Origin of the sequence: Yersinia enterocolitica, assembly GCA_002082245.2 — a bacterium.
Taxonomy (GTDB): domain Bacteria; phylum Pseudomonadota; class Gammaproteobacteria; order Enterobacterales; family Enterobacteriaceae; genus Yersinia; species Yersinia enterocolitica_E.
This window is the reverse complement of sequence record NBTC02000002.1, coordinates 1,153,429-1,211,099: the sequence shown is the minus strand read 5'-3', so window position 1 is coordinate 1,211,099 and position 57,671 is coordinate 1,153,429. Positions and strand designations below refer to the sequence as shown.

The window sequence follows — 57,671 nt, the reverse complement described above, 5'->3', positions numbered from 1 at the left end:
TGGATTGAATATCACTTTCAACCAATCGACAGGCACCACTTGCCCATTAATAACTTCAAAGCCTTGGGGGGTTTGCATCCAGCTATTGGAGGCGAGTATCCAGAAGGTAGACATCAACGTGCCTAATGCCACCATGCAGGTTGCAAAGAAATGCAAACCCGGCCCAACGCGGTTCCAACCAAAAAGCATCACCCCGAGGAAACCGGCTTCAAGGAAGAACGCGGTCAGTACTTCATATGTCAGCAACGGGCCGGTGATACTGCCGGCAAATTCTGAAAAAAAGCTCCAGTTAGTGCCGAATTGATAGGCCATGACCAAACCAGATACCACACCCATACCAAAGTTAACGGCAAATATTTTTGACCAGAAATGATAGAGGTCGCGGTAATCCTCATTTTTGGTTTTTAACCATAAACCTTCTAACACCGCAAGAAAACTGGCCAACCCAATAGTGATGGCTGGAAAGATGATATGGAATGAGATGGTAAAAGCGAATTGGATTCTGGCCAACTCTAGAGCGGTTAAGCCAAACATAGTGACCTCGCTGCAAACATGGTGCTGCCTCATTAATCTATAAAATGAATCACGCCGGTATTAGTTATCCCGATAACAGGTAGTGACAACAGGCGATTATTTGGCGGAGTAAACTTGGCAGTTAGTTAACCATAAGTTAAAGTGGCTATAATAGTGACAATTAATTCAATCTTACCTATAACAGTTGGCTTATGACTCGATATGAACAGTTAGCTCAGCAAATCCGGGCACAAATACAATCCAAGGTCTGGCAGGCGGGTGACAAGCTGCCTTCGTTGCGGGAAAGTTGTAAACAATCAGGATTAAGTCTGATGACCGTAGTGCAGTCCTATCAGCTATTAGAAAGCCAAGGTTGGATCGTGGCCCGGCCGCAGTCGGGATATTATGTTGCTTCACGGCCGACACAATTACCCCAGCCACAGCGAGGGAAAAAACTGCATCTGGATGAACAGGTAGACATTAATGCCTTTATTTTTGATGTACTACAGGCAGGGAAAGACCCAGCAATAATGCCATTTGGCTCGGCATTTCCCGATCCGAGTTTATTGTTACAACCCCGATTATCACGGGCGCTGGCCAGCGTCGCACGTAAGATATCACCACAAAGCTCTGTGACTAACTTACCACCGGGTAACGAAAGTTTGCGGCGCAATATAGCTCAGCGTTATGCCGCCAGTGGAATGAATGTCTCCCCTGAAGAAATTGTTATCACTGCGGGTGCGATGGAATCACTAAGTCTGAGCTTGCAAGCGGTTACGCAGCCCGGAGATTGGGTAGTGATTGAGTCACCCGCATTTTATGGTGCATTACAGGCGATCGAGCGTTTGCGGCTAAAAGCGATTGCCATTACAACCCACCCACAACAGGGTATGGACCTCGATGCGCTCGAACAGGTGATTAACCAATACCCGATCAAAGCTTGTTGGCTGATGACACATTTTCAAAATCCATTGGGTTGCACGATGTCCTGGCCGCAGAAAGAACGGCTCGTAGCCCTGCTACAGCAGAATAATATCTCGTTGATTGAAGATGATGTTTATGGTGAGTTGTACTTTGGTGCGGAGCGGCCGTTGCCAGCCAAAGCACTCGATCAGCATCGGCAAATTCTGCATTGCTCATCGTTTTCTAAATGCCTGGCGCCGGGATTCCGTGTCGGTTGGGTCGCAGCAGGGGAACATGCGCAGCGAATTCAGCACTTACAACTGATGAGTACGGTTTCGGCCAGTGTGCCGACTCAGTTAGCGATTGCAGATTATCTCAGTCAGGGGGGATATGACATTCATCTGCGCCGCCTGCGCCGCTTAATGGAACAGCGGCTCAATACGCTGCATCAGGCGGTTATTGAGCATTTTCCTAAAAATGTCAAAATCAGCCATCCTGCGGGGGGATATTTCCTTTGGCTGGAGTTGGAACCGCCGTTTAATGCCAGTGAGTTATATCGGCGGGCGTTGGCGCAGGGGGTTAGCATCGCGCCGGGGAGAATGTTTACCACGGGCAGTCAGTTTGATCACTGTTTTCGCCTGAATGCTTCGTTTGCCTGGTCGGAACAGAGCGAACAAGCCATCCGCATACTGGCGCAACTGATTAATCAACTCACCAGCGTCATAGATAATAGCCGCTCGCGTCGATAACCATCTAATTTCCGCTATGAGTATATTTACCTGGCTCCAGAAAATGGAGCTATAACAGCATTATCTTCTGCCGCTATTTCTGCAATATCCCTCATTCCATTATGCATAAACGGAGTAAATCCTTTCGTATCACCGGCCTTGTTAGCAGGAGAAATGCACTTAATTGATGCATTCACTGCCCATTTATAGGGCGTTGGAAAGCTTAATTGTTATTTTTGTGTTGCTGTAATGTGATCTGACAGAGCAAAAATCAAAATTGATGTCAAATGCATATAATTTCTACTCAAACCCACGAAAATGGCTTTTCTCTTCGCTAAAGTTCAGTATGAATGCGAGTGTTTTGCATAACTATGCAATTTAAATTATTGTTTTAATGGAATTTGTACATTTTATTCACATTGTGACTGGTGTGGCATGAAAGCTGCTGTACACTTTATATCAGGTGAATATATTTCATTCTTTATTGTTAACAGAATAAGAGATTTTTGTTGGGGTATGGTGACCTCAAACGATGACTCTCTCAACCCCATATTTACGCTGATCAAAGAGGCCACTATGGAACACCCAATCCCCGTTACCCGACAGTCTTTTGATGAATGGATCGTGCCAACCTATGCACCAGCAGATTTTATTATCGTGCGAGGGGAAGGCGCGACACTGTGGGATCAGCAGGGCAAATCTTATATCGATTTTGCTGGTGGTATCGCCGTAAATGCCTTGGGACATGGGCATCCGGCAGTAAAAGCAGCACTGATTGAGCAGGCAGAAAAAGTATGGCACTTGGGTAACGGCTATACCAATGAACCGGTACTGCGCCTGGCAAAACAATTGATTGATGCCACTTTCGCCGAGAAAGTTTTCTTTTGTAACTCTGGGGCTGAAGCCAATGAAGCGGCACTGAAACTGGCCCGTAAATATGCGTTGAATAATTTCGGTAATAAGCCAGGGCTTGCCGGCGAAAAGAACCAGATTGTGGCATTCAGGAATGCATTTCATGGCCGGACGCTGTTTACCGTTTCTGCGGGCGGGCAGCCGAAATATTCGCAAGACTTTGCTCCGCTACCGGGGGGGATCAGCCACGGTATTTTCAATGATATCGCCTCAGCGGAGGAACTGATTAATGACCGAACCTGTGCTGTCATTGTGGAACCGATTCAGGGGGAAGGTGGTGTGCTACCCGCTGATAGCGAGTTCTTACATGGCTTGCGAGCTTTGTGTGATCGTCATAACGCATTACTTATTTTTGATGAAGTACAAACCGGGGTTGGCCGTACCGGAGAACTTTATGCCTACATGCATTACGGTGTAACGCCTGATGTGCTGACCAGTGCCAAAGCACTTGGGGGCGGCTTCCCGATTGCGGCAATGTTAACGACGACCAAATATGCCAGCGCACTTAATGTCGGCAGTCATGGTACTACCTACGGCGGTAATCCACTGGCTTGTGCCGTGGCGGGTACTGTTTTGTCTCTTATCAACACACCAGAACTCCTCGCAGGCGTAAAAGAGAGGCATCAGTGGTTCTTGGCTGGATTGGCTGAAATAAACGCCCGCCACAAAGTCTTTTCTGAAATCCGTGGGCGCGGGTTGCTGATTGGCTGTGTGCTTCACAAGGATTATGACGAGAAGGCCAAAGAGATTGTTCAGGCTGCCGCACAGTACGGGCTTATTGCTTTGATTGCGGGTCCGAATGTGGTGCGTTTTGCTCCGTCCCTGATTATTTCTCAACAGGATATTAAAGAGGGCTTAGCCCGGCTTGCCATGGGTATTGAACAGGTTTGTCGACAGGTTAAGTCATAACATTGATGCAGTAAGCAAGGGACCTTGACTATGATGATAGTTCGCCCGGTAGAACGCCGTGATCTGGCCGATATCCTTGAATTGGCAGGTAAAACTGGCGTTGGCATGACTTCACTGCCACAAAATGAAGAACACCTCGCCGCTCGAATTGAGCGCGCGTTAAATACCTGGCAAGGTTCTTTGGCTGCGGGTGAACAGGGCTATTTGTTTGTTCTGGAAGACAGTGAGCGAGAAAAAGTGGTGGGCGTTAGTGCTATTGAGGTGGCTGTTGGTTTGCATGACCCTTGGTATAACTTCCGTGTCGGCACGTTGGTTCATGCATCCAAAACACTCAATGTGTACAAATCGGTACCGACCCTGTTTTTAAGCAATGATCACACTGGGTATAGCGAACTCTGTACCTTGTTTCTCGATCCTGAATACCGTAAAGATAAAAATGGCCCCTTCTTATCAAAAGTACGTTTTCTCTTCATTGCCGCATTCCGCCAGTATTTCTCCCGCAAAGTGATTGCGGAAATGCGTGGCTATACCGATGAACAGGGGCGTTCGCCATTTTGGGAAAATGTGGGGCGGCACTTCTTTGCCATTGAATTTGCTAAAGCTGATTATCTCAGTGGTACTGGGCAGAAAGCGTTTATTGCTGAATTAATGCCAAAACACCCGTTATATGTGGATTTTCTGGCAGAAGAGGCGCGGGCCGTCATCGGGCAGGTCCATCCACATACGGCTCCCGCACGTGCAGTGCTGGAAACCGAAGGCCTGCAATATCAGGGATATGTGGATATCTTTGATGGCGGTCCAACACTGGAGGCCAACACAGATGAAGTGCGGGCGGTGCGCGACAGCAGTAAGCGAATCGTGGTTATTGATGACATCGATATTGACCCGAGTGGCACTGCCTATTTAGTGGCTAATGACAGCTATCAATATTTTCGCTCAATATTGATTACTACTCATCTTTCAGACGAGCTACTGCATTTAACGACTAAAAATGCGGCAGCGCTGGGTGTCGTAGCCGGTGATACGGTTCGGATAGTCAGCCTTTTTGCCCCGGAGATTAAAAAATGACTCACCCAGCACTGTTTATTCAAGGGGAATGGCGCACCGGTAACGGCGCGCATTTCGACAAACTTGACCCCATAGATAGGCAATTATTGTGGCAGGCGCGCGCCGCAGACAGCCATGATGTCGCAATGGCTTGTCGTGCGGCACGGCAGGCTTTCCCTGCTTGGACGCGTACATCGCTGGAACAGCGGGTCGTGGTGATACAGCGTTTTGCTGCATTACTTGAGCAGTATAAACAGCAACTGGCCTGCACTATCAGTTTGGAAACCAGTAAGCCACTCTGGGAAACACTGACAGAGGTGCAAGCAATGATTGGCAAAGTGGCTATCTCGTTGCAAGCCTATCAAAGCCGAACCGGGAGTAGCCAAACACCGATGGCTGATGGTATGTCCGTGTTACGACACCGTCCCCATGGTGTATTAGCAGTATTTGGCCCTTACAACTTCCCAGGGCATCTCCCTAATGGGCATATCGTTCCTGCATTGCTGGCCGGTAACACGGTGGTATTTAAACCCAGTGAGCTAACACCAAAGACGGCAGAAGAAACCGTCAAATTGTGGCAGCAGGCAGGTATGCCTGACGGGGTATTAAACTTAGTACAAGGTGGGCGTGAAACAGGCGAAGCCCTTGCTGCGCAACATGATATTGATGGTTTGTTGTTTACCGGTAGCGCCCATACCGGTTATCACTTGCATCGCCAACTGGCCGGCCAACCGGAAAAAATCCTGGCACTGGAAATGGGTGGCAATAATGCATTGATTGTTGAGCAGATAGCAGACTGTGATGCGGCAGTAAATCTTGCTATTCAGTCGGCTTTTATCTCAGCCGGTCAACGCTGCACTTGTTCGCGCCGTCTACTGGTTAAATCTGGCGCTGAAGGCGATGCATTTTTACAGCGTTTTGTCGCTATTGCCAAAGCCCTGCGTATCGGGCGCTGGGATATGCAGCCAGCACCCTTTATGGGAGCGGTGATTTCATCACAAGCAGCAGAAAAAATGCTGGCAGCGCAACAACATTTGCTGGATTTAGGTGGCAAGCCATTATTAGCCATGACCCGCCCAGATAGCCAAAGTGCAGTGCTGACGCCGGGGATCATTGATATTACTGGTATCAATGTCCCTGACGAAGAGTATTTCGGCCCACTGGTCAGCGTTATTCGCTATGGCGATTTTACGCAAGCATTACACATTGCTAATCAAACCAGGTTCGGTTTGGCGATAGGTCTGGTTTCTGAGGACCGGCAACAATTTGAACAACTGTTATTGGAAGCCCGAGCCGGTATTGTTAACTGGAACAAACCGTTGACCGGCGCATCAAGTGCTGCACCCTTTGGCGGGGTTGGGGCATCAGGTAATCATCGACCAAGTGCCTTCTATGCTGCCGACTATTGTGCCTGGCCAATGGCATCACTCGAAAGCGAAAGTTTGACGCTACCAGCAACATTGTCGCCGGGTATCTCTTTCGATTTGCCCGATAGCCATTGAGCCATGAATGGAGAATACGATGGCAGGATATGAGGTTAATTTTGATGGATTGGTTGGGCTGACACATCACTATGCTGGATTGTCATTTGGTAATGAAGCCTCTACTGCGCATCAAAACAGTATTTCCAACCCTCGCCTGGCTGCGCGGCAGGGGTTGCTGAAAATGAAAGCATTAGCCGATTTAGGTTATAAACAAGGTATTTTGCCACCACAGGAGCGACCAGCCATAGGCGTTTTGCGTCAGTTGGGCTTTAGTGGTTCAGATGAACAAGTATTGAGTGAAGTGGCACGTAAATCTCCACGTCTATTATCTGCGGTAAGTTCCGCATCATCAATGTGGACGGCGAATGCGGCGACGGTCTCACCTTCTGCGGATAGCGCGGATGGGCGAGTGCATTTTACTGTGGCCAATTTAAATAACAAATTTCACCGTGCAATTGAGGCCGAAACCACGTCGGCTTTACTCAAAGGCGTTTTTAATAACCATCGTCACTTTGTTCATCACGATGCACTACCTGCTGTGGAATTGTTTGGTGATGAAGGTGCGGCTAATCATAATCGTCTGGGGGGAGAATATGGCTTGCCAGCGGTTCAGGTCTTTGTTTATGGCCGCAACGCACTGGAAAACGGAGTAAATCCTAGCCGATACCCTGCTCGCCAAACGCGAGAGGCCAGCGAAGCAGTGGCTCGACTGCATCAACTGGCACCAGACCGAACTGTTTTTGTGCAACAGAACCCCGCAGTGATCGACCAAGGGGTTTTTCACAATGATGTCATCGCTGTCAGCAATCAGAATGTGTTATTCTATCATCAGCATGCATTCATTCCTGGCATTCAAGCTATGGATGAGATTCGCCGTAAAATGGGTAGCATTGAACAACAGTTGATCAGTATAGAGGTCCCTGACGCGCAGGTGTCGGTTGCTGATGCAGTATCAAGCTATCTGTTTAACAGCCAGTTATTGAGTAAACCGGATGGTAAAATGTTGTTGGTTATTCCGCAGGAGGCACAAGAAAACCCGTTCGTGTGGCGATATCTGTCGGAATTAATCAATAGCGGTGGTCCGATTGACAGTGTCAAAGTATTCGATTTACGCGAGAGCATGCGTAATGGGGGGGGGCCTGCTTGCTTACGCTTGCGTGTTGGCTTGACCGATACAGAGTTACAAGCTGTTAATAGTCGAGTAATGATGACACCGGCGCTGTTTGTGACGCTGAATAATTGGGTCGACCAACATTATCGTGATCATTTGCAATTTAAAGACTTGGCTGATCCGCAGTTATTACAAGAAGGGCGGCAGGCATTGGATGAATTGACACGGATACTTAATATTGGCTCGGTATATCCGTTCCAGCAGAATTAGAAGGAACGATGATGCTAGATTTCCTGGCGATAACACTCTCGGGCCATCCGCCAGAACAGACCCGTGGCGCGACGCTGAGTATCGAGTGGCAATGGCTCGATGACGGGATACTGATGTTGACACCTTCTGGCAATTACACCCAGTCAGTGGTGTTATCTGCCGGTATCCACGGAAATGAAACGGCCCCGATTGAGATTTTGAATCAATTGGTGTCAGATTTGTTAGCAGGTGAATTAACGCTGGCCGTCCGTTTGTTAGTCATATTTGGCAATCCAGCGGCGATAAGCGCCGGCAAACGTTTCCTCTCAGCAGATATCAACCGTATGTTTGGCGGGCGGCACCGGCGTTATCCTTCCAGTAATGAAACCCGACGGGTTGAAATTATTGAGCAAGCTGTGTCGGCGTTTTTCCGAGCAGAGAGTCAACTGACGCGCCAGCATTACGATTTACACACGGCAATTCGTGAATCTCATCATACTCGATTTGGATTGTTGCCTTATCAAACAACACCCTATAGCGCAGTAATGCTACGGTGGTTACAAGATATTCAACTGGATGCATTAGTGATGCATACCTCGGCAGGGGGGACCTTTGCTCATTTTAGTAGTGAGCACTGCCAGGCCGCAAGTTGTACGCTTGAGTTGGGAAAAGCGCTACCATTTGGCGAAAATCAGTTGGCTGAATTTACGCATATAGTCGGGGGATTACGTTCATTAGTTAGTGGGGAACCATTGCCTGTACAACCCTCAGGAGGAATGGTGTTTTATCGCGTGGTGAAATCACTGCTAAAACAACATCCTGATTTTAAACTGTGGGTTGACAATGATACGGTTAATTTTACTCGTTTTAAGCAAGGTACACTGCTGGCGGAGCAATCCGGTGAGTATTACCGTGTTAAACATGAAGATGAGTGGATCTTGTTTCCAAACCCTCAGGTAGCCCTTGGATTACGTGCAGGGATTATGTTGGTACGAATGGATAAGAGTGAGGTACCAACGGTATAAATAAGGCCGTGTTACCAATACCGCCATAGATAGTTACTTGAGGTAATATCACCACCAGAACTACAACTTAAGCCAAATTTTAAGTGGTATATTGTTTCTAACCTATAGGAAATGAGCTTTTAGCTATGGAAGTTCATTTTTTATGCATTAAATTAAAGTTTTTCTTATTGCGATTTTTATAAAAAATACACTTCCAATGAAAATACCGATAATTAATAACCAAACAAAGTCATACTTTCTATAACCCTATTAACGTCCCTAATGTTTAATTTTTATGTTATTGCACCAAAGGTGACATGACATTACTCTCTATTTGTACTTTAAATAGTCATCTAATTACTTTAGATATATAAAAAATCGCATTGGAACTGTGATATTCGATCCATTTCACAAATATGATATCCGAATAGAACAAAAAAGAAACAAACTGAAATTTTTTCGCACCATTTTGGTGCTTATGCACTATTTTGGTTATATATAATCACCTAAAAATAAATATAATCAATCAGTTACGGAAAGTTCCATTAAACACATTTTGTTACAATTGATTACCTGTTTATACCTATGTTTCTACAAGTTTACCGTTTTAACTTTTTGTGCTTAATGCTAATGTCTCTTCGCTTTACAAGACAGGTAACTATAAAAAATTAAAAACTAACTTTTATGAGGCTGAAAATTTAATTCAGCCCGATGGGTTTGTTTTATTAAAATTTAAAGGAAAATTAATGATGAAGCGCAGTTTACTGGCCTTGGCGGTCACCTTGAGTATCGTTCCTACTCTTTCAAATGCAGCAGAGATTTATAATAAAGACGGCAATAAGCTGGATCTTTATGGCCGCGTAGCCGCTAAATATCTTTTCTCAAACCATAATAACGCTGACGATACCTATGTGCGTTTCGGTTTTAAGGGTGAGACACAGATTAATAGCCAATTGACCGGTTTCGGCCAGTGGGAATATAACGTAGCCGCTAAAAATGCAGAATCACAGGGCGACAAAGGCAATAAAACCCGCTTGGGTTTTGCTGGTCTAAAATTTGCTGAGTTTGGCTCTTTCGATTACGGCCGTAACTATGGTGTAGTTTATGATGCGCTGGCCTATACCGATATGCTGCCAGAGTTCGGTGGCGACTCAATCGCTTATACCGACAACTACATGACAGGTCGTTCTACTGGTTTGGCAACTTACCGTAACTCTGACTTCTTCGGCCTGGTTAAAGGTTTGAATGTTGCAGCTCAGTATCAAGGTCGTAATGACGATGGAGATACCACTAAGAATGAGCGCGCAATCCAGAAGGCTAATGGCGACGGTTTTGGTTTGTCTGTTGATTACCAAGACATCGAAGGCAGCGGTATCGGCTTTGCGGGTGCATACTCTTCTTCCAATCGGACCTTAGGCCAAAAAACATTGGCTGACAGTGCGACAGGGGATAAAGCTCAGGCTTGGGCTACTGCACTGAAATATGATGCAAACCAAGTTTACATCGCAGCAATGTACGGCGAAACGCTGAACATGACGCCATATAAAGCACTGATTGCGAATAAAACCCAGAACGTTGAATTGGTCGCTCAATACCAGTTCGAAAATGGCATTCGCCCGTCCATCGCTTATGTCCAGTCTAAAGGTAAAGAACTGGCAGTTGTTGGCGATGCAGATTTGCTGAAATATGCTGAAATCGGTGTGACTTACTATATTAACAAAAACATGTTTGCCTATGTTGACTACCAGATTAACTTACTGGATGAAGACAACAATCCACTGGGCCTGGGCACTGATGATACTGTTGCAGTTAACTTGACTTACCGTTTCTAAGTTAACTTAGCAGTAATTATTACCCTTTTCTGTGTCGGAAATAGGTGAATTAAAAAGGCGGGATTAACCCCGCCTTTTTTGCATTTATTACCGACTGAAAACTCAGTGAGTGGAATGTTACGTTTCAGCGTTGATAGTGCTGTTCACCCCATGACAACATGATATGAATTAACTGTTCGAGTAACTGCTGCAAATGCGTGGCTCGCTCAGGTCGGTAGTGATAAGGCTCAGTTTCAGACATATAGTTTAACTGGGATAATTCCAGTTGCACGGCGTGTTGCTGATTCTGGGGCAGACCATATGCCCGAGTTATATGACCACCTTTAAAGCGCCCATTCAATATATGGCTGAAGGTGGATTGATGTTGACAACATTCAATTAATTGCTTGCTTAATGATGGGTCACAACTGACACCACTATTGGTACCAAAATTCAAATCGGGTAATTGTCCTTCAAATAATCTCGGAATAACTGATGCAATTGAATGTGCATCTAACAGCAATGCATAGCCAAACTGTGCTTTAAGCCGGTCCAATTCGGATTGAAGTTGCTGATGATAAGGACGCCAGATATGTAACAGGTAAGATTGACGCTCCTGCGGCGACGGTGTTTTGTCTGAGATAAAACAAGGTCGCCCATCGAACAACGTTTCGGGGAATAAGCCAGTTGTTGCTGTGGTATACAGTGGTTGATCGTCCTCTGGGCGATTAAGGTCAACGACTAAGCGAGAGTAATTACCTATTAGTAAGCTGGCCCCCATATTTCGGGCAAAATCATAGAGACGAGGAATATGCCAATCAGTATCTGATAAAGGGCGTGCGGCAGCTGTTAGGCCAGCCTCCACCACGGGGGTTAGTCGGGTGCCGGCATGAGGAATGCTGATTAATAAAGGCAGTTTACCGGAGTGAAAACTTAACGGGTCAGTTAGATTCATGGGCGAACCTCTCCTTGGAAAACGACAGTTGCAGATAATTGGCCACCTAGCCAGTAAGCTAATTCGGCCGGGCGGGATAGTGGCCAATGGACCCAATTTGCCAGTTTGCCAATTTCCAATGTGCCTTGAGTCTCTTGCAGACCAAGTGCCTGAGCGGCATAGCATGTGACACCCGCCAACGCTTCTTCCGGTGTCATACGGAATAAGGTGCAAGCCATATTGAGCATCAAACGCAAAGAGAGTGCAGGGGAGGTTCCTGGGTTGGCATCGCTGGCCAAGGCCATTGGCACACCATACTGGCGAAACAGTTCAATGGGGGGGCATTGTGTTTCACGTAGCAAGTAATAAGCACCTGGTAGCAATACCGCCACAGTACCCGCATGGCACATGGCTTGAACATCTGACTTCGTGGCATATTCAAGATGATCGGCCGACAATGCATTAAATTTTGCTGCAAGAGTACTGCCACCAAGTGCCGACAGTTGCTCGGCATGCAGTTTGACCGGCAAACCGACTTTCTGGGCGGCCAAGAATATGCGCTCGACCTGTGCCGGTGAAAATGCCAGGTGTTCACAAAATGCGTCAACGGCATCGGCCAACCCCTCTTCAGCTACCCGAGGAATGACGGTATTACAAACGAAATCAATGTAGTCGTCTGCTCTGCCGGCAAACTCAGGTGGTAAAGCATGTGCTGCCAAACAGGTTGTTTTAACTGTAATGGGGAGTAATTCACCCAAACGGCGGGCAACCCGCAGCATTTTTATTTCACTTTCAAGACTAAGGCCATAACCGGATTTTATCTCTATGCAAGTCACGCCCTCGGCAAGAAGAGGTTTCAGCCGAAATAAAGCTTGTTCGAGCAATTGTTCTTCACTGGTATTCCGTGTTGCCCTAACCGTCGAGATAATCCCACCACCATTAGCGGCAATCTCTGCATAGCTGACCCCATTAAGGCGTTGCTCAAATTCAGCACTGCGATCACCGCCAAAGACGAGATGTGTATGGCAATCAATTAAACCAGGGGTAATCAGGCCACCTTGAAAGACGATCTCACGTGAGGCATGGAGTGCTGGTAACTCTTTATGTGGCCCAATCCAGACTATTTTACCGCCTGTGACCGCTATTGCTCCTTGCGATATCAGATGATATTCCCCTCCACACATGGTCACGATATCGGCACCGTACCACAAACTGTCACAGTGAATTACTGACACCATCTCACTCCTTCAAGCTATACCCTTTATACCCGACGCCACAGCGCTATTCACTGATTGAATCACTGGCGTAAGTCAGTGCTCCGAAATTGATTTGTTGCTATAGCGTTAATGATGGCGAGTACACAGCGAAATTAAGTTGTATATACAATCATGGACAACCTAGCGCATAAAGTCACTATCAGCAAGATAGAGATTTAAACAATTGCGTAACACTTCGCAGTTCTCACAGAGAAATAAAATTGATCAGGACGTCACGGTGCCTTGTGGGGTAAAACGACCATAGAGTTGATAGCGTGAGCCTGGATACAGTAATTGCGCCGCAGTGACGACGACTTTTCCATACCAGGTTCTTCGGCGAATCAACAGACAAGGCTCATGCTCATCCAATTGCAGCAGTTGTCGCTCAGTCTGGCTCGGGATCACGGCTTCAACAATATGTTCACCTTCAGTCAGAGGCGCGGCTTGTGTGAGATAGCTGTAAGGAGTTATGTGATTGAAATCCTGCTTCATATAGTCGGGGGCCGTGCTTGGGTTAACACAGCGATTTTCGACTTGAACAGGGAAGTCATTCTCATAATGCACAATTTGCGAGTAGAACAACTGTTGACCGGGCAGGATCCCCAACGCTACCGCTTCTTCAGGGGTTGCCGGGCGAGCTTCTAGTTGCAGAATTTTACTGCTGTGGCGATGACCTCGAGCGGTTATCTCGTCAGCAATGTTATGAACTTCAAGTAAGGCACTGTGCGCTTTTGCTTCAGCAACAAAAGTTCCCACGCCTTGCATACGAATAAGGAAACCTTCATTGGTTAATTCACGTAACGCGCGATTGATGGTCATACGGCTGACCCCCAGCTCAGCAACGAGCTCGCTTTCTGAGGGAACGCGTTGATGGGGCTGCCAGACCTCGCTTCTGATCTGGTGGATAATGGCCAACTTAACCCGTTGATAAATTGGCGCAGGAGTATCGTCCATTGCGGCACTTAATTGTAAGACTTTTTGTTGTTCCGCCACGGCGTTAACCTCGTCAAATAAAAAGTTTATATGCTAAGTCTACGGTTGAATTTAGCGTATGTATATGTATATACAAGTGAGTGGTTTAATTAATTGACGCCGCTGCTGCTTAGCGCGTTTGACTCTGAACAAAATATTGGGATATCGCTATGCCAGTTTATTTTACCGAGCGTGCTTTCTTACCGAGTGGATGGGCAGATAACGTACAAATTACTGTTGACGAACAGGGGTATATTCAGCGCATTGTGACCGGCAGCAGTGGTACTGGTTGTCAGGTTTTATCCGGCCCAATAGTACCAGGCATGCCGAATCTTCACTCCCATGCCTTTCAGCGCATGATGTCTGGATTAGCCGAAATCGCCGGTAACCCACAGGATAGCTTCTGGACTTGGCGAGATCTGATGTATCGACTGGTACAGCAATTAACACCGGAAGATGTTGGTGTGATTGCCCGTCAACTGTATATCGAGATGCTGAAAGGTGGCTATACGCAAGTCGCAGAGTTTCATTATTTACACCACGATCCCGACGGTAATCCATACAATTGCCCAGGTGAAATGACCGCTCAACTGAGTCAGGCCGCGCAAGAGGCGGGTATCGGGATGACATTGTTACCCGTATTGTACAGCTACGCGGGGTTTGGTGCTCAGCCTGCTCAGCAGGGGCAGCGCCGTTTTATTCAGAGCACCGATAGCTATCTCAAACAGCAGCAGGTTATTAGTAAACAATTGGTTAATCAGCCATTACAAAACCAAGGTTTATGTTTTCATTCTTTGCGCGCCGTAGAACTCAGCCAAATGCAGGAGATCCTACAAGCTTCGGATAATCAATTACCGGTACATATTCATATTGCTGAGCAGCAAAAGGAGGTCAACGACTGTCTGGATTGGAGTGGGCAGCGCCCCGTTGCATGGTTGTATAACCATTTGTCAGTCGACAGCCGCTGGTGTCTGATTCATGCGACACATCTTGATAAATCCGAGCTTGTTCGTTTGGCAGAAAGTCAGGCTGTGGCAGGATTATGCCCGACTACCGAGGCTAACCTTGGTGATGGTATTTTCCCTGGGGTCGATTATCTGCATTATCAGGGGCGGTGGGGTATCGGCTCAGATAGCCATGTTTCATTGGATGTGGTGGAAGAATTACGTTGGTTAGAATATGGTCAGCGCCTGCGTGATCAACGCCGCAATCGTCTGACGAGTGAGCAATATCCTGCCGTGGCTGATTTGCTTTATAGCCAAGCTTTAGCGGGAGGACGACAGGCTTGTGCCAGCAAAATTAGTCAGTTAACCGAAGGCTACCGCGCTGACTGGTTAGTATTGGATGGCGATGATCCTTATATTGCTGGTACAAAATCGGCATCTTTGTTGAATCGGTGGTTATTTGCGGGGGGCAAATCGCAAATTCGCGATGTTTATGTGGCAGGCAAAGCGGTAATAGTGGATAGATATCATCCAATGCAACAGCAATCTGCACAGGATTTTCTGACGGTATTGAAAGCCTGTCAACAGGAGGTCTGATGAGCTTTACCCTTTTTGATTTTGCCAGCTTACCCGTTAGCCGTTGGCGAAATGGCGGCGGCGAAACCCGTGAAATAGCATGTTGGCCCGTTGGTGGAGATGATTTTGCCTGGCGTGCCAGCATTGCTACAATCGAACAGGATGGCCCGTTTTCAATGTTTTCGGATATCGATCGGTCAATTACGCTGCTATCAGGTGAAGGGGTTGAACTATCCAGCCCAGGCTGGGAGGCACATACTCTTTCCAAGCCGTTGCAGCCGTTTGCTTTCCCCGGTGATATCCCTATTCATGCGCGTTTATTAGGGGGGAGTAGTCAAGACTTTAATATTATGACGCGGCGCGGTTGCTGGCAGGCATCGGTATCGTCGGTGAGTTCGGCACAAAAACTCCCTGTTTCCCATAGTGGATTGATCTACGTTGTGAAGGGAAACTGGCTTGTTTGCCATACCGAAACACACCAACTTACTGCTTCGCAAGGCTGTTGGTGGTTGCCTGCAATTAAGGGAGGGCAATTACAGCCTCTTACTGCGGATAGCCATTTGCTATGGGTTGATTTATTTCCTTGGCGGTAAAAGGGAATGTTTTTTGTAATTTTCATTACAAACCAAAGTGATGCAATTCTTTGGGGTTACTTTTTCACATGCAAGACTGCTATAACTGATGCTCACATAGATACTGTGGGCATCACCGCTATACCTGTTACAATTTCCCTCTGCCACACAAACTGCAACTAAGAAGATTTCCTCATTGCCAAGGCATGTGCTTGGTTACTCGATAGTGTTCAAATTACCAGCATTTGTTAGATCCATGTCATAGTTTTGTTATTTGCTCTGCGCAAAACACACATTTCGGTTGTTTGGTGTTAAAAATTTCAATAATCTTAATTATGAAATAAATATTTAAAAAAGAGGTGATAGATGGAAGAATAGATAATAAAAAACTAACCAATTGTTTTATATTGATTATTTGTGAATTTCAAGCCGGGAATGGGGCGTTTGCATTCACGGAAGTGCATTGAAGTGCCTAAAATAACTATTTTTATCTTCTGCGAGTCATGCAGTTATAAAAAAATATTTTCAATAAGCAGGCGCTGAGATGTTAATGCATTCCACTTTTGAAGGGTATAGTTCATGAAGCTGAAAAAAATCATTATCGCCTCACTCGCTATTTGTCTGTTGCCATTGGGTGCTTATGCTAAAGATCTTAAAATTGGCGTTTCCATGGCTTACTTCGATGATAACTTCCTGACAATATTACGTCAGGCTATGCAAAACAAAATGAAAGAAGAAGGGAATGTCACTGGGCAATTCGAGGATGCAAAAGGGGATATTGCCCAACAAATTCAGCAGGTAGAGAATTTTGTCAGTCAAGGGGTCGATGCCATTATTCTGAATCCGGTAGATACTCAAGGTGTAAAGCCAATGATCAAATTAGCTGAACAGGCGAAGATACCATTGGTTTTTGTGAATCGCCGTCCTGAAATAACGTTACCAGCTGGTATGGCCTATGTGGGATCAGATTCTGAGCTTGCAGGTCGTCTACAGATGGAGGAATTAGCGAAGCTGATGGGGGGGAAAGGTAACGTAATGATCCTGATGGGGGAACTCTCGAGTGAGGCTACTCGTGATAGAACTCGGGGAGTAGAGAAAGTTGCAGCTCAGTATCCAGATATTCATATCATTGATAAGCAAACTGCAAAATTTTTCCGCAAAGAAGCGGTAGACGTTACCACTGATTGGGTTTTGTCTGGGCAACAAATAGATGCCATTGCATCAAATAATGATGAAATGGCCATTGGGGCTATTTTAGCCTTAAAACAAGCGAAGAAAAATGGCGTAGTAATTGGTGGCATTGATGGCACACCCGATGCGCTTGAGTTTATTAAGAAAGGCGATTTGAATGTCAGTATTTTCCAAGATGCTAAAGGTCAAGGAGAAGGCGCTGTAGAAACTGCGATTAAATTAGCCTCCGGCCAGAAAGTTGAAAGCAGTGTTATGATTCCTTATCAACTCATCACTAAAGATAATTACCAAGACTTTGCTAATAAAAATAAAAAGTGAAAACAACCTTTTCCCCTGGCTAATAGTTAATTATAAAAACACAGAAATAAGTTAACTTTTCAAGTCAAATTTTTATACATGAAAAATCAAATATTCATTAAATATATTTTAATGGATAGGTGGTGCCGTATTTATTGTTATCACTTTTTTGATAAGTACGGCGCTTACCCACTGAGCGTATTATGATGACCAAGGAGATGATGATATGTATCCTTACATTCTCGAGGCTGAAGGCATCAGTAAGCAATTCCCTGGTGTCAAGGCATTGAATAAAGTGGGCATTAAAATAAAAGCAGGAAGTGTCCATGCATTAATGGGAGAGAATGGCGCAGGAAAATCGACCCTGATGAAATGTTTGATAGGAATATATCATCCTGATGAAGGCTCAATAAAAGTAAAGGGCGAAACGGTTAGCTTCAGTGATACATTAGATGCACTCCATGCTGGTATTGCAATGATTCATCAAGAGCTAAATTTAGTCCCGCATATGACGGTGGCAGAAAATATTTGGTTGGGGCGAGAGCCCGTTCATTATGGTTTTGTTAACCACGATTTGCTCAACAGCAAAACCAAGGATTTATTAAAGCATTTAAATATAAAATTGAAACCAGATATGCTGGTTGGTGAATTGAATATTGCTAGCCAACAAATGGTAGAGATTGCTAAGGCTGTTTCTTATGATGCAGATGTTTTAATAATGGATGAACCGACATCAGCGCTGACCGAAGGTGAGGTTTTTCATCTGTTTGCGATTATTACTGAGTTAAAAGAGCAAGGGAAAGGCATTATCTATATCAGCCATAAAATGGATGAAATATTCGAAATTACTGATGAGGTAAGTGTTTTCCGCGATGGCATGTTTGTTGCCACAGATAAAACGGAAAACCTGACAAAACAATCATTAATCACCATGATGGTCGGTCGTGAACTTACTCATATGTTCCCAAAATTTAATAATAATATTGGTGAAGAAGTTTTGCGAGTTAATGAGTTACGGCGAGATGGGTTATTTCGCAATATCTCATTTTCCGTAAAACGAGGCGAGATATTGGGTGTTGCTGGTTTGGTTGGCGCAGGTCGTAGTGAGGTTATGGAAAGCTTATTTGGTATGCATCCTGCGGACAGTGGTGAAATTTTTATCGATGGTCTGCCAGTCAATATCGACTCCCCATCAAAGGCTATTGAACAAGGATTGGCTTTTCTTACCGAAGACCGAAAGAAGTCAGGGTTATTCTTAGTCTTGTCTGTGGTTGAGAATATGAGCATCGTAAATCTTTCTGAGTACATTAATACAAAAGGTTTTGTCAGTCATGGACAAATGGCTCAAGACTGCATGGAGCAGATTAAAAAATTAAACATCAAAACACCTACGATGGATCAAATAATTAATAATTTAAGTGGCGGTAATCAACAAAAGGTGCTCATAGCACGCTGGTTATTAGCTCAACCCAAAATACTTATTCTGGATGAACCCACTCGAGGTATTGATGTTGGGGCAAAATCAGAAATTTATCGTTTAATTAGTGAACTGGCGAACCGTGGTGTAGCCATTATTTTAGTTTCCTCTGAGCTACCTGAAATTCTTGGTATGAGTGATAGAGTTATGGTCATGCACAGCGGACACATCACTGGAATATTAGACAAACAAGATGCTAGTCAAGAAAAGATAATGGCCCTGGCCTCAGAATAATTACTGGAAGGTAACGATAATGAGTAATGTTAAATTTGCTAAATCATTAACGGTTGAGTCAACAAAAACACATTCATTCATGTCTGGATTTAAAGGGAAATTACCTAAAGATACCGGTATTTTTATTGTCATGATCGGTATTGCATTGATTTTTGAGTTCCTTGGCTGGTTTATTCGCGATCAATCATTTTTATTGAATCCTAATCGGCTATTATTGATCGTTCTGCAAGTGGCTATTATAGGTATCATTGCCGTCGGAGTGACACAAGTTATTATCACTACCGGCATTGATCTCTCATCCGGCTCTTTAATTGCATTAACGGCTGTTGTCGCGGCGAGTCTGGCACAGACATCAGAAAGTATTTCACCTATGTATCCGCACTTATTGGATTTACCCGCGGCTATCCCTATTATTGCAGGCATAGGGGTCGGGATACTGTGTGGATTTATTAATGGTTTCTTGATAACCCGTACAGGTATTCCTCCCTTTATCGCTACATTAGGAATGATGGTTTCTGCCAGAGGACTTGCCCAATATTACACTAAAGGCAATCCGGTAAGTTTTCTCTCCGATGATTTTACCGCGGTTGGGCAAGGTGCTATGCCCGTTATCATTTTTTTGGTTATTGCGGTGATATTCCATATTGCACTGAAACACACCCGTTATGGTAAATACGTCTATGCCATCGGCGGGAATATGATTTCAGCAAAAGTATCAGGCATTAACGTTAATAAATATCTGGTAACGGTTTATACCATTGCCGGGGGATTAGCTGGCTTGGCGGGCGTGGTTTTGGCCGCCCGGGTGAGTAGCGGGCAATCAAGCATGGGCCAATCTTATGAATTGGATGCGATTGCGGCTGCCGTTATTGGTGGTAGCAGCTTGATGGGTGGGGTCGGTCGTATCACCGGTACAGTAATTGGCGCCGTAATCTTAGGACTGATTAAGAGTGGTTTTACTTTTATTGGTGTGGACTCCTACATTCAGGACATTATCAAAGGCATCATTATTGTCAGTGCCGTCGCCATAGATATGCATCGTAACCGCAAGAAGCGCTAACCGCAGTCGGCGCGATTAAACCAGTAGCACTAACAGCCTATCATTCTGCTGTTGAGTGCTACTGGGGTTTGAGGCCAAATCACGCAGAAAACATACTAACATCGGAGCTAGTTTTTATTTCAGATAATTTTTTATAGGATGATGTATCAGTTTTTACTAATGCATTGGCTTACAGATAGTCACCGTTTAGCGAAAATAATCCAATAAATCAATTAACTCTGTTCTAGAGTATTACAATTCCATTTGTCACTCACGGCGTTGCTTTACTGTCATAAATACGCCTCCACACCCAGCTTAGCATCTTGGCGGTATCACCCGACTCAGGCAATTGGGTAATTTCTGGTGCTGCTGCCCAGTGGCCACTTTCATCTATGCCAGCAATGTCATAGCGGAAAAAATAATCGGGCTCTAACCCCATTCGCAGATCTGCAAGGGTCAGCCGAAGCTCGCCATCCTCACGTCGCTGAGCGTGAGCGGCGATAAACCCATGTGTGAACCACAATAGACGTTTCAACTGCGGTACGGATGTCAACTGCGCCAACGCCTGGTTGTCGCTTTCGTGAAAAGTAAATTGCATCGCTCCCCGATCCGCGACAAGGGATCGGTCACCGAGCCAGTAGCCATCCGGTACCATCACAATCACCCGCCAAGCCAGCGTGTTGAACGGAAGCGGTGTAGAAAAACGCGGGGCATTCTGCAAGTTCAGAACAGCCAGGCTTTGCGAGGCTACCCGGTCAACCAGAGATTTGGCGGCAACACTCCAAGCCAGGTAGGCCGAGCTCACGAGCAAGCCTGCTACCAACCAATTGTGTGCCGCCCTGTCTCGGCCTGAGCCACTCGTTTGCTGCGCAGTTTTATGTGGTGAAAGCTGCCAGGCAGCCATAACCCCTATCAACAACGGCACTGTATACAACGGATCAATGACGAAGATTGTCGCCCACATGACGGGTGGGGTCTTCATGGGCCATAGCACCTGCGTACCGTAGACGGTAAAGGCATCCAGCAACGGATGTGTTATCAGGGCCAGCCAGATCGCCAACAGCCACCGCAATGGGGCACCTCGAACCAGCGAACTGCGAGACTTGAGCAAGAGCCAAAGCAGCAATCCCAACAACGTTAGCATCAAGAGTGAATGCGATGGACCACGGTGCCAGGTCACTTCTGTAACCACATCACTGCTGAATACTTTGAACCAGAGCACGTCCAGATCGGGCAAAGTACCGAGAACTCCACCCGCCAGTATTGCCTGGCGTCGATGATGTGGGGGGACAACAAGTGCGGCGACACTGCTGCCAAGAACAATCTGAGTTAATGAGTCCATGGCAGATTCCAACGGCTTGGTTTACTGATCTGTTGGGCATCTTGTGCTTTTATCCATCGGTCATGCAGCCATTGTTCCGTTTTGCGGCGAGCGAGCAGGGTTGCCCATTCCAGATCGCGCTCGAACAGCATCGGTTTCTCATCGCTACCGATGATGACCCAGAACCAACGCCCATCAGCCAGATTGCGTGCCTTGAATTTTAAACCGGTGAGTTGGACGGTCTCGTTACGGCCTGGGTGTGATAAGCGAATAGGTTCATCATGGAGAGTAACAGACGCTCTCCCTAGGCTGGTCAGCAAGTCGGGCGCAGCCTTACGCAAGAACTCTGCCGCAATCTGCTCAGCGCGCTCACGAGACGGTAACGGTTTCCCCACTAGGTCGAGCGAGATGTTGGCAAAACCCTTGAGTGTGCCATCGGCGGCGATCACCGTACTAAAGTGTTCTCCCTCCAGGAAGGCATTGCGCTCATCGCGCCTCTCGTAACGGCTGAGTGCGGCGGGTTGACCATCCAGAGTGACCGAACGCTGACTGGTTTGATGATGAGTATCTGGGATGCTGATCGGGTTATCTCCAACCGCACCGGAGGCTGTTTGCAACGCGAAAGCAGACAGAGCAGCGGTAAGCCCTAGACTGATGCGGAACACCAGGATCCAACGGCAGGAAGTCAGAACTGAAGAGAGCGAAGAACGGATAGAATTCATGATTTCCTCGTGGATGAAGCAAGCGATGCACTGCCCGCAACGCAGACAGTGGCCAGTAAAAGTGCCACCGCAAGCCCCACCAATAGCGGGACGAAACCGGGCACCCAGGACACGATAAATGGACCGATGCTGGCACCGATAAACAGGACAAAACCATTGAGGGCCATGCCCGCTGCGCGGTTAGGTACCGCCAGATCACCAAACTGGGTGATCATTGCCGGAATAGCGAGAGCGACGCCGACCACGAAGACCAGACTCCCAATGGCAATACCGGTCAGCGATTGCGCTAACACAGCCTCTAGGGCCAAGCCCACGGCCGCAACCAGATAACCTGCACCCGCAACGCCCGGCATCCCGATCCGAGCAGCAAGCGGCCCGACCAGCAAGGCGATGAACATCCCTGGCAATCCAACCAAGCGCAGTGCAATGACTGTGGCAGGAGAAAGGTTCAAGCCCGCCAGATGCGGCCCCAACGCCGTATACATCGCAACGAAAGACAGGAGAAGTGTGATGTGTGCAAATGACAGCAGCAGAATGGCAGGCCGCACGGCAATTTTGCCCAATGCTACGAAACGATGGCCCAGATGACCCTCAACGATAGTGCGTGTCGGTTCCTTTATCATCAACGCAATTAATGGAAGCATGACCACAAGACCGCCTCCCGTGGTCAGAAATACCCAGAACCAATCCCATCGTAACGCCACCCAGGCCGCGAATACTTGCCCAAGGATGCCGGCCACGAGGAAAGACGTAGACATGGCCCCGATGGCGGTTGCTCGGTGACGTATCCGCACCGCTTCAGCAAGATAGGCCAGTGCTACCGGGGCAAAACTGGACGCTGCCAGCCCCTGTAACATCCGAAGTCCCGCCAACCATGGCAACGAAGGCACGAAGGCGCAGGCAAGTGTGGCAATCGACAGGGCGCTCAGCCCCATCAGCATCACTGGCCGACGACCATACTGATCCGATAACGGCCCCCAGAGCAGGAACCCGCCAGCATAGGCCAGGCTGAAACAAGTGGCCAGCGCGAACGAGACAGCCCCCGGTGTTGCCGGGCTGAAAGAGTGACCGACGTACGTCAGCAAAGGGATTGCCAGGTAAAGCTGGGTCAGCACCAACAGGGCGACCGAGACCAGTAGCGTGACACCTGGCCCACTCGCGTAATGAGCTGGTCTGAGGTGAGGGGGCTTGCTGAAGGTCTCATCAGCCAAGCCTGAGAATTGCGTATTTTCAGCCATGGAACTCTGCTTCCGATATCGGTACAGCACCCCCAACGATGACGGAATGTACCTGACGTGCAGTATGCAGTTCCCAGAATTGGTCAGCGATGTCCATTGGTGCGACGGTATCACTTTTACCCACACCGCCCGGTGTTCCCTCAACGAAGCCGTTGACGATCACCTCACCGACATGAATGTCATGTGACGCGAGGGTATGCGCCAGAATATGGGTAGTTTTACGTTGAGCTGCAACGCTGATGGCAATCGCAGCATAATCGATGGCGAACGCATTGATTTGTGGGTCATCGAGCGCCATGACGCCGCTGGTAACCAATACGGTACCTTTTGATGCCGCAAGGTCGTTCCTGCTCTCTTGTACGGCGGTGATGTAGCCAACAACGCGAAGATCGAAACTCTTGCTCAGATCTGCGGGCTGAGTGGACAGCAGGTCACCTTCGATATCGAGAAAAACGTTCCAGTGCAGGATACCTATAGGCCCCATTATCTCATGTACGTCCGTGACGGCATGTCGAATCGCTTTAACATCGCTAAGATCGGCTGGGAAAGCGCGAGCCTGGATGCCTTCGGCGGTCAATTCCGTTACCGCATCAGCGAGACGCTGAGCATTGCGCGCAATCAAGGCTACGGGATGACCCGCCTTACCAAAACGGCGAGCGACTGCATGGGAAATACCCGGGCCATATCCACAGATGAGGATGGTGTTTTTCATAGTTCAGACTCCGATTATAAAGTAAAATTACAACTCCAACGTTTTAGTTGGAAATAACTATAGTATGATTACGTGACAGCAACAACCTATAAATGAGAGAGAAGAAAAATGGCTTGGGATACTGAAGGGACGAAACGCAAAATTCTGGATGCGGCGATGACCGAATTCGCCCGACTCGGACCCGATGGCACTACCCTTGAGCGGGTTGCCAAGTTGGCCGGGGTAAACAAGGAGCGTGTTTATAATTACTTTGGCGATAAGCGAGCGCTGTTCTCAGCCGTATTACGTAGTGAGTTGGCCAAGGTGGCATCGGCGTTGCCCATTACATCCTTTGCGGTTGAAGATATTGGCGATTACGCTGGCCGTGCCTACGATTATCACCTCGACAATCCTGAACTGAGTCGGCTCATGCGCTGGGAAGGGTTGATATTCAGTGATGAGGTGCCGGACGAAGAACAGCGACGCGAATACTATGGATACAAGATTCAGGCCGTGAGCGATGGGCAGCGCGAGGGAATTGTTACCCAAGCCATTGGAGCAGATCATCTGGCTTTTTTGGTGTTAGCTTTGGCCGGATGGTGGTCTGCCGTTCCACAGGTCGCGCGCATGTTAACGGGACCAGATAGCGCAGAAGAACATGCCAGACGGAGATCCTCTGTCATAGAAGCTGCCCGACGTCTGGCGTCTGCCCCATAAAGTTATTCGAACGCTAGCTTTTGCGTACTGTGGACGAACTCAGAAAGAACTAGAGGCAATGTAAGCCTAAATAGCGGCCTTAACTTTCCTCTCTAAACGGAAATCAGGGGTTCTCGACATCCCGGTTTTGCCATAACCCGCTTTTTTGTTAATAAGAATACTAGCCATGTCTGATTTCATTCGTGGTTTTCGCCCTGACTTAATTTTGGTAGCCATTGCGGCGGCACAACGGCCATTTTCCCTCTCCAGGATACGTCGATGCTCGGCCTCAGCGACGGCAGCTAATATCTGGTGGCCTACTGTACAAGCGCCTATTGATTAGCGTATGTGTAATAGTATAACATTACATTCGTGCTATCCAATAAGGAGCTATAGATGTCTAAAAAATATAACTGCCTATCCATAATTGCATTGAGTGTTTGTGTTTCATTGATCAGTTTTAAATCATTTGCGCATGGTAAACATAGCCACTCACATGAGCACCATCAATCGGATGCTGCACGCACAGCAAGTGAAGGCATCTTTGTAGACAAAGATGTTAAGGATAGGGGGCTGAGTGATTGGGATGGGGTCTGGCAATCGGTTAATCCCTATCTGTTAAAAGGGGATCTGGATTCGGTACTCGTTAATAAAGCGAAAAAAAATAAAGATAAAACGGTTACAGAATACCGAGAGTATTACCGCCGGGGCTATCATACTGATATCATTATGATTGGCATAGAGAATAACACTATTGATTTTCACACCTCAGATGCCGTTAATTCATGTAAGTATAGCTACTCTGGCTTTAAAATAATGCACTATGACTCAGGGAAGAAGGGAGTACGCTATTTATTCGAATGTAAAGATGCTAACTCAAAAGCACCAAAATTTGTCCAATTCAGTGACCATATAATAGAACCACAAAAATCCCATCATTTTCATATTTACACGAGCAATGAGTCGCATGAAGCATTGTTTAAAGAAATGGATAACTGGCCAACGTTTTATCCAATCACATTAGGCAAAGATGAAATAGTTCACGAGATGTTGCATCACTAAAGTTAGTGTTGTCGATTATTTCCAGTAAGAGAAGACCATGCATCCGCATGGTCTTTTTGTATGTTATTCAAGCGAGCATTTGGGTCGATAGGCCAAACATTGACCGATTTGATTTTGTATTCGTCGCAGATGAGTGACGCACACAGCTACATACACCCGCTATTCTCATGGTTATCCGGTAGGATGCATGGCGACTAAATCTCAAAATGTGATATTTATAAAACATCTTTTCATTAAAATTGAAATTTTGTTTTTAGAGTGCTATGTTCTGCACAGTCAAGTCTAACTATCACACCCAATGGGCCACAGCTCATTGGCGCAAAGGAGAGAACATAATGAAAATTGCACTGATGATGGAAAACAGTCAGGCAACTAAAAACGCCATCATTCTGAAAGAGCTGAATGCTGTAGCCTCGGAAAAAGCGTACCCGGTATACAACGTGGGCATGAGTGATGAAAACGACCATCACCTGACTTATATTCATCTGGGGATCATGGCCAGCATTCTGCTCAATTCTAAAGCAGTGGATTTTGTGGTTACTGGCTGTGGTACAGGCCAAGGCGCAATGATGTCGTTAAACATCCATCCAGGTGTTGTATGTGGATATTGCATCGATCCTGCTGACGCTTTCCTGTTTGCTCAGATCAATAACGGTAATGCATTGTCACTGCCATTCGCCAAAGGTTTTGGCTGGGGTGCTGAATTAAATGTGCGTTATATCTTTGAAAAAGCGTTTACTGGCGTGAAGGGGGAAGGTTACCCGCTGGATCGTAAAGAGCCGCAGGTACGTAATGCGGGTATTTTGAACCAAGTGAAAGCTGCGGTAGTGAAAGAAAACTATCTCGATACACTGCGCTCTATTGACCGTGAATTAGTGAAAACCGCAGTAAGCGGTGCACGTTTCCAGCAGTGCTTCTTTGATAACTGCCAAGTTGAAGAGATTAAAGCTTTCGTGAAAGAAGTACTGGCGTAACGATAGCCTCGAGTGTTGAAGAATAAAACAAGGCTCCTGAACAGGAGCCTTTTGCTTATTTGATTCCGCTAGAACACTTAACGACTACTTACACCGCGGTCTGCTAACACTTAGGCGCTGCCCCTTGTGGTGGCAGATAGCGTAGTGGATCAAGTGCGGTTGCTCGGTAACGGATTTGGAAATGCAACATTATCGTGTCTGTTCCGGTGCTGCCCATCGTGGCTATTTTTTGTCCCGCTTTCACATCTTGAGCATTGTTCACTAGCATGGTGTCGTTATGGGCATAAGCGGTGATGAAATCCTCACCGTGTTTAATCATTATCAGGTTGCCATAACCACGTAACTGATTCCCGACATACACGACTCGCCCTTTGGCCGACGCGTAGATTGGCTGCCCACGTTTAGCCGTAATATCAATGCCTTTATTACCACCGTCGGCGTTGGAGTAGCGCGATATTATTTGGCCACTGGTCGGCCAGCGCCAGCATCGATTAGCACCCGGTGGTGGTGTCGATGCAGCGAGTACAGTATTTGAGGATTTACGCTTCGTTGATGCCAGTCGCCCGGACGCCGCAGAACTGCTGAGCTGAAGTTTTTGCCCAACCTCAAGTCTATAGGGGGGGCGGAGCCTGTTGATGCGGGCAAGGTCACTCACTTCGCTATCACTGATCCATGCAATAAAATAAAGTGTGTCACCTGACTTAACGGTATACGATTTATCGTTATAACTGCCTTTTGGCAGTTTGGTGTAGTCACGATTGGATTTGTTTGAGCACCCAGCCAATAGCAAGACAACCATTGCGTATACCGCCAACCATGGCCACAACTGCATTCTACTTTTAGTGTTCAAAACTTTTCCTTTATCGCCGTGATATCAAACTCCCTCAGCCAACTATATTAACATTTGAACTATAAGGTTCAAAAGCCTGTGTAAGATTATCGTTTAGGATTGGTGGTAATTGGCAGGCTAAAATGGCTCACAATTTCTTGTGAGACGGGGGAAACCCATAGAATTGTGTAGATTAGTGGCTTCTTACGTATTACCGCTTTCCAATGGAGTGCAGCACTCTGGCAGAGAGTCGCCTTTGCTGCTTACGGTTTACTAGCCATGATAATGATGGGCTGAAAGGCATGTAATATTTATAACTATTAATATACCTAAGCCTACTTATGTCTTTGCTATGAATTATCTGTTTGTTATTAAATTAACTTCATTCAATAAGTATTAATATATCTATAAATCAAAGTGTTTTTTAATTGGCTTTTATTAAACTACATTTTTTAAATGTTGACGATCAATGCGAGAAATATACTGACTTTCTGTGTTGCTTGTCTGGCATGTTTATTCTAGATTTAAACTGAAAACAATATAAGACATGGTGGTTGATTTATATTTAATTATTAGCTGACTTGTTTTTATTCTTTGTGAAAACTATGGTGCTAAATTTAAACTAAATAAATAGGGTGTTTATTATGTCAGATAATATGGATTGTTTGTTTTTAGATTCTCGTTTTGGATCATTACAAATGAGTTACTCAATTGATAAAAAACAAATTCCGCTTCAATCACATCTAATAGATTGTTTTTAATTATCTTTTAATAATCTAATTATGAGGTGAGTTTATGCAGAACAATAACGTATCAACCAAACGCAGCCCGTCAATAAAAAAACTGGGCATTATGACACTAGTGGTAATGAATATTGTGGCAGTGGTCAGTCTAAGAGGGTTACCTACCGAAGCGGAGTATGGATTAAGTTCTATTTTTTACTATCTGTTTGCTGCTGTATTCTTCTTGATCCCGGTCTGTTTGGTGGCGGCTGAATTGGCAACCGGTTGGCCGGAAAAAGGCGGAGTATTTCGCTGGGTAGGCGAGGCTTTTGGCCCGCGCTGGGCATTTTTAGCCATGTTTATGCTGTGGACTGAGGTGACGGTATGGTTCCCTACTGTCCTGACGTTCGGTGCGGTTTCATTAGCTTTTATTGGCCCCGACCAGACATGGGATCAAGCACTCGCGGCCAATAAATTCTTTGTGCTCGGGATTGTGTTGTGTATTTATTGGTTTGCGACCTTTATTGCCTTTAAAGGGGTGGAAACCTTTGCCAAGGTCTCTAAATGGGGGGGATTGATAGGCACCATCATTCCGGTAATTATCCTGATCATATTAGGTTTTTCATATTTGATTGGTGGAGGTACCTCGCAAATAGAGTTGTCATGGGATAACGTTGTTCCTGACTTTTCTAATTTCGATAATGTGGTTTTAGCCGCCAGTATCTTCCTGTTTTATGCTGGGATGGAGATGAATGCCATCCATGTCAAAGATGTAGAGAACCCGCAGAGAAACTATCCCATCGCTATTATGTTGGCTGCTTTAGGGACTGTACTTATTTTTGTCTTGGGCACGTTAGCCATAGCTTTTGTGATCCCCGAGTCTGATATCAATCTGACGCAAAGTTTGTTAGTGACTTATTACGACCTGTTTAAGTGGGCCGGTATCGAATGGCTAGGGCCGATAGTGTCATGCTGTCTGGCTGTGGGGGTATTAGCAGGTGTAGTGACATGGGTTGCCGGGCCTTCATCCGGGTTATTGGAAGTGGCTAAGGCCGGATACTTACCGCGCTGGTGGCAGAGTATCAATAAAAATGGTATGGCGACGCATATCCTATGTGTTCAAGCACTTATTGTTACCTTGCTATCTATCTTGTTCGTGGTACTTCCCTCAGTTCAATCGGCCTACCAGATATTGAGCCAATTGACCGTCATCCTGTATCTCATTATGTACATGTTGATGTTCAGTGCGGCTATCTACCTGCGCTTTAGTCAACCAAACCGACCACGGCCTTATTGTATATCTGGCGGTAATGCAGGGATGTGGATTATTGGTGGTACAGGGCTACTGAGTTCGTGTATTGCTTTCATCTTTAGCTTCATTCCACCTAGCCAAATTGTGGTGGGTAGCCCCAAGGAGTATGTCGCTATTTTGATCGCATTAGCCTTGTTCTTCTGCATGGTACCTTTGGTGATTTATGCACTGCGCAAACCTCATTGGCGTGATGAAAACTGTGATTTTGCCCCTTTTACCTGGGAGCGAGACCGTGGGCATCCCGGAATCCCGACCACTAGTGCAATTCATACCAGCGATGCAGTAGCAAACAGGTAATACCCATAAATTGTCTATCGGCATTATCAATCAAAATCATAGATCCGTCATATGTCAGTGAGCTTTTCAAAAAAAACATTATGACTGCAATGCCTAACAGGCTAACGTCTTCTATTTATATCAACACCCGCTTTTGGCTGTGAATTCACTCGATGGATGCATCACATTGGTTAGATCGCTCTGCGTTTTCCATGAATTGGCTGAGCATAAAATCTTAATGAAAAGCCCTGAGGGGCTTTTCATACATACGCATCTGCAAACTGTTAATTACCACATCAAATCATCGGGCACTTTGAAATCGGCATACGGATCTTCTCCATCTTGCTCTTCCTGACTAAGCGCACTATTTAATACAATACTGTTCGCATCTCGCTGCGCAATTTTATCGGCTACGCTCGCGGGGATAATAGCGTATTCACTCTCGCCACTGTTCTCAACAACCAGACGAGCAATGGCGAGACGACCACTAATCAGCTGAGCTTGAGTGAGCTTATCCACAACTATTTTTTTAATTAAATTATTATCTGTGAAGTTAAAACCAATATTGCCTTTTGAAATATCGATTCTGTTCATTTCAATGAGCTGTTTCACCTGAGCTTTATACTCTTTAGATAAAGCCGCTTGTTTTTGTTGTTCGCTTAGTTGTTTATCACGCTCAAGTTGTTCTTTTTTATTTTCATCCACAGCCTCTCTTGCCTCACGAGCCTGAGCTCGTGATTTCTTAGCTGTTCTTTGGACTTTGGCCATTTTTTTGCTGGTCACTAATCCAGCTTTTAGCATCTGCTCTTGTAAGGTGAGTTTTGTCATCTTCGTTCCTAAACCAGTTGAATAATTTGTGGGATTATACCTGTAATTTTTGAGTCTGTTCCAGATTGCAGGACCTGATCACGGTATTACTTGAGTTTGGAGGGGGTTATCAGAGGCTGGTGGGACCTGCTCTCAGGATTCGCCAGTCGGTTTAAAATTCGGTATCATCCGCTCCCACTCTTCATCCGGGTAGCCTGATGTCTAAGATAATCGATACCTTTATTGCCCCGCCGTGTCATGACAAGATAGAGACTCTCTATCAGGACGATCACCTGGTTCTTATCAATAAACCTGCGGGGCTGCTTAGCCTCTCGGGGAAAAATCCGCAAAATCTGGATTCGGTGCATCATCGGTTAGTACAGATATTCCCCGGCTGTACCCTGGTTCATCGCCTGGATTTTGGCACTTCCGGGCTGATGGTGATTGCCCGCAATAAGGCTATAAATGCCACCCTCTGTCGACAGTTCAGCCAGCGCACCGTGACCAAAGTGTACAGCGCACTGCTCTGCGGACATCTGGATGACAACGAAGGGATGATAGACGCAGCGATTGCCAAAGACCCGGCACTGTTCCCGCTGATGTCGATTTGCCCAATCCACGGCAAGCCGGCTCGCTCCTACTATCGGGTCGTGGAGCGCTTTTATCATGAGTTGGAAGATGGGACGTTACTGCCATTAACGCGGGTACAGCTAACCCCAGAAACCGGGCGTACTCATCAACTCCGCATCCACTGTCAGCAGTTGGGCCATCCCATTTTGGGCTGTGACCTGTATGGCGGTCGCCTGCTGCCAGGTACCGAACGGACTCCACGGCTGATGCTGCACGCCAGTGAGTTGCATTTTGTTCATCCCATCAGTGAAGAGTGGGTCAAAGCCCATAATTCCAGCCCGTTCTGAAAGCGAAAGTTTCTATTACGATGCCACCCGGAGTATCTCCCCCATCTTATTTAAACGGGTATTACCTGTTGTTCTGGTCACATGTGTGCTGAAAGTACCGCTCCAGCCGAGGCTTTTGCGTCGTTGACGCAACGAGTGCAATGTCATTGGGCCGCATGGATTATCACGACCCGGAAATAGGTGCAGCCGATATCCTGTCAAACTATGGCGCGTTCTGAGCATTTTGACGGTTTGAAAGGGAAGGGGAATAGCATGTTATCTGCGGATTGTTATCCACATACTTATTTTAAACTGCGCTTTCACGAGACAAGATGAGACATTATGAAATGAAAAATCCACGCAAATGCGTGGATTTAATGGTATTTGTTATTTTTCATGAGACTCAGTGAATCCTCATGAAACAACAAAAATGATTTAGACGTTGAACAAGAAGTTCATCACGTCGCCATCTTTTACGATGTAATCTTTACCTTCTGAACGCATTTTGCCGGCTTCTTTCGCGCCTTGCTCACCCTTGTAGGTGATAAAGTCCTCGAAAGCGATAGTTTGTGCGCGGATAAAGCCTTTCTCGAAGTCGGTGTGAATTTTACCGGCAGCTTGTGGTGCAGTTGCACCTATCGGGATGGTCCAGGCACGCACTTCTTTTACACCGGCAGTAAAATAGGTTTGCAGGTTCAGCAATTCATAACCGGCACGGATCACACGGTTCAGACCGGGTTCTTCAATACCTAACTCAGCCATAAATTCAGCGCGGTCTGCATCTTCCAACTCAGCAATATCAGACTCAACTGCGGCACAAACGGCAACTACCACAGAACCTTCCGCCGCAGCGATGGCACGCACCTGATCCAAATATGGATTGTTTTCAAACCCATCTTCATTGACGTTAGCAATGTACATGGTTGGCTTCAGGGTGAGGAAGCTCAGATAACGGATGGCGGCTTTATCTTCAGCACTCAGGTTCAACGCACGCAGCATGCCAGCATTTTCTAAATGTGGCAGACATTTTTCCAGCGCTTCCAGTTCCGCTTTAGCGTCTTTATCACCGCCTTTAGCTTTCTTCTGAACACGATGCATTGCGCGTTCACAGGTTTCCAGATCGGAAAGTGCCAGTTCAGTGTTGATGGTATCAATGTCATCAACGGGATCAACTTTACCGGCAACATGGATGATGTTGTCATTTTCAAAACAACGTACCACATGACCAATTGCTTCAGTTTCACGGATATTGGTCAGGAACTGGTTACCCAGGCCTTCGCCTTTGGATGCACCCTTAACCAGGCCCGCGATATCGACGAATTCCATCGTCGTTGGCAAAATACGCTGAGGTTTAACAATCTCGGCCAGTTGGTCCAGACGCGGGTCCGGCATTGGCACCACACCCGTGTTGGGTTCAATGGTGCAGAACGGGAAATTAGCTGCTTCGATACCCGCTTGTGTCAACGCGTTGAACAGGGTGGATTTACCAACGTTAGGCAGGCCCACAATACCGCATTTGAATCCCATGTTTTATATCACCTTAAATAACTTAAAAATCAACTCGTTAGGGTTAACGTGCTGATGTAATCAAAATTTATGTCGCCATTATACACATTCTGACGATTTATCTCGATCATGCTGTTTCGTCGCCGCAAGGGAACATGCTGTGAGAGCGAGTAGGTGATTGATTTTTCTAACTCTGTGTCCGAGATCACGCTTATGCCATCTTAAGTTTCCTGATAAATGTCCGATAACTAGTTATTACAGTCCGCATACTGAATTTGGGTAATTCCAATGGAAATGAGTATCTATAAATGGCTGATCGTCATCTTGTTCGGGGGGATGGCGGGTATTGTGGGAATGCGTTTTCTTACCGCAGATGTTGAGCCTGCCGCCCCCTCCTTTGCCGAGTTGGTTGATCAATATGGGGTGGAAATTGAAAGTCACTCGGGCAAGAGCGTTAGATATGTGGGGTACAAAAAAAATACCCTTTATGAAGATTTCGACAGCATCCAGTTGAAATTTACCGCAGTAACCGACAAGTTTGAACGCAGCCACGACTTATCGCGCAACAAAGGAAAGGCATCAGATTGGGATTCGCTTTTTTGTAGCGATAAATTGAGTGATATTGCGGGCGAATATGATGGTAAAAGCAACAATTTTCTCGGGCGGGTGAGGGTGATATTTTCAGGTGTGGTATTGACCGGTGAGGGACAACAGGGGATTAATGCGCTGTGCAACAAAAATGAATAACAACTAATACAGGCACCCCGGCTTATGTTCGTTAGCCGGGGAACCGGGCCAGTATTATACGCCGGCCTTAAAGGAATGCAGGCGATTCATTGCCTTAGTGATGTCTTCTTTTAGCAGTATTTCAGTACAGCGGATAGATTCATCAATAGCCTCGTCAATTAAGGTTTGTTCACTGATTGGTGGCTTACCCAAAACAAAACCGGTGACTTTACTTTTATCACCCGGATGGCCGATGCCGATGCGCAAACGATAGAAGTTAGGGTTATTCCCCAACCTGCTCTGAATATCTTTCAGGCCGTTATGGCCACCGTTACCGCCACCTAGCTTTAATTTAGCCACGCCCGGCGGGATATCCAACTCATCGTGTGCGACTAAAATCTCTTCCGGCAGAATACGGTAAAACCCAACCATTGCGGCTACGGCCTTGCCACTGAGATTCATAAAGGTAGAGGGTACCAACAAGCGAACGTCTTGGCCTGCCAGATTTAGCCTTGCAGTGTAGCCGAAGAATTTACCCTCTTCTTTCAGTGGTTGATTATGGCGCTGCGCCAATAAATCCACATACCAAGCACCTGCATTGTGGCGAGTTTGGGCATATTCAGCGCCCGGATTTGCCAGCCCAACGATTAATTTAATACTGCTCACGTCGCCATTCGCTATAACTAAAGGAATTAAAGTGCCATAGTTTACCTGTCATAGCGCGTAATAACAAAACTGCTAGCATGAATTTATTTAGAGTGAATAGTTCAAGATGTGAATAGTTGCCTGTATGTATAATTCAAATTCAGTGCCAAATGTCTGGATTATGTAAAGATTTGTTGGAATATATTTGCCAGTTGTGATCACAAGCGCAATACCTTCCTCGCAAGCCTGACTATACTTAGTTATTAAGTGGACATGAATAATCGCATTAAGCAAGCAGTTTTAGCGTTCGGCTCAGTGGTTATTTATTGGCAACCTAGGTGGAGGTGGCATATGAAACGTAAAAGCGCAGCAAGGGTCGGTAATGTGCTGATGGGATTAGGTTTGGTTACCATGGTCGTAGGGGTAGGTTACTCAATCCTGACAGAGGTATCCCAACTGGGTCTACCGCAATTCTTTGCCCATGGTGCCGTGATGAGTATTTTTGTCGGCGCACTGTTGTGGTTAGTTGGCGCGCGTATCGGTGGGCGTGAGGAAGTTGCGGATCGTTATTGGTGGATTAAGCACTTTGACAAGCGTTGTAATCGCAACCAGCGTCACTCCTAGCGAGCAAGGCATCATTAGCGACTAATTACAGCGAAGCGGCAAACATAGACCTGTTTTCTTGGCTTTTTAATTGAGCTGATGTGCAGGAGGGGTAAATGACGGCTCAACGAGCGATAAAACAAACACCTATTGATCAAGAACTCAGCGATCGAGAGTAGAAAACCCGTTGTCGCATCTGCTTCAACGGGTTTTTCTTTATCTGCTTCAATTTATGCATTGCATAGTATCAATTCGTTATGAACCCCATTCGTGATGCCCACCAAGTGACCTATCGCGAAAATAGCTTAATGGCTAACTGCGGCCAGATAGCACCGCAGGGATATCCACAACCTAATACTGATTAATGCTCAAACATCGCAGAGATGGACTCTTCATTGCTGATACGGCGGATGGCTTCAGCCAACATGCCTGACAGGGTCAGAGTACGCACATTTTTTAATGCCTTGATTTCAGCTGACAACGGAATCGTGTCACAAACAATCACTTCATCGATAACAGAATGTTTGATGTTTTCAACCGCATTACCAGAGAAGATCGGGTGAGTCGCGTAAGCAAATACACGCTTGGCACCACGTTCTTTCAGGGCTTCCGCTGCTTTACACAATGTGCCACCGGTATCGATCATATCGTCAACTAACACGCAGTCACGGCCAGCAACGTCACCGATGATGTGCATCACCTGAGAAACGTTAGCACGTGGGCGGCGTTTGTCGATAATCGCCATATCAGTATCGTTCAGCAGTTTTGCAATGGCTCTGGCGCGAACAACGCCGCCGATGTCTGGAGAGACAACAATTGGGTTTTCCAGATTCTGCTGCAACATATCTTCCAGCAGGATTGGGCTACCAAATACGTTATCAACCGGAACATCAAAAAAGCCTTGGATCTGTTCAGCATGTAGATCCACTGTCAATACGCGGTCAACCCCAACACTTGAGAGAAAATCGGCAACAACTTTGGCAGTGATCGGTACACGGGCAGAACGCACACGGCGATCCTGACGAGCGTAACCGAAGTAAGGAATAACAGCAGTAATACGTCCTGCGGAGGCGCGACGCAGGGCATCAACCATGACAACCAGTTCCATCAGGTTATCGTTCGTGGGTGCGCAGGTGGACTGGATGATGAAAATATCACCACCGCGTACATTTTCGTTGATTTGCACGCTCACTTCGCCGTCGCTAAAACGACCTACAGCGGCGTCACCAAGACTGGTGTACAAACGGTTGGCAATACGTTGTGCTAGTTCCGGGGTGGCGTTACCAGCAAAAAGCTTCATATCAGGCACGAGAAGAACCTCAGGCATGCGTCCAGAGAAGATATTGTCATATCAGTAATCAGGGGCGATTATTCATACTGATTGCAATATACATACGGGTATTTAAAGCCAAAACACGGTGAATAACCGTCATCATTCAAATTACAGGTGTGTCGACTGTTCTCGTTCACCCGCATCACTTACTCATGTAAGGTTATCGGGATTCGCTCGTTTGCCGCTTTCCTGCATCTTGAAATCTATTGGGTACAAAACAGCATTATGAACCGGCTTTCAATCAAATGAGACAGGTATTTTCAGAACCCAAGGTTAGTAGAGCCATTACATCGACCTTACATAACGCTGTAAATCGTTATCTGCACTCACAACTTTCAATTTTCCCAGAGCGCGCACGATGCAGTGGCGAAACATTTACACCACGAGCAACAAAACCATGCAACCACTCCGGGGCAATACTTAACACCTGTCGGGCCGATGCCTCAGTGTCGAATTCTGCAAACACACAAGCACCGGTTCCGGTAAGGCGTGACGGAGCGTATTCTAACAGCCATGAAAGAGCCTGTTCAACCTCGCGAAAACGTTTTCTTGCGATCGGTTCGCAATCATTTGCGTACGGAGTGCTTAAAAGCGCCGCCAGTGGGCGAACTGGCGTATTTCTTTTTAATTCAGGATCAGAAAAAATAATTGGTGTTGGGATGCTTACACCGGGGTGTACCACCAAATACCACTTCTCTAAAGGCTCCGCAGGTTGCAATTTTTCGCCAATTCCCTCAGCAAAGGCAGCATGTCCACGAACGAACACCGGCACATCGGCACCTAATGTTAGGCCAAGAGTGGCCAATTTCTGATCAGAGAAACCACATTGCCACAGTAAATTGAGTGCAACCAGTACCGTAGCGGCATTAGATGAACCACCACCCAGTCCTCCCCCCATTGGTAGGCGTTTATCAATACTGATATCTGCCCCACGAGGTACTTTTACCGTGCCGGGCTGTTGTTGTGGCAATTGTTGTTGTAGAAATTGTTGTTGTAGCAATCGCGCCGCGCGAATTATCAAGTTCTGTTCGTTTTCTACGCCTGCAACTGGCGTTAATAAGCGAATCTGATTGTCATCTCGCGGCACAATAGTTAGCTGGTCGCCATAATCGAGAAACTGAAACAGGGTTTGTAAGTCATGATAACCATCGGCCCGTTGCCCGGTGATATAAAGAAACAGGTTTAATTTGGCCGGTGAGGGCCAGACATGTTGCTGCGTGCTAACCATGTTATTTGACAGTCCAATTATCCATTTTTAGCTTAATTCGCTGCCCGCCCTGGCTCAGTTCCATGCGGCTCGGCAATGCTGGCGTCACTTGAGTGTTGTATTCCTGATAATCAACCACCCACGTCATACCATTTTGTTTATAAGTCACTTGCTTCAAACGGTACTTATCATCAAGGATGAAATCAGTGGTATCACCGGGTAACCCTAAAATCCACTGACGTAAGCTTTCCAATGGAATGGACATCCCCGTCAACTTTTGAATCATTTCTTGTGGGTCATCACTGACATAGCGTTTGCCTTGATTATCGGTCAACTGGGTAACGCCTGGTTGTACCACCAATTCCAGTTCTGTGCTGCCCAATGGGTTGGTCAGCAGTAGGCGATAGCGCTCAGGTGTAGTTTGTTGCCAGAAAAAGCGCGCATAGACTTTTTGTTTTTCAGAAATATACGCAAAGGCACCCCGGGTCTGGAATTGGCTCAATTGCTGTAATTGTTGCTCATGTTGACGCCACTGTGGCGATGTCGGACTGGTCGCCGGACCGGTCGGTGGCGTGGTGCTACAGGCTGCTAGCAACAGCGTTGCTAAAGGGAGCAGGCGATAAAAACTGATTTTATACATCGACATATGGCTATAAATCCTATCGGTCGCACGGATATCATTGGCGACGCGTCTTTGATGAGGTCATGTTACCGATAAATAATAATTTTTGATAAAACAAATTATTTGATACCTAGCTAATTGGTATCTGAGGTGCTCACGCTAACGGGCTGAAGGCTGAGCGTCAATATCTTGTTCTATTTTGTACAGGGTTTACGCAATATTGTTGTACAGCAGATAACCAATTTCTGATCATAATTTATGATAATACTTAGGATATTGCACTGTGACTTTTATTGAACCCGCGCATCAAGTAGAATGCGGTTCAGACGAGAATCCATACTAACATCAGTATTACTCGAAGCCGTTCTCATGACTCTGCTTGCATTAGGCATTAATCACAAAACTGCGCCTGTATCTTTACGTGAACGAGTGAACTTTTCACCGGAATCTATCGACCAGGCGCTTGTCAGCTTGCTCCAACAGCCGTTGGTGCAGGGCGGTGTCGTATTGTCTACGTGTAACCGAACTGAGTTGTATCTCAGCGTAGAGCAGCAAGATAATCTGCATGAACAACTTATTGCCTGGCTTTGTACCTATCACAAACTCAGCCCGGACGAAGTGAAAAAAAGCCTGTATTGGCATCATGGTAATGATGCCGTCAGTCATTTGATGCGTGTTGCCAGCGGGTTAGACTCACTGGTATTAGGCGAACCCCAAATTTTGGGGCAGGTGAAAAAGGCCTTTGCTGAATCTCAGCGTGGTCAATCGCTGTCTGGCGAGTTGGAGCGGTTGTTCCAGAAATCTTTCTCGGTTGCCAAACGGGTTCGGACAGAAACAGATATTGGAGCCAGTGCCGTTTCGGTTGCTTTTGCTGCCTGTACTCTGGCACGTCAGATATTTGAGTCGCTTTCTGAACTGAATGTGCTGTTGGTGGGGGCTGGGGAAACCATTGAGCTGGTGGCTCGTCATCTGCGTGAGCATCAAGTCAAGCATATGATTATCGCTAACCGTACCCGTGAGCGAGCTCAAGTGCTGGCGACAGAAGTGGGGGCCGAAGTGATTACTTTGCCGGAAATTGATGCTCGATTGGCCGATGCCGATATTATTATCAGTTCAACGGCCAGCCCATTGCCTATTATTGGTAAGGGAATGGTCGAACGTGCTCTGAAAAGCCGCCGCAATCAGCCAATGCTGTTTGTCGATATCGCCGTACCACGGGATATTGAGCCAGAAGTGGGTAAACTGTCTAATGCCTATTTATACAGTGTTGATGATCTGCACGCGATTATTCAGCACAATATGGCACAGCGTCAGGCCGCTGCGGTGCAGGCCGAATCAATAGTACAGCAGGAAAGCATGAATTTTATGGCCTGGCTACGTGCGCAGGGGGCGGTTGAAACCATTCGTGATTATCGTTCTCAGGCCGAACAGGTTCGTAGTGAGATGACCGCTAAAGCATTGGCCGCCATTGAGCAGGGTGCCAATGTAGAACAAGTGTTGAATGAGTTGGCCCATAAGCTCACTAACCGCCTGATTCATGCTCCTACCAAATCCCTCCAGCAAGCCGCCAGCGATGGCGATATGGAGCGGTTGCAATTATTACGCGACAGCCTTGGGCTGGATCAGCATTAGTTTCCTCTAATTACAGGGTTTAAAACCACGGATGAAGTCTTCTATTGTTGCCAAACTGGAAGCGTTACAAGAGCGTCACGAAGAAGTGCTGGCGTATCTTGGCGATGCCAGCGTTATTGCCGATCAAGACCGTTTCCGCGCGTTGTCACGTGAATATGCGCAATTAACGGATGTCACCCGCTGTTTTAAAGAATGGCGCAGCGTGCAAGATGATCTCGAAGCCGCAGAAATGATGCTGGAAGATCTTGAAATGCGCGAAATGGCTCAGGAAGAACTGAAAGAAGCAAAAGCGCGCAGTGAAGAGCTGGAACAGCAGTTGCAAGTGTTGTTGCTCCCTAAAGACCCTGATGATGAGCGTGATTGTTTTCTCGAGATTCGTGCCGGGACCGGTGGTGATGAAGCGGCTATTTTTGCTGGTGACATGTTCCGTATGTACAGCCGTTATGCCGAAGCACGCCGCTGGAAAGTTGAAATCATGAGCGCCAGTGAGGGCGAGCATGGTGGCTATAAAGAAGTGATTGCCAAGGTCTCTGGTGATGGGGTGTTTGGTCAGTTAAAATTCGAGTCAGGTGGTCACCGTGTGCAACGTGTACCCGAAACCGAATCACAAGGCCGTATTCATACCTCTGCCTGTACCGTCGCGGTAATGCCTGCCATTCCTGAAGCTGAGATGCCGGAAATCAATGCCGGTGATTTGCGTATTGATACTTTCCGCTCGTCTGGTGCCGGTGGTCAGCACGTTAACACCACCGATTCGGCAATCCGTATCACCCATATTCCAACGGGCTTGGTGGTGGAGTGTCAGGATGAGCGCTCGCAACATAAGAACAAAGCCAAGGCGATGTCGGTGTTGGGTGCACGTATCCGTGCCGCAGAAATGCAAAAGCGCCAATTGGCAGAAGCTTCCGAGCGCCGTAATCTGCTTGGTTCAGGTGATCGCTCTGATCGTAATCGTACCTATAACTTCCCACAGGGCCGAGTGACCGATCATCGCATTAACCTGACCCTCTATCGCCTAGATGAAGTGATGGAAGGCAAACTGGATATGCTGATTCAGCCGATTGTGCAGGAATATCAAGCCGACCAGCTCTCTGCGTTGTCAGAGCAAGATTAATGGACTATCAGCAGTGGCTGTCGTTAACGGCAGCCCGTTTCAGTCAGAGTGACAGTCCAAAGCGCGATGCCGAGATTCTATTGAGTTTTGTCACCGCAAAGGCGCGTACCTATGTGTTGGCTTTCGGTGAAACTAAGCTGACAGCCGATCAGTTACAGCGATTGGAACAACTGGCAACCCGGCGTGAGCAGGGGGAACCTATTGCTTATCTGGTTGGGGAGCGCGAATTCTGGTCATTGCCACTCAGTGTTTCCTCCGCCACTCTTATTCCACGCCCTGACACCGAATGTTTGGTTGAACAGGCGTTGGCACATCTGCCAGCCACTCCTTGCCATATTTTGGATTTGGGTACCGGTACCGGTGCTATTGCTTTGGCGTTAGCCAGTGAGCGGCCAGATTGTGCTGTGGTGGGTGTGGACATCCAAGCCGACGCTGTTGCACTGGCTCGCCATAATGCAGAAAAGCTGGCCATAGATAATGTACATTTCCTGCAAAGTAGCTGGTTTGACGCGGTCGACGGACAATTTACGCTGATTGTTAGCAATCCTCCTTATATTGATGCCGATGACCCGCATCTGAACGAAGGTGATGTCCGCTTTGAGCCTCACAGTGCGCTTGTCGCACCTGCCGAAGGGATGGCTTCACTGGACGAGATTATCCGTCGTGCGCCGGCTTATTTAGAGGCGGGAGGCTGGTTAATGTTGGAGCATGGCTGGCAGCAAGCCGATGCAGTACAGAAATTACTTAAAAACGCCGGATTTAGTGCTGTAATGACGTATAAAGATTATGGTAATAATGATCGTGTTACTTTGGGGCAATGGATCGGCTAATCAAGAAAAATCTGATTTTGTGCGGCATTTATTCGGCAACAAATAAAAAAAACGATAAATATTTAACATAGATAAGGAAGCGAGAGTCATGTGGGTTGATTATATCGCCATGAAGTATTTACATTTACTCACAGTAGTTATCAGTATTACGCTGTTTGTATTACGTTTCTTTTGGAAATGTCGCGGTTCGGCTATGATGGATAAGCGCTGGGTAAAAATAACGCCACATATCAATGATACGTTGCTATTTGTCAGCGGTATTGTACTGATTTTTATCACCGGATTTTACCCTTTCAGTCCGCAAGGAACATGGCTGACTGAAAAGCTGTTTGGCGTTATTATCTATATCCTGCTTGGCTATGTCGCATTAGGTAAGCGAACCCGCAGCCAGAATCGTCGCTGGCTTGCTTTCATACTCGCATTGGGTTGCCTGTATTTGATTGTCAAACTGGCAACAACTAAATTACCACTGCTGATGGGATATCTATGAGTAGCATTGCTGATTTCGAATTTAACAACGCGTCCCTGTGTGATGGGGTGTTATTGGTTACCCAGGAGATTCGACAGAATTTTCCACTGGTTGATGTACGCAACCAATTACAACAGCTCGTTGATGATGCCCGGGCTGCGATGCCCGCCAATCTCAATCAGGATCAGCAATTAGAAGTGCTTATTGATCTGTTTTACCGTAAATGGAAATTTGGCGGTGCTGGTGGCGTTTATCGCCTGTCAGACGCTATCTGGCTTGATAAAGTGTTGGATAAACGTCAAGGGACGCCAGTATCGCTGGGCGTCATTTTCCTGCACATCGCCCATCAACTGGATCTACCTTTGATGCCAGTTATCTTTCCAACTCAATTAATTCTTCGGGCTGATTGGTTAGATGAAGAAATGTGGCTGATTAATCCGTTAAACGGTGAAACGCTTAATGAACATATGCTAGAAGTGTGGATTAAGGGCAACCTGGGTTTGAGCGCCGAACTGGAAGATGAAGATCTGGAAGAAGCGGAAAACACCCTGATTGTTCGTAAAATGCTTGATACATTGAAAGCGGCATTAATGGAAGAGAAGCAGATGGAGTTGGCATTGCGCGCCAGTGAAGCGGTATTGGCTTTTGACCCCGATGACCCCTATGAAATCCGCGACCGTGGCTTGATTTATGCCCAACTGGATTGCAACCATATTGCTATCTCTGATTTAAGCTATTTTGTTGAACAGTGCCCGGAAGACCCGATTGCTGAAATGATAAAAATGCAGATCCACTCCATTGAGCAACAGCGGGTGACATTGCACTGATCTCTTTTATACCGCGGTTGTATGGTAGCCATGTCTTGCGGCATAACCGTGGTAATTAATCTCGATTTACCCTTTATAAAGGTATTAGTATGAAACAGAAAGTGGTTAGCATTGGCGATATCAACGTAGCGAACGACCTACCTTTCGTGCTGTTCGGCGGCATGAATGTGCTTGAGTCGCGCGACCTGGCAATGCGCATTTGTGAACATTATGTCACGGTGACCCAAAAGTTGGGCATTCCTTATGTGTTTAAAGCCTCGTTCGACAAAGCCAACCGTTCTTCAATTCATTCTTACCGTGGTCCCGGTTTGGAAGAGGGGATGAAAATCTTCCAAGAGCTGAAACAGCAGTTTGGTGTCAAAATCATCACCGATGTGCATGAAGCCAGCCAGGCAAAACCGGTGTCCGAAGTGGTTGATGTTATTCAATTACCGGCATTTTTGGCGCGTCAAACTGATTTGGTTGAAGCTATGGCCCGCACTGGCGCGGTTATCAACGTGAAAAAACCGCAGTTTGTCAGTCCTGGGCAGATGGGCAATATTGTCGATAAATTTAAAGAAGCCGGTAATGATCAAGTGATCTTGTGTGATCGCGGCAGTAACTTCGGTTATGACAATCTGGTGGTTGATATGTTAGGTATCAACGTTATGGTCCAGGCGACTGGCGGTCATCCAGTTATTTTCGATGTGACTCACGCATTACAATGCCGTGACCCGTTTGGCGCAGCCTCCGGTGGCCGTCGTGCTCAAGTAGCTGAACTGGCGCGTGCTGGCATGGCCGTTGGTTTGGCAGGGTTGTTTATCGAAGCGCACCCAGAGCCGAACAGCGCCAAGTGTGATGGTCCGTCAGCTTTGCCATTAGACAAACTAGAACCGTTCCTGGTGCAGATGAAAGCTATCGATGATTTAGTGAAGAGTTTCCCGGTGCTGGATACCAGCAAGTAAAAAGTGTTCGCCGGTAATATTTGAATAAAGAAAAGGCAGTGTAGGTAACTACACTGCCTTTTTTGAAAACCGTAATACTCATTCAAAGGGACTAACCTCTTACGCGTAAAGCCTCCAGCGCTTCTGGCAGTGACCCATAAAAACTCAACTTGCCTTCAATGGGCTGCACTCTGGCTCTTGCCAGCGTCTTCAGCGGCTGGAAAGGAATATCCGTGATAACGAGCTGTTGTTGCTCGCCCAGCGCCTCTGTGAAGCGTAGGAACGCATTTAGGCCACCGGCATCCAGAACCGGTACTGCATCCCACTGCAAAATAATGGTTTGATAATTCTCACAACGGCTGAGTAACTCATTAAATATCCGCTCTGCGGCAGCGAAAAACAGTGGCCCGTTCACTCGCAATACCAGCGTATGCTCATCAACAGCCGCGGGTATCTCACTCAGGCGCGTCATGCGCGCAATACGCCGCATAAACAGCAGTGAGGCCAACACAATACCCACTGTGATTGCAATCACCATGTCAAATAATACCGTCAGGCTCATGCACAACAACATCACAATAATGTCATCTTTAGGCGCTCGGCGCAGGAGGTCAACGACTTTATGTGCCTCACTCATGTTCCAGGCCACAATCAGTAGCAGAGACGCCATCGCAGCTAAAGGCAGATAAGACAACATCGGTGCCAGTACCAGTAACGCCAGTAAGACCAACAGTGCGTGGATGATGGCTGACACTGGTGAGGTTGCACCTGCGCGAACATTAGCCGCAGAACGAGCAATGGCGGCAGTCGCAGTGATCCCGCCAAAGAATGGCGCAATGATATTCCCCAGTCCCTGACCGACTAACTCACTGTTGGAGTGATGCTTTTGTCCTGTCATACCATCAAGTACGACGGCGCAGAGCAATGACTCAATTGCGCCCAGCATTGCCATAGAAAAGGCTGCGGGCAGTAATGCAGAGAAGGTTGCCCAGTTCAATACAAATGGCTGACTATTGGCGGCAGGTAAATTCCACGGCAAGACAAATTGCGGCAGGATGGGGGGAATACCGTGGCCTTGGGTGCCATCGGCCAGTAAATAGCCAAAGCGCGAGCCGATAGTCGCCACTTGATGATCAAATAGCGATAACACCGCCATGACGGCAGTACCCGCAACCAATGCCGGTAAGTGACCCGGTAACTTTAATTTTAACCGTGGCCAGAGTATTAATACCAGCAGAGTGACGGTTGCAATTAGCGTATCACTGAGGTTGATGGTTGGCATTGCTTGAGCCAACGCGGCAACTTTACCAGCATAATTTTCCGGCACTTCTGTCAGGTGCAGGCCAAAGAAATCTTTCACCTGCATGGTGGCAATGGTGATACCAATACCTGAGGTAAAACCGAGGGTGACGGACAGCGGGATATATTCAATCAATCGGCCAAGTCGCCCTAGGCCCATAAATAATAAAAATATACCGGAGATCAGTGTAGCCAGCAGCAAACCCGCTAAACCAAACTGCTGTGATACCGGATAGAGAATAACCACAAAAGCGGCAGTGGGGCCGGATACGCTATAGCGGGAGCCGCCGGTGACCGCAATAACAATACCGGCAATAGCGGAGGTATATAAGCCGTATTGTGGTGGGACACCACTGGCAATAGCCAGTGCCATCGCCAGTGGGATAGCAATGATACCGACAGTGACACCGGCAATTATATCTTTGAGAAGTCTTTGAAGTGTATAGGTTTCTCGCCAGCAAGCGTCAATAAGCGCGCTGAACGGCCTAATGCCGTTAATTCCGTGCGTTTTCATCTAAGGTGCAAACCAAATAAAGAAAAGACAAAATAAATGGCGGGCCAGTAAGGGTCCGTCTCGAGTAGCAGAACACAACGATACGCCAATTAGGTGACTAAGATCTAGATGTATATCAATCTCAGTCGGAAAATTAGATAACTGTCGGTTTTATAAAGAGGGTTAAATGAACGGATTCATGGTGGACCAGTGCATTCCTCCCCTGAATAAATGAAAAGTGGTTATTATCCCCACTAGCGCCTTCTTTTAGACCCAAGTATCGGAAATTGAAAAATAAGCATCCAAACTAGGGCTGCATCCTGTGTGCGAAATCGAAAGGGGGGTGATTAGGCGACATCTTGTTACATGAATTGAGGGATTGGTCCCATAGTGAAATTATTCAGGAATAAAACCTGTCTCACAGCTAAGATTTGAGTTAGAAACTATGGCTATTAACCATGCTTAATGTTTAGGATTTCCAATGAATATATTCGACGTAAAACGTTACTTAATGTTAGTTGGCAATAAGACAAACCAATGTCAGCCAAAATCCTCGCTGAGAATTCAAAGGATTAATGCTACGCCATGAGCGAATTAGAATCTCTATCGACACTATACCGAGATGCTTGTGTCACCTATGCGACGCTCTCAATCAGTTATTTTGCCTTAAGTAAGAACAGTGCTTTTTCTTACAATGGGGACGTCTGGAAACGTATTCTATTTGGTGTCGCATCGGGACTGGTTTCACTTTATCTGAATCAGGACCAGTGGGTGATTTCAGGTGCGTTTTTCTATAGTTTCGAGTTGATTCCGATTATTTTGGTCACTTTCTATGGTGGTTGGTTAAGTAGCTTGACGGCATTGCTGATTAATTTTGCTTTCACAGGCTGGTTTACCCTCGACAATATTCTTATAACAATAATATTTATTCCGCTCATACTGTCACGAGTCTGGGAGCGAAAAAGCAATCGTATTTTTTATACCGCAATCCTCGCTATTGCGATTTATCGTATGGTCGTTGCTGTATTAGTTGCCCCGCATATTTTGACCTGGGCCCAGGTGATAGTATATCAACTGATTTCCGCGCTCTGTTTGGCTATTTGCTACCATGCACTGAATTTTAAAGAGCGTCATATCTCCGCCTATTTTTCGATGAAAAACCGGGCGAATATTGACAAATTAACCCAGCTAAATAACCGGGCAAGTATTGATTATCGATTAACGGCAATTCACAACAGCCGTCAGGCGTGTGGTTTAATGATTCTGGATCTGGACCATTTTAAGTCGGTGAATGACAGCTATGGTCATGACGGTGGTGATTTACTTCTAACAGAAGTGGGGAAGCTGCTGACGTCAATCATTCGCGATGAGGACTTTGTTGGCCGTTATGGCGGTGAAGAGTTTATTGTTATAACCCGCCGCCACGAACCACAAACGATTAAAGCGGTTGCCGAGCGAATTCTCCAACAAGTTGAGAATCTCGCGGTGGTTTTACCTGACGGACGTAAAATAAAGGCCACCATCTCGATTGGTGCGTCTCTTTATTTGCCTGGAATGTCGATGCTAAAAGCATTAAAAATGACGGATGAAGCACTTTATCAGGCGAAGAAACAAGGGCGCAATCAAGTGGTTTACAGCCGATTAATGCCATTTTCCCCATTGGGAGACCGCATAGATAAAGAGGGGCGCCGCCGTAAGTTGTAGAAACACCTTGGTGGGAATCACGAAAAAGGCTCTGACTTTCGTCAGAGCCTTTTGCTCGAATATGGCGGTGAGAGAGGGGTTCGAACCCTCGATACACTTACGCGTATACACACTTTCCAGGCGTGCTCCTTCAGCCACTCAGACACCTCACCGTTTGTTACCGCGCTAAGCACGGCAACGGGGCGGTACTATAGGGACCAGCAGGCAGATGGTCAAGCAGTATTTACCCGTTGCCATTCATCTGGTTATTCTGCATGCATATAGCGTAAATCACCGGCAAATTATAAGCAATCAACGCCAATTTTTCGCCTGCAGTGGTGAATCAACCATCACATAATCGGCACCGAGATCTTTAGCTAGCTGATAATCTTTTGCAGAGTTTATGCCAATCAGCAAAATTTTTGCATCTTCGCTCTGCTTGAAACAGTCCATTGCCTGTTGATTCCAAACCAATTGGGTCCGGGTTGTTCCTTTACCCAGGGTGAATTTCTCGACGACCTTTACCTCACGTCTTAATTCAAAGGCATAATGTCTATTCTGGTTGCTAATGAATGAATTACCCTTGTTTTTGGCTATTATACATTCATCTGCCATCACCGCAGTAGCTAAAATTTTACGGGTTTTATTACGTGTCTCGAATTTACTTATATAATCAGGTAGCGCATCAAGATATTTTTTCTCAGTAGAATAGAAAACAATGCGGTCAGGTGAGAGAATGCTTTCTCTCATTTCTGTTATGGCATTCGCTATTATTTTTGGATCTACATCAGGAGACTTAATATCTATAGTGAATCTTGCTTTTGGGAACGATAATAAAATATGATGTAATGAGGGGATCTTTACCCCCCATCCGCGGAATGTATACTGATCGTCACTTTTAAAGTGATAGGCCGCATCTAATAACTGTAATTCTTGCCAAGAGTGGTCAGAGACCAGGCCGCTGCCGTTAGTCAATTCGCTCAAATCTTTGGGCCGATATAGTACTAAAACACCATCTTTACTAAGTTGAACCGAGACCCAAATAATATCAGCATTATTTGATAACGCTTTACTGATGGCATGTCGAGTGTTCTCTGGGAAATCGGCTGTTCCTGCACGATGAGCAACGATTAACGGCGAGGCTGATAGGGGGTTAACACACAGGGTGAATAATAAAGAAATAAAATAAAATCGCTTATTTTTCATTTGATACCTCGATATGGGTTATTTCGGATTTATAATATTCCTTATCTTGTAACATGTAATATTGAACTGGAAATAAACCAATTAGTAATAGAGGCATTTAATAAAGTGATTATGTTTATACCCGTCATACTTCAAGCTGCATGTGCGTTGGCTACGCTCAATAATCTGAATCACTTACAAATGTAAGCCCATCGGGATTAATGAGCCTCATCCTTGAGGCTCACCCTACGGGCTAGCATAAATGCTGTACAAATCGGTTCCCGACCGATTTGTATTTCGTTTGCCGTCTTCCTGCAACTCGAATTATTTTGGGTATATATGTCTGAAACGATATTTGGCAGGAAATAAAGCTATCTAAAGGCGAAAAAAAACGGCAATCGGGTTAACAGGTTCAGGTATGAAACCAGACATGTTATCGATTGCCGCTTCGTTTGTCGTAGAAACCAAGGTTCATCTACAGACTAAATATGGCGGTGAGGGAGGGGTTCGAACCCTCGATACGCTTACACGTATACACACTTTCCAGGCGTGCTCCTTCAGCCACTCAGACACCTCACCGTGTTACAGCTATCAACTACGCTAAACGCTGTCGACCGGCGTAATGTAGGCAAAAGTGTGCCCAGCGTCAACCCTCTTATATTGGCTTTGTTACTGTTTAGCTAAAGTTACAGCAGTTTGCTGATTTCATCGTCATTTCTTGCGGGTAACACTTGCATCTGACCGTTAATCGCGGAAATCTATCAGGTACTTTCGCAAGGAGTTGGCAAATAATGAATATTATTTTTTATCACCCGTTTTTTGAAGCAAAACAGTGGTTGTCAGGCATACAATCTCGCTTGCCCACGGCGAAAATCAGGCAGTGGCGACGTGGTGATACACAACCAGCGGATTATGCTCTCGTCTGGCAGCCACCACAGGAAATGCTCGCCAGACGTGTTGAACTGAAAGGCATTTTTGCTTTAGGGGCGGGGGTCGATGCTATTTTGGATCAAGAGCGCCGCTCTCCGGGCACATTGCCAACCGGAGTGCCGCTGGTACGATTAGAAGACTCTGGTATGTCATTGCAAATGCAGGAGTATGTGGTAGCCGGTGTATTGCGATATTTCCGCCGAATGGATGAGTATCAACTGCAACAACAGCAGAAAGTGTGGCAACCGCTGGAGCCGCATCAGCATGATAAATTTACCATAGGTATTCTTGGGGCGGGGGTATTAGGTAAAAGCGTGGCCCACAAATTGGCTGAGTTTGGTTTTACCGTGCGTTGTTGGAGCCGTACACCAAAACAGATTGAGGGTATAACCAGTTTTGCCGGCAAAGAGAAACTATCGACTTTCCTGCAAGGGACACAATTATTGATTAATTTGCTGCCCAATACGCCCGAAACTGTCGGTATCTTGAACCAATCGCTGTTTTCACAATTGAATGCTAACGCTTATGTGATCAATATTGCGCGTGGTGCACATTTATTGGAGCGTGATCTATTAACTGCAATGAGTGTTGGGAGCGTTGCAGCGGCGACATTGGATGTATTTGCTGAGGAACCCTTACCGTCAATGCATCCTTTCTGGAGTCACCCACGCATCACTATTACACCGCATATTGCAGCGATAACCCTGCCGGAGATAGCGATGGATCAGGTAGTTGCCAATATTCAAGCCATCGAAGCGGGGAGAGTGCCAGCGGGCCTGGTCGATGTGGTACGAGGTTACTGATTTACATACTGACTCGGTTCGATGAGATATAGCGATAGCCCTGCAAGTAAGGGCTTTTAGCGCTGTTGATGAGAAGAATTCCTGCTATCATTAGCAGTCTATGCTTTACCTGCAAAAAAGCCATCCTGCCTTAAAAGACTTTGTGGAGTAGTCATGTATCCTGTTGATTTACATATGCATACCATCGCCAGCACCCATGCTTACAGCACCCTGCACGATTACATTGCCGAAGCTAAGTTAAAAAATATTAAGCTGTTTGCCATTACTGACCATGGCCCGGATATGGCTGATGCCCCGCATTACTGGCACTTTATGAACATGCGTGTCTGGCCACGGTTGGTAGATGGTGTGGGTATTTTGCGCGGTATTGAGGCTAATATTAAGAATTTGGACGGTGATATCGATTGTACCGGCCCGATGCTTGATGCCATCGACCTGCTAATTGCCGGCTTCCATGAGCCTGTATTCCCGCCTCAAGACAAAGCTGCCAATACTCAGGCAATGATTGCGGCCATGGCACAGGGGAATGTGCACATCATCAGTCATCCCGGTAATCCTAAATATCCTGTTGATATTCCAGCTATTGCTGAGGCAGCGGCAAAATACAATGTGGCGTTGGAGTTGAATAACTCGTCCTTTACGCATTCACGCAAGGGCAGCGAAGCGAACTGCCGGGCGATTGCTGAAGCGGTCCGTGATGCCGGTGGCTGGTTGGCATTAGGTTCTGACTCCCATATTGCCTATTCATTGGGGACTTTCGAACATTGTGAGCGGATTATTGCTGAGGTGAATTTCCCGCCAGACCGTATTTTGAATGTTAGCCCGCGCCGCTTACTGAATTACCTTGAGCAGCGTGGCCGCCCGGTAATCCCTGAGTTGGCTGATTTATAATATAAAGTATGTGACATTGTCACTTGTGGTTTAAATATTCATAAGAAACAGGAAGATGTAAATGAATGATTTCTCTCTGGTGTGCCGGGTTCTTGGGTCACTATTTTATCGCCAACCACAAGATCCGCTACTGGCCCCCCTTTTTGCGCTGATAAGTCAGGGCAAATTAGAGCAGCACTGGCCACTGGAACAAGGTGAGCTGCTGGCGCGTTTGCAACAAGAGTATCAGCCACCGGCGGTGGTCGCTGATTATAACGCGTTGTTCGTCGGCGATGATCGTAGCGTGTCACCTTATGGCAGCGATTATGAGGATGCTTGCCCAGAAGCTGAGGTCAGAGCGTTTTTGCAACAACGAGGGATGCCGCTGGGCGATGGCCCAACTGATCATTTTGGTGGGTTATTATTGGCAGCCTCTTGGTTGGAAGACCAAGCCGCAGAGGATGAGATTGCGGCTCAAACCGCACTGTTTAACGACTATTTACTGCCCTGGTGTGGTCGCTTTCTTGGCAAAGTAGAGGCCCACGCTAACACCGGCTTTTATCGGACGTTGGCTCAGTTGAGCCGCGAAGCGTTACAGGCGATGTGGGATGAGTTGTCTGAAGATACTTTGCCGAATTAAGTAACCCTCTTTGGATTAATGAGCCTCATTCTTTGAGGCTCACCCTGCGAGCCAGCATAAATACGGTTCAAACCGGTTCCCGACCGATTTGTCATTCGTTTACTGCAACGGCAATGACATTTGGTATCAGTGACGATGCAGCAAACGATAGCCTGTAAACCTCGCAGTGCAGCTAGTCAGTCAGTCAGTGGGATGACTAACTGGCCTGGTTTCACTTCTAAACCTTTTGCCAGCTTTTTCGCCATCCCTTCAGCTTTACTCTTTTCACTGTCCAACACATAGACCGGTTGCTGATTAAAGTAGGATTTCAACGACTGATTCAGATAAGGGGTCAGTGCTTTCATCACTGAATCCATTTTTTCTGGCTTAACGGTATAATCAGTCAATTCCATATCTTTTAGGAAGATAGCGCCTTTCTCACGATCGAATGTCGGTTGCGCTTTTAGTGTCAGCGTCATATCCGCACTTTGTGGGCCAAGGATCGAGGTAATGTCTACTTTGGCATTACCGGTTAAGGTCACTTTACCAGGCTCAGTACGGCCAATCTGGCTCTGCAATTGCGTCAAGATAATGTGGGCGTCAACCAGACCGGGTATGCCAATCTGCTTTTCATAGTTATTGTGTTTTTGCAGATATTCATTGATTTCCTGTTCGCTCAATGTGTATTGAGTTAATTGGTTACAGCCGACCAGTGTCGTGGTCACAATCAGCGCAGCAGCGCCCCACATTAATGTCTTCATCAAAACCTCATAGCAATATTTACTAAACAAACAAGATGGCGCATCACATCAAACCAGACAAACAGGCCAATAGTAACCGGTTAATCCACTGTTTTGTATTATTAACCATATTTGTTCAACCAAGGTTCAGTATTGCGGACAATAATGCGGCGGTGGGGGGCATCTGCCAATCGGATAACCCCGAATCAACGTTGGTTTGAAAAGAGAATAAAAAGATGCCAGAGAGGCTTGGCGACTCTGGCGCTAGTGCTAACGACAGAATAGTGCTAACTGCCGCTTAGCATGGCAGACTCGATACGGCGCTGATTAAACTGCCAGTAAAGCCCGGCCAGCGTAATTACCCCAATAACGCCCAGCAGGAACCAGGGTAACTCCGGCATTTCCAGCGTTCGGCCAGTATCGTACATCCAGCCGCCACCGGTATAGCCTAATGCTCCTCCCAACGCCAGCCCCAGACGGCTAAAGCCCATATAGCTGCCACGTGCGCGCGAGTCGGCCAGCGAAGCCCCCAGGGTTTCACGTGCGGGTTCAGCGATAATTGAACCTGTATAGAAGAAGCAAATGAACATAAACAGTGTTTGCAGGTGGGAAATCAAGCCGATCGGAAACAGGCTTAATGTCATGATTAATAGCCCAAACATGAGGCGCTGTTCGAGGCGAAAACGTTTCTCGCTCCAGCGAGCAAGTGGGTAAAGCAATGTCAAAGAAAGCGCGGCCTCAATGGCGTACATCCATTTAACGGCAGCAGGAGACCCCGCAATCTCATTTACCACGATCGGCAGCATGAGCATCACCTGTACCGACAGCATGTAATAGCCTGTTAGTGTCAGGACATAAGTCACAAAGCGGCGATCACGTAGCACCCGCATTAAACCTTCTTTCATTGGCGCACGCACGGTAGAAATGCGATACGCGGGCAGCAACCAAAGGTTCCAGCCTGCCGCTAAAATGAAGATTACCGCGCCAGTCCAACAGACAAAATGGAAGTCGTATTGCAGTAACCAACTGCCGATTAATGCGCCGATCACCGCACCTGCACTGTCTTGCATCATCAGCAGGGAGTAAAAACGGCCACGTTCATGGGGGCGGGTTAATTTGATAACCAAAGCGGTACGCGGCGGATCAAATAGGGTGCCACCTAAGCCAGATAGCGCACAAGCCAGCAGGAGTATCCAAGGTTCATCGGCCATTGCCATAAATGCAAAGCCAGCAGCCCGCATTAGCATGCCGGTAACAATCATTGGCTTGGCACCAAAACGGTCGGCAATGGCACCACCAAAGATGCCTAACCCTTGTTGGACAAGTTGCCTTAGCCCCAAGGCCAGGCCAACGAGCACCGCAGCCCAACCCAGTTGATCGACAAATCGGATAGAGATGAGTGGGAAGACAACGAAAAAACCCAACACAACTAATAAGTTATCAAGCAATAAAAAATACTTACCCAAGCTCCGAGCTTGCGATACCAAGGCCATGCTTCACCGTCAGAAATTAAATAAGGAGGGAATAAAAAACACGCTTATAGTTTGTACCCAAATTGCTAGAAACGATAGAGGGTAGATTGATAATATTTTTTTATCGTCAATACGTTACCTCATCGATTATTCATAATAAAATGCTTATTCACCGCTTTAACTACGTGATTTCATTGTGTCCTCGTGTGCAAAGTTTGCAAGGGCGGTTTTACGCAGGGTATGGGCAACAGGTATATTGAAGTAAAAGATTGTCGCTAAATTAAGTACAGAGTGCAGCCCAAGGGGAGCAGATGTTCGGCTATCATTCAGCAACACCTAAAATACGCCTGACGACGGACCGCATGTCATTGCGGTTGATTCATGAACGTGATGCCTACCGCATGGCTGAGTATTATGCTGAAAATCAGGTATTTCTCAAACCATGGGAACCCGTGCGCGATCAAAGTCATTGCATGCCTTCCGGTTGGCAGGCGCGGCTGGGTATGATCATGGAGCTACAAAAGCAGGGGAGCGCCTACTACTTTATTCTGCTGGACCCCGAAGAGAAAGAAGTGCGCGGAGTGGCTAACTTTAGCAATGTACTGCGAGGTTCGTTCCATGCCTGTTTTCTGGGTTATTCATTAGGTGAGCGCTGGCAGGGTCAGGGTTTAATGTTTGAAGCGTTGCAGCCGCTGATTCGCTATATGCAGCGGCAGGAACGGATGCACCGTATCATGGCTAATTATATGCCGCACAATCATCGCAGTGGCAATTTACTGGCACGCCTTGGATTTGAGCGTGAAGGTTACGCCAAGGATTATTTACTGATTGATGGTCAGTGGCGCGACCATGTGCTGACTGCTTTGACTAATAAAGAATGGACGCCAACTCGCTGAGGTCAGGATGAAACACAGTTTAAATGCACAGGAAGCCAGAGTTATTGGCTGTTTGCTAGAAAAACAAGTGACAACACCGGAGCAATATCCGATGTCGCTCAATGGCGTGACCGTCGCCTGTAACCAGAAAACCAACCGTGAACCGGTGATGGAGTTATCCGATTCGGAAGTCCAGCAGACACTGGATTTCTTGCTGAAAAAACACCTTATTCGCACCCAGAGCGGTAACCGAGTAATGAAGTACGAGCACCGTTTTTGCAACTCGGAATTTGGCAACCTAAAGTTCTCACCTGCTGAGTTGGCGGTGATTACCACGCTATTATTGCGTGGTGCACAAACACCAGGAGAGCTGCGTACTCGCACTAACCGGATGTATGAGTTTGCCGATGTTACTGAAACAGAAGAGGTATTGAACCAACTGGCAATCCGCGAAGATGGGCCATTTGTGGTGCGTTTAGCCCGTGAACCGGGTAAACGTGAAAGCCGCTTTATGCATCTTTTTAGTGGTGAGGTGGCCCCGGCCTTGGCAATAGCAGAGAGTGCTGAAGGAGAAAGCAGCGCCCTTGAGGAGAGAGTTGCCCAACTTGAACGGCAAGTGGTCGCACTGACACGTCGGTTGGATGAAGTATTGATTCAGTTGGATGATTAATAAGGATCCTATGAAAAAGCTACGTATTGGTATTGTCGGTTTGGGCGGTATTGCACAAAAGGCCTATTTACCTATTTTGACTCAAGCACGGGACTGGCAACTGGTTGGTGCGTTCTCCCCCAATCAAATCAAAGCACAACCTGTGTGTGACAGCTATCGGATGCGCTATTTTTCTCGATTAGATACGTTAGCTGCTGAATGCGATGCTATTTTTGTTCACAGCAGTACTGCCAGCCATTTTAAGGTGGTCAGTGAACTGTTGCAGGCAGGGATTCATGTTTATGTCGATAAACCGCTGGCCGAAACACTGGAGCAATCCGAACAATTGATAGCACTGGCCGCGAAACGGCACTTGGCACTGATGGTCGGGTTTAACCGACGTTTTGCTCCGCTATACCAACAACTGAAACAACAAGTCATTCACCCGGCATCGCTGCGGATGGAGAAACATCGCCAGAACAGTGTGGGGCCGAATGATCTGCGCTTTACCTTGCTTGATGATTATCTGCATGTGGTGGATACCGCTCTGTGGCTTGGTGGCGAAGCGGCAAAGCTGCTGAGTGGAACGCTTCAGACAAATGCGTTGGGACAGATGCTGTATGCAGAACACCATTTTCAAGCGGGCAATGGTCTGATAACTACCAGTATGCACCGCCACGCAGGGACCCAGCGGGAAAGCGTGCAAGCCGTCAGTACGGCTGCCTGTTATCAGGTTAGTAATATGAGCCACTGGCAGCAGGAGTCGGATGGGCAGGTGATAAGTTTGCCGGTAGCCAGTTGGCAAACCACCTTAGACCTGCGAGGCTTTACTGGGGCAGTGCAGCATTTTATTGATGCAGTAAGCAACCAAACGGCACCACAAGTTTCGGGTGATGAAGCTATTTATGCGCAGCGAATGATAGAGCAAATTTTACAGCAGGATACTGTTCAATAAGTCGATAATGCAAAGCAAAATGGCGCAAAAAGCGGGCTAAGTCAGTAATTTGTTACACCTTGCGATGGATATTCATCGCCGGATACGTAGACTGGCGGCTGTGTTCACACCGTTTCAGGGGCACCTTAATTTCGGTACCTCAACAATTGGGTAGAAGCGACGCCTGCTAATTGCAGGCGTTGATATTTACGGCGAATTAAAAACAGATCGGAAAACAGATCAGAACCCCATATCAGACAACCTATGAATCTACTGAAATCACTGGCAGCCGTCAGTTCCATGACCATGTTTTCCCGCGTATTAGGCTTTGCCCGTGATGCGATAGTGGCGCGGGTTTTTGGTGCCGGGATGGCAACGGATGCCTTCTTTGTGGCATTTAAATTGCCTAATCTATTGCGGCGAATATTCGCGGAAGGGGCATTCTCACAGGCTTTTGTCCCCATACTGGCCGAATATAAAAGTCAACAGGGCGAGGAGGCAACCCGCACTTTCATTGCTTACGTCTCTGGTCTGTTAACCCTGATACTGGCAGTAGTGACTGTTTTGGGGATGTTGGCCGCGCCTTGGGTGATTTTTATTACGGCTCCCGGCTTTACTGATACACCTGATAAGTTTGCGTTAACCTCCGCGCTGCTGAGAGTGACTTTCCCTTATATTCTGCTAATTTCGCTGGCCTCCTTAGTGGGGGCGATCCTTAATACCTGGAATCGTTTTTCTATTCCTGCTTTTGCGCCCACTTTCCTTAATATCAGCATGATAGGTTTTGCGCTGTTTGCCGCACCCTATTTCAATCCACCAGTCATGGCGCTGGCCTGGGCGGTGGTGGTTGGCGGGGTGCTGCAATTAGGCTATCAACTCCCTCATCTGAAGAAGATTGGCATGTTGGTGCTGCCACGGTTATCACTGCGAGATGCTGGCGTCTGGCGAGTTATGCGCCAAATGGGGCCGGCGA

General features: G+C 46.8%; 52 protein-coding genes, 2 tRNA genes and 2 pseudogenes (2 of these 56 only partly in view). 33 read left to right on the top strand and 23 right to left on the bottom strand.

The features are described from left to right. Positions 1-534: the 5' portion of a cytochrome ubiquinol oxidase subunit I gene (locus A6J66_006920; protein PNM23956.1), read on the bottom strand. The gene continues 897 nt to the left of window position 1, outside the view; the window shows 534 of its 1,431 coding nt (coding positions 1-534); it begins with the start codon at positions 532-534; the stop codon falls past the left edge of the window. A 191-nt stretch (positions 535-725) separates the two neighbouring features. Between A6J66_006920 and A6J66_006915 the strand changes: the two genes are divergently transcribed. From A6J66_006915 to A6J66_006885, 7 genes are all read left to right on the top strand, one after another. Beyond that, positions 726-2,165 carry a PLP-dependent aminotransferase family protein gene (locus tag A6J66_006915; protein ID PNM23955.1) on the top strand — a complete coding sequence of 480 codons (1,440 nt, stop codon included), beginning with the start codon at positions 726-728 and terminating at the stop codon, positions 2,163-2,165. Between the two features lie 555 nt (positions 2,166-2,720). Further along, positions 2,721-3,965 (top strand): aspartate aminotransferase family protein, encoded by a 1,245-nt coding sequence (locus A6J66_006910; protein PNM23954.1) that lies wholly within the window; start codon positions 2,721-2,723, stop codon positions 3,963-3,965. Between the two features lie 30 nt (positions 3,966-3,995). Further along, positions 3,996-5,033 carry an arginine N-succinyltransferase gene (locus A6J66_006905; GenBank protein ID PNM23953.1) on the top strand — a complete coding sequence of 346 codons (1,038 nt, stop codon included), beginning with the start codon at positions 3,996-3,998 and terminating at the stop codon, positions 5,031-5,033. Continuing rightward, positions 5,030-6,514: a succinylglutamate-semialdehyde dehydrogenase gene (gene astD, locus A6J66_006900; protein ID PNM23952.1), complete on the top strand. Its 1,485-nt coding sequence runs from the start codon at positions 5,030-5,032 to the stop codon at positions 6,512-6,514. Before A6J66_006905 ends, astD begins: the two co-directional genes overlap by 4 nt. A 19-nt stretch (positions 6,515-6,533) precedes the next feature. After that, a complete protein-coding gene (astB, locus tag A6J66_006895) occupies positions 6,534-7,877 on the top strand; it encodes an N-succinylarginine dihydrolase (protein ID PNM23951.1) in 1,344 nt (447 codons plus the stop codon). Between the two features lie 11 nt (positions 7,878-7,888). Beyond that, entirely contained in the window at positions 7,889-8,881 is a 993-nt protein-coding gene (astE, locus tag A6J66_006890; protein PNM23950.1) for a succinylglutamate desuccinylase, read from the top strand. 725 nt (positions 8,882-9,606) lie between these two features. Continuing rightward, on the top strand, positions 9,607-10,692 hold the full coding sequence (locus tag A6J66_006885; protein ID PNM23949.1) for a phosphoporin PhoE: 1,086 nt from the start codon (positions 9,607-9,609) through the stop codon (positions 10,690-10,692). Between the two features lie 124 nt (positions 10,693-10,816). Here A6J66_006885 and hutG read toward each other — a convergent pair whose 3' ends face one another. From hutG to hutC, 3 genes are all read right to left on the bottom strand, one after another. Continuing rightward, a complete protein-coding gene (hutG, locus tag A6J66_006880) occupies positions 10,817-11,626 on the bottom strand; it encodes an N-formylglutamate deformylase (GenBank protein PNM23948.1) in 810 nt (269 codons plus the stop codon). Beyond that, complete coding sequence (locus A6J66_006875; protein PNM23947.1) at positions 11,623-12,843, bottom strand: imidazolonepropionase; 1,221 nt, start codon at positions 12,841-12,843, stop codon at positions 11,623-11,625. Before A6J66_006875 ends, hutG begins: the two co-directional genes overlap by 4 nt. A 243-nt stretch (positions 12,844-13,086) precedes the next feature. Beyond that, complete coding sequence (hutC, locus tag A6J66_006870) at positions 13,087-13,854, bottom strand: histidine utilization repressor (protein ID PNM23946.1); 768 nt, start codon at positions 13,852-13,854, stop codon at positions 13,087-13,089. 149 nt (positions 13,855-14,003) lie between these two features. Here hutC and A6J66_006865 point away from each other — a divergent pair, with 149 nt between their 5' ends. The 5 genes from A6J66_006865 to A6J66_006845 all read left to right on the top strand — a co-directional run bounded on the left by A6J66_006865 (position 14,004) and on the right by A6J66_006845 (position 20,184). Next, positions 14,004-15,374: a formimidoylglutamate deiminase gene (locus tag A6J66_006865; protein PNM23945.1), complete on the top strand. Its 1,371-nt coding sequence runs from the start codon at positions 14,004-14,006 to the stop codon at positions 15,372-15,374. Beyond that, the gene (locus A6J66_006860; protein ID PNM23944.1) at positions 15,374-15,946 is read left to right on the top strand and encodes a HutD family protein; all 573 of its coding nucleotides are present in this window, start codon (positions 15,374-15,376) and stop codon (positions 15,944-15,946) included. Before A6J66_006865 ends, A6J66_006860 begins: the two co-directional genes overlap by 1 nt. Positions 15,947-16,504: 558 nt before the next feature. Next, on the top strand, positions 16,505-17,434 hold the full coding sequence (locus tag A6J66_006855; GenBank protein ID PNM23943.1) for a rhizopine-binding protein: 930 nt from the start codon (positions 16,505-16,507) through the stop codon (positions 17,432-17,434). A gap of 205 nt (positions 17,435-17,639) precedes the next feature. Further along, the gene (locus A6J66_006850; GenBank protein ID PNM23942.1) at positions 17,640-19,124 is read left to right on the top strand and encodes a sugar ABC transporter ATP-binding protein; all 1,485 of its coding nucleotides are present in this window, start codon (positions 17,640-17,642) and stop codon (positions 19,122-19,124) included. A gap of 19 nt (positions 19,125-19,143) precedes the next feature. Further along, positions 19,144-20,184, top strand: a complete 1,041-nt coding sequence (locus A6J66_006845) for an ABC transporter permease (GenBank protein PNM23941.1) — start codon at positions 19,144-19,146, stop codon at positions 20,182-20,184. Between the two features lie 250 nt (positions 20,185-20,434). Here the strand turns inward: A6J66_006845 and A6J66_006840 are convergent, their stop codons facing one another. The 4 genes from A6J66_006840 to A6J66_006825 form a co-directional block, all read right to left on the bottom strand. Further along, positions 20,435-21,505, bottom strand: a complete 1,071-nt coding sequence (locus A6J66_006840; protein PNM23940.1) for a metal-dependent hydrolase — start codon at positions 21,503-21,505, stop codon at positions 20,435-20,437. Next, positions 21,493-21,894, bottom strand: a complete 402-nt coding sequence (locus A6J66_006835) for a hypothetical protein (GenBank protein PNM26917.1) — start codon at positions 21,892-21,894, stop codon at positions 21,493-21,495. Before A6J66_006835 ends, A6J66_006840 begins: the two co-directional genes overlap by 13 nt. A gap of 308 nt (positions 21,895-22,202) precedes the next feature. Then, complete coding sequence (locus tag A6J66_006830; protein ID PNM23939.1) at positions 22,203-23,444, bottom strand: MFS transporter; 1,242 nt, start codon at positions 23,442-23,444, stop codon at positions 22,203-22,205. Then, positions 23,437-24,156: a KR domain-containing protein gene (locus A6J66_006825; GenBank protein ID PNM23938.1), complete on the bottom strand. Its 720-nt coding sequence runs from the start codon at positions 24,154-24,156 to the stop codon at positions 23,437-23,439. The genes A6J66_006830 and A6J66_006825 overlap by 8 nt, the downstream gene beginning before the upstream one ends. A 108-nt stretch (positions 24,157-24,264) precedes the next feature. Between A6J66_006825 and A6J66_006820 the strand changes: the two genes are divergently transcribed. The 3 genes from A6J66_006820 to A6J66_006810 all read left to right on the top strand — a co-directional run bounded on the left by A6J66_006820 (position 24,265) and on the right by A6J66_006810 (position 26,867). Beyond that, positions 24,265-24,852, top strand: a complete 588-nt coding sequence (locus A6J66_006820; protein PNM23937.1) for a TetR family transcriptional regulator — start codon at positions 24,265-24,267, stop codon at positions 24,850-24,852. 375 nt (positions 24,853-25,227) lie between these two features. Further along, positions 25,228-25,893, top strand: a complete 666-nt coding sequence (locus tag A6J66_006815) for a metal-binding protein ZinT (protein PNM23936.1) — start codon at positions 25,228-25,230, stop codon at positions 25,891-25,893. Positions 25,894-26,228: 335 nt separating this feature from the next. Continuing rightward, entirely contained in the window at positions 26,229-26,867 is a 639-nt protein-coding gene (locus tag A6J66_006810; GenBank protein PNM23935.1) for a hypothetical protein, read from the top strand. Positions 26,868-26,970: 103 nt separating this feature from the next. On the opposite strand, the gene A6J66_006805 is transcribed toward A6J66_006810, so the two are convergent. Further along, entirely contained in the window at positions 26,971-27,717 is a 747-nt protein-coding gene (locus A6J66_006805) for a LysM peptidoglycan-binding domain-containing protein (GenBank protein PNM23934.1), read from the bottom strand. 774 nt (positions 27,718-28,491) lie between these two features. On the opposite strand from A6J66_006805, the gene A6J66_006800 reads away from it, so the two are divergent. Then, positions 28,492-30,027, top strand: coding sequence for an amino acid transporter (locus A6J66_006800; protein PNM23933.1), 1,536 nt, complete (start codon positions 28,492-28,494; stop codon positions 30,025-30,027). Positions 30,028-30,294: 267 nt separating this feature from the next. On the opposite strand, the gene A6J66_006795 is transcribed toward A6J66_006800, so the two are convergent. Next, positions 30,295-30,834 (bottom strand): DUF2058 domain-containing protein, encoded by a 540-nt coding sequence (locus A6J66_006795; GenBank protein PNM23932.1) that lies wholly within the window; start codon positions 30,832-30,834, stop codon positions 30,295-30,297. 197 nt (positions 30,835-31,031) lie between these two features. On the opposite strand from A6J66_006795, the gene A6J66_006790 reads away from it, so the two are divergent. Beyond that, the gene (locus A6J66_006790; protein PNM23931.1) at positions 31,032-31,730 is read left to right on the top strand and encodes an RluA family pseudouridine synthase; all 699 of its coding nucleotides are present in this window, start codon (positions 31,032-31,034) and stop codon (positions 31,728-31,730) included. 39 nt (positions 31,731-31,769) lie between these two features. On the opposite strand, the pseudogene A6J66_006785 reads toward A6J66_006790, so the two are convergent. Both A6J66_006785 and A6J66_006780 read right to left on the bottom strand, forming a co-directional pair. Continuing rightward, positions 31,770-31,994: pseudogene (locus A6J66_006785) on the bottom strand (integrase). 150 nt (positions 31,995-32,144) lie between these two features. Continuing rightward, a complete protein-coding gene (locus A6J66_006780; protein ID PNM23930.1) occupies positions 32,145-33,236 on the bottom strand; it encodes a redox-regulated ATPase YchF in 1,092 nt (363 codons plus the stop codon). A gap of 267 nt (positions 33,237-33,503) precedes the next feature. Between A6J66_006780 and A6J66_006775 the strand changes: the two genes are divergently transcribed. Continuing rightward, positions 33,504-33,962 carry a hypothetical protein gene (locus A6J66_006775; GenBank protein PNM23929.1) on the top strand — a complete coding sequence of 153 codons (459 nt, stop codon included), beginning with the start codon at positions 33,504-33,506 and terminating at the stop codon, positions 33,960-33,962. 54 nt (positions 33,963-34,016) lie between these two features. Here A6J66_006775 and A6J66_006770 read toward each other — a convergent pair whose 3' ends face one another. Beyond that, on the bottom strand, positions 34,017-34,607 hold the full coding sequence (locus tag A6J66_006770; protein ID PNM23928.1) for an aminoacyl-tRNA hydrolase: 591 nt from the start codon (positions 34,605-34,607) through the stop codon (positions 34,017-34,019). Between the two features lie 330 nt (positions 34,608-34,937). Between A6J66_006770 and A6J66_006765 the strand changes: the two genes are divergently transcribed. Continuing rightward, a complete protein-coding gene (locus A6J66_006765; protein ID PNM23927.1) occupies positions 34,938-35,210 on the top strand; it encodes a hypothetical protein in 273 nt (90 codons plus the stop codon). Positions 35,211-35,224: 14 nt separating this feature from the next. Here A6J66_006765 and A6J66_006760 read toward each other — a convergent pair. From A6J66_006760 to A6J66_006745, 4 genes and pseudogenes are all read right to left on the bottom strand, one after another. Then, a pseudogene (locus tag A6J66_006760) lies at positions 35,225-35,410 on the bottom strand (hypothetical protein). 140 nt (positions 35,411-35,550) lie between these two features. Then, positions 35,551-36,498 carry a ribose-phosphate pyrophosphokinase gene (locus A6J66_006755; GenBank protein ID PNM23926.1) on the bottom strand — a complete coding sequence of 316 codons (948 nt, stop codon included), beginning with the start codon at positions 36,496-36,498 and terminating at the stop codon, positions 35,551-35,553. A gap of 340 nt (positions 36,499-36,838) precedes the next feature. Further along, complete coding sequence (locus A6J66_006750) at positions 36,839-37,750, bottom strand: 4-(cytidine 5'-diphospho)-2-C-methyl-D-erythritol kinase (protein PNM23925.1); 912 nt, start codon at positions 37,748-37,750, stop codon at positions 36,839-36,841. Between the two features lies 1 nt (position 37,751). Then, the gene (locus A6J66_006745) at positions 37,752-38,375 is read right to left on the bottom strand and encodes a lipoprotein localization protein LolB (protein ID PNM23924.1); all 624 of its coding nucleotides are present in this window, start codon (positions 38,373-38,375) and stop codon (positions 37,752-37,754) included. 345 nt (positions 38,376-38,720) lie between these two features. Here A6J66_006745 and A6J66_006740 point away from each other — a divergent pair, with 345 nt between their 5' ends. From A6J66_006740 to A6J66_006715, 6 genes are all read left to right on the top strand, one after another. Further along, positions 38,721-39,983, top strand: a complete 1,263-nt coding sequence (locus A6J66_006740) for a glutamyl-tRNA reductase (GenBank protein ID PNM23923.1) — start codon at positions 38,721-38,723, stop codon at positions 39,981-39,983. Between the two features lie 31 nt (positions 39,984-40,014). Beyond that, positions 40,015-41,097 (top strand): peptide chain release factor 1, encoded by a 1,083-nt coding sequence (prfA, locus tag A6J66_006735; GenBank protein PNM23922.1) that lies wholly within the window; start codon positions 40,015-40,017, stop codon positions 41,095-41,097. Beyond that, positions 41,097-41,927, top strand: a complete 831-nt coding sequence (gene prmC / locus A6J66_006730; GenBank protein ID PNM23921.1) for a peptide chain release factor N(5)-glutamine methyltransferase — start codon at positions 41,097-41,099, stop codon at positions 41,925-41,927. Before prfA ends, prmC begins: the two co-directional genes overlap by 1 nt. Positions 41,928-42,015: 88 nt before the next feature. Further along, the gene (locus A6J66_006725) at positions 42,016-42,417 is read left to right on the top strand and encodes a siroheme synthase (protein PNM23920.1); all 402 of its coding nucleotides are present in this window, start codon (positions 42,016-42,018) and stop codon (positions 42,415-42,417) included. After that, entirely contained in the window at positions 42,414-43,223 is an 810-nt protein-coding gene (locus A6J66_006720) for a hypothetical protein (GenBank protein PNM23919.1), read from the top strand. The genes A6J66_006725 and A6J66_006720 overlap by 4 nt, the downstream gene beginning before the upstream one ends. An 89-nt stretch (positions 43,224-43,312) precedes the next feature. Beyond that, complete coding sequence (locus A6J66_006715) at positions 43,313-44,167, top strand: 3-deoxy-8-phosphooctulonate synthase (GenBank protein PNM23918.1); 855 nt, start codon at positions 43,313-43,315, stop codon at positions 44,165-44,167. Between the two features lie 91 nt (positions 44,168-44,258). Here the strand turns inward: A6J66_006715 and A6J66_006710 are convergent, their stop codons facing one another. Beyond that, positions 44,259-45,959, bottom strand: a complete 1,701-nt coding sequence (locus A6J66_006710; protein ID PNM23917.1) for a C4-dicarboxylic acid transporter DauA — start codon at positions 45,957-45,959, stop codon at positions 44,259-44,261. Between the two features lie 564 nt (positions 45,960-46,523). Between A6J66_006710 and A6J66_006705 the strand changes: the two genes are divergently transcribed. Continuing rightward, positions 46,524-47,642, top strand: a complete 1,119-nt coding sequence (locus A6J66_006705; protein PNM23916.1) for a GGDEF domain-containing protein — start codon at positions 46,524-46,526, stop codon at positions 47,640-47,642. Positions 47,643-47,704: 62 nt separating this feature from the next. Here A6J66_006705 and A6J66_006700 read toward each other — a convergent pair. The 3 genes from A6J66_006700 to A6J66_006690 all read right to left on the bottom strand — a co-directional run bounded on the left by A6J66_006700 (position 47,705) and on the right by A6J66_006690 (position 49,385). Further along, a tRNA-Ser gene (locus A6J66_006700) sits at positions 47,705-47,794 on the bottom strand. A gap of 139 nt (positions 47,795-47,933) precedes the next feature. After that, the gene (locus A6J66_006695) at positions 47,934-48,827 is read right to left on the bottom strand and encodes a glycerophosphodiester phosphodiesterase (GenBank protein ID PNM23915.1); all 894 of its coding nucleotides are present in this window, start codon (positions 48,825-48,827) and stop codon (positions 47,934-47,936) included. Between the two features lie 468 nt (positions 48,828-49,295). Beyond that, positions 49,296-49,385 (bottom strand) — tRNA-Ser (locus A6J66_006690). 212 nt (positions 49,386-49,597) lie between these two features. On the opposite strand from A6J66_006690, the gene A6J66_006685 reads away from it, so the two are divergent. The 3 genes from A6J66_006685 to A6J66_006675 all read left to right on the top strand — a co-directional run bounded on the left by A6J66_006685 (position 49,598) and on the right by A6J66_006675 (position 52,049). Then, positions 49,598-50,539 carry a glyoxylate/hydroxypyruvate reductase GhrA gene (locus A6J66_006685; GenBank protein PNM23914.1) on the top strand — a complete coding sequence of 314 codons (942 nt, stop codon included), beginning with the start codon at positions 49,598-49,600 and terminating at the stop codon, positions 50,537-50,539. 153 nt (positions 50,540-50,692) lie between these two features. After that, entirely contained in the window at positions 50,693-51,430 is a 738-nt protein-coding gene (locus tag A6J66_006680) for a phosphatase (protein ID PNM23913.1), read from the top strand. Between the two features lie 61 nt (positions 51,431-51,491). Further along, positions 51,492-52,049: a molecular chaperone gene (locus A6J66_006675; protein PNM23912.1), complete on the top strand. Its 558-nt coding sequence runs from the start codon at positions 51,492-51,494 to the stop codon at positions 52,047-52,049. 176 nt (positions 52,050-52,225) lie between these two features. Here the strand turns inward: A6J66_006675 and A6J66_006670 are convergent, their stop codons facing one another. Next, positions 52,226-52,789 carry a hypothetical protein gene (locus A6J66_006670; protein ID PNM23911.1) on the bottom strand — a complete coding sequence of 188 codons (564 nt, stop codon included), beginning with the start codon at positions 52,787-52,789 and terminating at the stop codon, positions 52,226-52,228. A 266-nt stretch (positions 52,790-53,055) separates the two neighbouring features. Next, the gene (locus tag A6J66_006665; protein ID PNM23910.1) at positions 53,056-54,261 is read right to left on the bottom strand and encodes a multidrug transporter MdtH; all 1,206 of its coding nucleotides are present in this window, start codon (positions 54,259-54,261) and stop codon (positions 53,056-53,058) included. Between the two features lie 290 nt (positions 54,262-54,551). On the opposite strand from A6J66_006665, the gene A6J66_006660 reads away from it, so the two are divergent. From A6J66_006660 to mviN, 4 genes are all read left to right on the top strand, one after another. Then, positions 54,552-55,136 carry a 30S ribosomal protein S5 alanine N-acetyltransferase gene (locus A6J66_006660; protein PNM23909.1) on the top strand — a complete coding sequence of 195 codons (585 nt, stop codon included), beginning with the start codon at positions 54,552-54,554 and terminating at the stop codon, positions 55,134-55,136. A gap of 7 nt (positions 55,137-55,143) precedes the next feature. Then, positions 55,144-55,785 carry a DUF480 domain-containing protein gene (locus tag A6J66_006655; GenBank protein PNM23908.1) on the top strand — a complete coding sequence of 214 codons (642 nt, stop codon included), beginning with the start codon at positions 55,144-55,146 and terminating at the stop codon, positions 55,783-55,785. Between the two features lie 10 nt (positions 55,786-55,795). Continuing rightward, a complete protein-coding gene (locus tag A6J66_006650; protein PNM23907.1) occupies positions 55,796-56,719 on the top strand; it encodes a gfo/Idh/MocA family oxidoreductase in 924 nt (307 codons plus the stop codon). Positions 56,720-56,962: 243 nt separating this feature from the next. Further along, a protein-coding gene (mviN, locus tag A6J66_006645) for a murein biosynthesis integral membrane protein MurJ (GenBank protein PNM23906.1) crosses the window boundary here: on the top strand, positions 56,963-57,671 show its 5' end (the start). Its footprint extends 827 nt past the window's final position; only the first 709 of its 1,536 coding nucleotides appear in the window; the start codon lies at positions 56,963-56,965; its stop codon lies off the right edge, out of view.

Bases quoted from the DNA above. Each gene is read 5' to 3' on its own strand.
- A6J66_006915 (PNM23955.1), top strand. From the start codon at position 726: ATGACTCGATATGAACAGTTAGCTCAGCAAATCCGGGCACAAATACAA.
- A6J66_006910 (PNM23954.1), top strand. From the start codon at position 2,721: ATGGAACACCCAATCCCCGTTACCCGACAGTCTTTTGATGAATGGATC.
- A6J66_006905 (PNM23953.1), top strand. From the start codon at position 3,996: ATGATGATAGTTCGCCCGGTAGAACGCCGTGATCTGGCCGATATCCTT.
- astD (PNM23952.1), top strand. From the start codon at position 5,030: ATGACTCACCCAGCACTGTTTATTCAAGGGGAATGGCGCACCGGTAAC.
- astB (PNM23951.1), top strand. From the start codon at position 6,534: ATGGCAGGATATGAGGTTAATTTTGATGGATTGGTTGGGCTGACACAT.
- astE (PNM23950.1), top strand. From the start codon at position 7,889: ATGCTAGATTTCCTGGCGATAACACTCTCGGGCCATCCGCCAGAACAG.
- A6J66_006885 (PNM23949.1), top strand. From the start codon at position 9,607: ATGATGAAGCGCAGTTTACTGGCCTTGGCGGTCACCTTGAGTATCGTT.
- hutG (PNM23948.1), bottom strand. From the start codon at position 11,626: ATGAATCTAACTGACCCGTTAAGTTTTCACTCCGGTAAACTGCCTTTA.
- A6J66_006875 (PNM23947.1), bottom strand. From the start codon at position 12,843: ATGGTGTCAGTAATTCACTGTGACAGTTTGTGGTACGGTGCCGATATC.
- A6J66_006865 (PNM23945.1), top strand. From the start codon at position 14,004: ATGCCAGTTTATTTTACCGAGCGTGCTTTCTTACCGAGTGGATGGGCA.
- A6J66_006860 (PNM23944.1), top strand. From the start codon at position 15,374: ATGAGCTTTACCCTTTTTGATTTTGCCAGCTTACCCGTTAGCCGTTGG.
- A6J66_006855 (PNM23943.1), top strand. From the start codon at position 16,505: ATGAAGCTGAAAAAAATCATTATCGCCTCACTCGCTATTTGTCTGTTG.
- A6J66_006850 (PNM23942.1), top strand. From the start codon at position 17,640: ATGTATCCTTACATTCTCGAGGCTGAAGGCATCAGTAAGCAATTCCCT.
- A6J66_006845 (PNM23941.1), top strand. From the start codon at position 19,144: ATGAGTAATGTTAAATTTGCTAAATCATTAACGGTTGAGTCAACAAAA.
- A6J66_006840 (PNM23940.1), bottom strand. From the start codon at position 21,505: ATGGACTCATTAACTCAGATTGTTCTTGGCAGCAGTGTCGCCGCACTT.
- A6J66_006830 (PNM23939.1), bottom strand. From the start codon at position 23,444: ATGGCTGAAAATACGCAATTCTCAGGCTTGGCTGATGAGACCTTCAGC.
- A6J66_006825 (PNM23938.1), bottom strand. From the start codon at position 24,156: ATGAAAAACACCATCCTCATCTGTGGATATGGCCCGGGTATTTCCCAT.
- A6J66_006820 (PNM23937.1), top strand. From the start codon at position 24,265: ATGGCTTGGGATACTGAAGGGACGAAACGCAAAATTCTGGATGCGGCG.
- A6J66_006815 (PNM23936.1), top strand. From the start codon at position 25,228: ATGTCTAAAAAATATAACTGCCTATCCATAATTGCATTGAGTGTTTGT.
- A6J66_006810 (PNM23935.1), top strand. From the start codon at position 26,229: ATGAAAATTGCACTGATGATGGAAAACAGTCAGGCAACTAAAAACGCC.
- A6J66_006800 (PNM23933.1), top strand. From the start codon at position 28,492: ATGCAGAACAATAACGTATCAACCAAACGCAGCCCGTCAATAAAAAAA.
- A6J66_006795 (PNM23932.1), bottom strand. From the start codon at position 30,834: ATGACAAAACTCACCTTACAAGAGCAGATGCTAAAAGCTGGATTAGTG.
- A6J66_006790 (PNM23931.1), top strand. From the start codon at position 31,032: ATGTCTAAGATAATCGATACCTTTATTGCCCCGCCGTGTCATGACAAG.
- A6J66_006780 (PNM23930.1), bottom strand. From the start codon at position 33,236: ATGGGATTCAAATGCGGTATTGTGGGCCTGCCTAACGTTGGTAAATCC.
- A6J66_006775 (PNM23929.1), top strand. From the start codon at position 33,504: ATGGAAATGAGTATCTATAAATGGCTGATCGTCATCTTGTTCGGGGGG.
- A6J66_006765 (PNM23927.1), top strand. From the start codon at position 34,938: ATGAAACGTAAAAGCGCAGCAAGGGTCGGTAATGTGCTGATGGGATTA.
- A6J66_006750 (PNM23925.1), bottom strand. From the start codon at position 37,750: ATGGTTAGCACGCAGCAACATGTCTGGCCCTCACCGGCCAAATTAAAC.
- A6J66_006745 (PNM23924.1), bottom strand. From the start codon at position 38,375: ATGTCGATGTATAAAATCAGTTTTTATCGCCTGCTCCCTTTAGCAACG.
- A6J66_006740 (PNM23923.1), top strand. From the start codon at position 38,721: ATGACTCTGCTTGCATTAGGCATTAATCACAAAACTGCGCCTGTATCT.
- prfA (PNM23922.1), top strand. From the start codon at position 40,015: ATGAAGTCTTCTATTGTTGCCAAACTGGAAGCGTTACAAGAGCGTCAC.
- prmC (PNM23921.1), top strand. From the start codon at position 41,097: ATGGACTATCAGCAGTGGCTGTCGTTAACGGCAGCCCGTTTCAGTCAG.
- A6J66_006725 (PNM23920.1), top strand. From the start codon at position 42,016: ATGTGGGTTGATTATATCGCCATGAAGTATTTACATTTACTCACAGTA.
- A6J66_006720 (PNM23919.1), top strand. From the start codon at position 42,414: ATGAGTAGCATTGCTGATTTCGAATTTAACAACGCGTCCCTGTGTGAT.
- A6J66_006715 (PNM23918.1), top strand. From the start codon at position 43,313: ATGAAACAGAAAGTGGTTAGCATTGGCGATATCAACGTAGCGAACGAC.
- A6J66_006710 (PNM23917.1), bottom strand. From the start codon at position 45,959: ATGAAAACGCACGGAATTAACGGCATTAGGCCGTTCAGCGCGCTTATT.
- A6J66_006705 (PNM23916.1), top strand. From the start codon at position 46,524: ATGAGCGAATTAGAATCTCTATCGACACTATACCGAGATGCTTGTGTC.
- A6J66_006695 (PNM23915.1), bottom strand. From the start codon at position 48,827: ATGAAAAATAAGCGATTTTATTTTATTTCTTTATTATTCACCCTGTGT.
- A6J66_006685 (PNM23914.1), top strand. From the start codon at position 49,598: ATGAATATTATTTTTTATCACCCGTTTTTTGAAGCAAAACAGTGGTTG.
- A6J66_006680 (PNM23913.1), top strand. From the start codon at position 50,693: ATGTATCCTGTTGATTTACATATGCATACCATCGCCAGCACCCATGCT.
- A6J66_006675 (PNM23912.1), top strand. From the start codon at position 51,492: ATGAATGATTTCTCTCTGGTGTGCCGGGTTCTTGGGTCACTATTTTAT.
- A6J66_006670 (PNM23911.1), bottom strand. From the start codon at position 52,789: ATGAAGACATTAATGTGGGGCGCTGCTGCGCTGATTGTGACCACGACA.
- A6J66_006665 (PNM23910.1), bottom strand. From the start codon at position 54,261: ATGGCCTTGGTATCGCAAGCTCGGAGCTTGGGTAAGTATTTTTTATTG.
- A6J66_006660 (PNM23909.1), top strand. From the start codon at position 54,552: ATGTTCGGCTATCATTCAGCAACACCTAAAATACGCCTGACGACGGAC.
- A6J66_006655 (PNM23908.1), top strand. From the start codon at position 55,144: ATGAAACACAGTTTAAATGCACAGGAAGCCAGAGTTATTGGCTGTTTG.
- A6J66_006650 (PNM23907.1), top strand. From the start codon at position 55,796: ATGAAAAAGCTACGTATTGGTATTGTCGGTTTGGGCGGTATTGCACAA.